Below are 57,671 nucleotides of genomic sequence, written 5' to 3' on the forward strand. Positions count from 1 at the left end.
CCGGTTGTCACGCCAGTGGCATAGCCGGGTAGCTAAGTTCGGACGGGATAACCGCTGAAAGCATCTAAGCGGGAAGCCTCCCTCAAGATGAGTTTTCCCATGAAGCCCGTTGAAGACTACGACGTTGATAGGCAAGGTGTGGAAGCGCAGTAATGTGTGAAGCTAACTTGTACTAATTGGCTGATTGTCTTGACCATATAATCTGAATTACTTTGGGTTATAGAAGTAGACGATAAAATAGAGTAGAATGTGTTACCTCGAATCTTTACCAGGCCTTGGGCTTGTTGATTGAACGACAATCATCAATCTGAAGGTAAACAGTTTTCCTGGCGACAATAGCGGTTTGGAACCACCTGATCCCATCTCGAACTCAGAAGTGAAACGAACATGCGCCGATGATAGTGTGAGGCTTCCTCATGCGAAAGTAGGTCATCGCCAGGGTTTTATTTCAGAAAAGCGGCTTTTTAGCCGCTTTTTTTTTATCCATAGTTCTGCAAATTAATATCTTCGTACTACCCTTGAAACATAGCACCTATCATTTTTACTGCATCCAAGCAAGCTCATTTGATGTCCACTGATGTGGTATATAGGCTAATTAAGCTATTGAGTAATATAGGGTCACTGTCCATTTGTTGATACTTCCTTCACACATCTGTTTCCGCAAGGTGTTGAAATGCATTTATGATCTACACCACAATCGTCATCTTTCGTGCATTGTTCCCAGCACGAAGTGCAATTTTCAGGACAATTGCTAACCACTAATTTCCCTGAAGCGTAAACCAATGAATTCATGGCACCCAATAGTACGAACACGCTTAAAAGTTGAGGCAGTTTCATATCATTCTCCTGCTGTATGTACTATTGGGACAAGCAACTATCCCTGGTGTTACTACAGCCTTGAATGCACGGTTGATACTGATCTTTGCAGTACGATTCTTCGTTATTGTTCTGAGTGCATTGATTATACTGGTTATTGCAAGAAGACATACAATAGTCATAATGATTGTTGCAGGTTTGTTCATCTGCATAAGAAGTAGCTGTAGCGATACATAGTGCAGCGCCAAATAAAGATGAATATAATCGTTTCATTTTAATATACTCCATTCCCAACGGTAATCTCTTATTAAAATTCCTTATCTATATTAGTTTAGCAATATTTCAGATAATGTGATTAAAAGATGCGCAATTGAATGGATAATCCTGGTTGAGGAGTAAGGCTGGATTTTTAGTTCAGCCTTTTAAATCAGTTGTCAAGGTACTTGTCTTTTAAGCGGATATAATGTTGTGCGGAGTATTCAATTTGTTCTATTTCATTGATGGACAATTTCCTGACCGCTTGTACCGGTCTACCTAAATATAAATACCCGCTTTCTAATATTTTGCCTGGCGGTACTAGACTTCCTGCAGCAATAACCACATGTTGTTTAATATGTGCTGCATCCAAAACAATTGTACCCATTCCAATGAGGCATAGATCGTCTATTGTACATCCATGCAACATTGCGTGATGGCCGATGGTGATGCAATTACCTAAAATTAGTGGTTTGCCACCCGGGGTATAAGGACCATCATGAGTTACATGAAGTACGGCACCATCCTGAATGTTGCAGGAGTGGCCAATTGTAATCGTGTTAACGTCACCACGCAGCACGGCCATAGGCCATACAGAGACATCATCTCCTAACGTAACATCTCCTATTACAGCAGATTGGGGATCGATGTATACCTGCTTTCCCAATGATGGGTTTTTATTATCAAAACTTCGAATTAAATTTGTCATTATTACACCATAGTTACGAATTCTTCAGCACTTGTAGGATGAATGGCAACTGTATTATCAAAATCTTTTTTACAGGCTCCCATCTTTATTGCTACTCCAAAACCTTGGAGCATTTCATCGGCATTATAGCCGATAACATGAAGACCAATGATTTTTTCTTTCTTCCCCAAGGTGACTAATTTCATTGCAGTAGGGGTTTTCGTTTCACTTAATGCATCATACATAGGATTAAATCGTGTTTTATATATTTTTATTTGTCCAGCTCCATACCGCTCTATAGCTGCCTGTTCGCTATAACCGACAGTTCCGACAGGAGGATGGCTGAATACAACAGAGCAAATAGTATCATAACTGAGTCTTGCTTTGGGTTGTTGACCAAAAAGTCTGTCTGCAAGTCTTCTTCCCGCAGCTATAGCAACGGGTGTAAGTGCAGGACCATTAGTCACATCTCCAATTGCGTATATTCCTTTTGCCGTAGAATTTTGAAAGCGATCAACTCGTATAAGTCCTTGTTTGTCTGTTTTCACTTTTAATTTATCGAGATTTAAATGATGTGTTCTTGGGGTCCTGCCAACAGCACAGATAATAACGTCAAGATCATGAATAGTTGAACCACTTTGGCATTGTATGCTTTTTCTTCCATCGCTGTGCAGATTGATGCAATGCGCTTTATGATTAGGATGAACTGTAATCCCTTGTTGCATCATTATTTCATGTAAAGTACTTCCAAGCATGTCATCAAACTTGCTTAAAGGTCTGTCGCCCCTCATTAAAAGATGTGTTTCACTACCAAGTGCATTAAGCACTCCTGCCAGTTCAACTCCTATATATCCGCTGCCAATGATCGCTACTTTTTGAGGTTGTTTTGTTAAAGAAAAAAATCCATCTGAATCAATAGCATGTTGAATACCAATAATGTTAGGCAAGGCAGGTTCTCCGCCTGTGGCAATAATAATGTGCTCCGCTTTATATAAGCAGTCATTTACAAGTACGGTATTCTGTTCGTGTAGAACACCTCTGCCGCAGATCCGGGTGATATCAAATTCTTTTAAGCGGTTTGTGTAGTGTTCGCGTAAGCGTTCTATATATTCGTTGCGTTTGGTGATCAGTTTATTCCAGTCAAGTTTCGCTCTAACAGGACTAAATCCATAATCATGAGCTTTGTGTAACGTTTCAAAAATAATCGATGCGTTAAACATTATTTTTTTGGGAACGCAACCTAAGTTGACACAGGTTCCTCCTAACTGAGATTCTTCTATAATAGCTACCTTGGCACCATATTTTGCAGCGCGTACAGCGCTGGCAATTCCACCACTTCCACCACCAATCACTATCAGATCACACTGTTTTTTTGTCATAGTATGCTTAGAGAAAATAAATTAATAGTAGCAGCTACTTCATTACCTACCAAATTTTTTTGTTTATTTACCGTAACTTGCACAAACATAAAAAACAGCCCACAATTAAAAAATACATCATACAAGCATCGAATGATTATGCATTTAAAATCATTATTCATTATTTTCATGATTATAATCCTTAATAGTTGCGGCAGTAATGAGCATGGGCAATTTGAAGGATATGTAGAGGGTGAGAATATATACCTTGCCTCCCCATTCTATGGTGTATTAATGCATTTGGCAGTACAACGCGGACAAAAAGTTAATAAGGGACAATTATTATATAGTCTCGATCCTAATCCTCAATTAATGAATATCTCTCAGATCAAAGGCGAATTATCTCAGGCACAAAGTCAGCTCACTGATTTAAAAAAACCAAGAAGGCTTCAGGAAATTGAAGCGATAGAAGCACAAATTGAGCAGACCAATGCTCAAATTACTTTAGCAGATTTAAGGGTTTCTCGTTATCAGAAGTTGGTAGATAAACAAGCTTCAGACAAGGACAGTCTAGATGCCGCATTGGCTTATTTACAACAACAAAAAGAATTAAAAATGCAGTATGAAGCCAATTTGGCTTTGGCAAAATTAGGAAGCAGGGATGATTTAATTACAGCGCAACAAGGCGTTGTGGATTCACTTATTGCTAAAATGAATATATCTCAATGGGAATTGTCACAGAAAACCATCTATGCACCTGCCGATGGCGTTATTTTCGATACTTACTATCGAACAGGTGAATATGTTGCTGCTCAACAATCTGTATTATCGCTGTTAACACCTGAAAACATCCGAATTGAATTTTTTGTGCCTTTGGAATATCTGGCTCGATTAAAGGTGGGGCAAAACATCAGTTTTGATTGTGAGGGATGTCAAAACACTAATCTTGCAGTAATTAATTACATATCACCGGATGCTGAATTTTTACCCCCATTGGTTTATAGCCGTGATAACAATTCAAAATTAGTATTCAGAGTTAAAGCGCGTATTATGAATCCTACTTCATTTAAACCGGGCCAACCCGTTATGGTGAATTTGTAATGAGCACCCCAGATTCCAACATCATTATTAATGTAAAAGGTCTGCGTAAAAGTTTTGGGCAGAGAGTTGTAGTGGACGATATTGATTTAGAGGTAGATCGAGGCGAAGTATTTGGTTTTCTCGGCCCCAATGGAAGTGGTAAAACGACAACAATACGGATGATATGTGGATTATTAAAAGCGGATGCGGGGCAAGGCACCTGTTTAGGTTTCGATATATTGACTCAGTCAGAGCAGATTAAGGAACGCGTTGGTTATATGACTCAAAAATTCAGTTTATACACTGAATTAACTATTGAAGAAAACCTGAATTTTATCGCACGAGTGTATGGAGTGTCTAATCGAAACAGACGAGTTGCTGATGCTTTGGATAAATTGGGTTTAACCGACAGACGAAAGCAACTGACTGGAGAATTATCTGGTGGATGGAAACAGCGTGTAGCACTTGCTACCTGTTTAATCCATGAACCCGATCTGTTGTTGCTCGATGAACCAACTGCAGGGGTAGATCCTATTGCAAGAAGAGAGTTTTGGGATCAAATTCATTTTTTAAGCCAGGAGGGCATCACTACTTTTGTTTCTACTCATTATATGGATGAAGCAGAGCGTTGCACACGAATCGCTTACTTGGCTTATGGCAAACTTTTAACAACGGGTACAGTATCTGAAGTAATTGATGAAACTCATTTAAAAACATGGGAAATCAAAGGAAACGTCACTACTACTTTATTACAGCATGCAAAAAAAATCCCTGGGGTGGTTCAATCGGCCCTGTTTGGCAATTTGATTCATGTTTGCGGGTACAATACAGAATTAATTGAAGAAGGTTTACAGAAATTAAGTTCTCAATATTCGATAAAATGGTATTCAATAGAACCAACACTTGAGGATGCATTTATCAGTTTAGTAAATAAATCACCGGAGCCTTTTGTTGACTAGAGCAAGCCTGAATCGCTTGTTAGCGGTTATGATCAAAGAGTTTATACAGATGATTCGCGACAGAGTAACGCTGGGCATGATAGTGGGCATACCCTTAATGCAGTTAATTCTATTTGGCTTTGCTATTAATACAAATCCGCGTAATTTACCTACGGCAGTTGTTAATCCGGATAATACGGCTTTAAGCCGACGCATTCTAACCAGCATGGAAAATTCAACATACTTTTATTTTATCAGTTCTAAAACTGATGAAAAGGAAGCCAGCAGGTTGCTGAAAACCGGTAAAATTCAATTTGTAGTCAGTTTTCCTCCTAATTTTACACGAGACGTAATCCGAGGGTTGCATCCCCCCTTACTTCTCGAGGCAGATGCAACAGATCCCGCAGCAACAAGCCGCGCAGTTTCAGTATTTACGGAACTGGCCAGCCTTTCATTAAATGAAGATCTCAATGGTTCCCTTTCATCTTTAAAACCCAAATCCCCACCATATCAACCTGAGATTCATGCCAAATATAATCCTTTGGCTATTACAGCCTATAACATCGTTCCAGGACTTTTGGGGGTAGTATTAACCATGACTATGGTTATCGTGACGGCTTTGGTGATCACACGAGAAAATGAACGTGGCACTATGGAAACTTTACTTTCAACGCCCTTGAGGCCATTAGAGGTTATGGCTGGAAAATTACTACCTTTCGTATTAGTTGGTTTTATTCAGGTCAGCTTAATTTTATTAATGGCCAAATTTCTGTTTTCCATTCCCATACAAGGTAGTATTCTTTTACTTTTGATCTTTACTTTTCCATTTATTGTTGCAAATTTATCTGTGGGCCTTACCTTTTCAACATTAGCCTCCAACCAGCTTCAGGCTGCTCAAGGGGCCATGTTTTTTTTCCTTCCTTCACTTTTATTGTCTGGATTTATGTTTCCGTTTAGAGGAATGCCTGAATGGGCACAGTGGGTAGGTAGTGTATTGCCACTATCTCATTATCTGATCATTGTTCGAGGTATCGTGCTAAAGGGTAACGGTTTCGCCGAAGTATGGAGTGAGTTTGTTCCTATACTGCTTTTTACTTTCGTCGTGCTTGTTATTGGATTTAAACGTTATAGGAAAACATTGGACTAACGTTTTGAGGAAGGAGTTTAGGCCTATTTTCAACAGGCTCCCGTACCACCGTCCAGTAATACGGGATTTTCTCAACAGGATTTCAACCTCATATTTGTTCGAGCAGCTCTTTTCTTGTCTTTTCATCGACAAAAGCCGCTTCAATCGCCATTTTGGTAATATCATTCATGATCTTGTCGCTGTATTGATATGATTCCTGCACGCGTTGATATTCCTGGGCTAGCGTAGTGCTCATGAATGGTGGATCATCAGAGCTGATGCTTACTTTGATACCCGCATCATACAGTTTTGGAAAGGGGTGGCTGTTCATATCTTTAAATAAACCTAAAAAGATATTGCTGGTAGGGCACACTTCCAATGCGATTCCTCGGTCTTTAACCATAGCCATGGTATCGGGAGAGTGAATGACATTAACTCCATGCCCTATTCTTTTTATGGGCAGATGTTCCATTGCTTCAACCATTCCTCGAGCGGTATCAAATTCACCCGCATGAACGGTACATTCCAATCCTGCATCTGCAGCGATTTGGTATGCTCGAGTAAAGAGTTTTGGTGGGAATTTAGCCTCGTCTCCTCCCAATCCAAATCCAGTCACACAGGGAAATTTATCAATGCCAGCCTGCCGTGCGACTCGTTCACAAGCGTCAACTCCAAAATGACGTACGGCGGTGTTTATGATACGTCCAACGATATTAAATTGTTCTTTGGCGTCGTCGATAGCTTGCTGGATGGCTGCAAGATGTTCTTTGGATGGGATTCCGCTAGAGCGTTCAGCATGATCTGGCGAATACATCATTTCTATGTATATGGCGTTTTCCAGGGCATTAGATCTGAGATAATCAAAAGTAATGTCATAATAATCTTGGGGGACTTTAATTACTGCAGCTAACGTGTCATAAACTTTGAGAAAATCCAGAAAATCTTTTGATAAATAACTAACGCCATCTGGGGCAATGAGGCCTGAAGGCAGGGTTAATTTATTGCGTTTGGCAAGTTTTACAGCTAATTCGGGTGAAATGGATCCTTCTAAATGTACATGCAATTCCGCTTTTTTTAATTTCATTGCTTAGCCTTTTATCTTTTGAAGAAGCTTAATGGTAACTTAGTTAAAAAAGCGATAAAATAGATATTATGAATAAAGTTATTTTGGAATTGGTATGACCGAACATGATATAGATAAAGCGTATGTAAGTCCTTATGATAAATTTTTCTTTGAATTTGATGCCACTCATAAGAAATCAGCATCACAAATAAAAGAAATTAAAAAACACGAACGAATCGCATACATGAGAGATAATAAAGATTATAAGGATGATAAAGGCGAGATTTGGGAAGAGTTTTAATATAACACGGCTTTAGTCGTCACTGTCGTCATAAGTCTCTGTTTATGAGGTTTAGTTCTATTGATTGATTTGATACCGCGTATAAAGCCTGACAGAAATCCGAAATAAAGTCCTTGCTCAAACCCCAATCGAATTTTCGCGGAATTGACTCTGAATGATCTTCACTTTTTTAAGCGTAGGTTGGGTCTTGGCCCGACAATTCATTGATTCGAACTAATAATTGATTTATAAGTGATTGGGCTTGCTCTGGCACATCAAATACATTGAGCAAGTTTGAAACAAGACATGAATTTTGTTGGGCCAACGCCCAAACTACTCTAGCTGTGCCGCTGGCTTTTACGATCTAAGCCAAGGATATTCCAAGTAAAACAAGCGTCGGGCTTTGGCTCGACAATTCCTTATAAAGTGCAGTACGTGGGCGCAAAGTGATATGATGTGCCGATTTCTCTAGGATGCATCAGCCCGCCCAAGGCGGGCACTGTTGTGCATGATAGTGGGTTCTGCTGTGAGTTTAAGCTACCCCAAAAAGAGATGAAGCAGCTTATACGATATGATGGTCAAAATGGATGCGGCTGGTAAGGTCAAAACCCAGGACATGAAAATATTGCGTATGACAATAAGATTCAATGCACCGATACCTCTGGCCAAACCGACGCCCAATACTGCACCTACTAAAGTTTGAGTCGCAGATACAGGAATTCCTGTGCTGGTAGCGACAACTACTGTGGTCGCAGCTGCAAGAGTAGCTGCAAATGCGCGACTTGGTGTTAATGCTGTAATCGCACTACCTACAGTTTCAATGACTTTTCTACCGTACATTAATAATCCAGCAATGACTCCCGTGCAACCTAGCAGGATAATCCAGGCTGGATAATTGTTGGCATCAAACGCTTGATTTGCATTCATGACGAGGCTGTACACTATAGTTAGCGGGCCTACTGCCAGGGCAACATCATTAGAGCCATGTGCAAAAGCCATAGCACAAGCGGTCATAGCCATTAAAACGGCAAAATATTTCTCAACTTGAATGAAACGTTCTCTGCGTCTTATTTTGGGATTTTCAGGAATGCGCTTGATAAAAATCATACCCGTAATGGTAATGATAATGCTTGTTGCCAGGGTAACTGCTAAATTCTGTTTGAAATTCAAATGAATGTCAAAATGATGCAATCCTTTAAAAACAGTAATAAAGGACAGGATGGAGCCGATGAGAAAGAGATAGATGGGAATATACAGTTTGGCTTTGGTTAATGGGTTTCGTTTGACAAAGATAGTCTGTTGGATGCTGATGAATAGTGCATAGGCAGTAATCCCTGAAATCATGGGAGACGTAATCCAGCTAATGGCAATTCGAACAACCTGGTTCCAGTGTATGGCATCTGGACCAAGGACCATTGCACCAAAACCGACCATTGAGCCCACTAAAGCATTGGTAATGGAAACAGGGACTCCCAGGTAACTGGCCAGGTTCATCCATATGGTACAAGCCATTAAGACGCCTAGCATCCCTTGAATAAGAATTAATGGCTCATTGGACAATTGACTGGTGCTAATGATCCCATCTCTCATGGTTTCAGTCACACCATTTCCACCTAAAAAAGCACCAGCAAATTCAAAAACTATGGCGATGAGCATGGCTTGACGAACAGTTACCGCCTTTGAGCCCATAGTGGTGCTCATTACGTTGGCTAAATCGTTCGCTCCAACACCCCATGTCATTAAAAAACACAGCACAATCGCTACAAAGAGAAACAAAATTGAATAATCCATCGGAATATACTACCTGGCTATAAGAATTTGAAGTCGACCACCTACTGTCTGGGCATTGTCGGCTAATTCACCAATCCATTGGACTAATTTATAAAGAAACATAATATCTATTGCTGATAAATCCTTTTCCAGCTCGAAGATACGATGACGAATATCAGCAAGTTTTTCATCGCTGTCATGCTCAATTTCATCCAGCTTAAGGATCATTTCCTCAACAATTTTTACTTCACTGCCTCTGAATCCGGTTTCAAGTAATTCATCAAGCTCATTGATTGCTTTACAGGCTTGTTTTGAGGCATCGAGGCAACGATGTAAAAAAGGCATAAATACGGGAACCAGAGCTTCTGGAATGGTCATTTGTCGACTGGTAATTAAACCGGCTATATCTTCTGCTTTGTTGGCAATTTTGTCCTGAGCGCTTAAAAGCTCGAGTAAATCGGTTCGTGACACAGGCAGAAATAGACCGGTAGGAAGATGCAGGCGTAAATCACGTTTGATTAAGTCTGCTTCTTTTTCCAAAGAGATAATTTTTTCTTTGATGTTGTTCGCTGATTTCCAATCCTTTTTTAATACTGCTTCAAAAAATGGGTATAGTTGTTTTGCGCATTGGTGTGCTTTACGGATGTGTTGCTCAATTGGCCTTATCGGCGATGGCCCAAACATATTAAAAATACTACCCATAATGTTCATATCCCTGAAATCAGATTGAAGCGATTATACCCAAACTTTTGCAGGAACAAAACCACTCATTTTAATCCATTGAAACAACATTGATAGTTCAGTGCTACAATGAACAATAAAGAATGCAATAAAATTGAACCAACAAGGAGTGTTGCCATTATGAATCGATGGTTGATTGTTTTGTTTTTCTTCGCCAGTAATGCCTTTTCCCAATCGATGATAACTAAAGTCATTGAATTGAATTATGTGCCCGCGGATAAAATAATTCAATTAATTCAACCGCTGATACAAACAGAAGATGGGGAAAAAATAAGCGGTTCAGGACACACTTTAATTGTGGTAGTCAGTCCCTCCACTTTGACTCAAATCAGAGACGTTTTGCACAAACTCGATGTGCCCCCGGTTACATTCAATATTTCAATATATCAAGGTGATCCCGATTGGCTTAGTCAACAAAATAATAATGATGTGACTTACAGTACCAATCCTCAGTCTGAAGTGCAGCGCAGTCAGTCTGTTAAAGTGATGAGTGGGGAATCTGCCTTTGTTTCAACTGGTGAAGAGGTGCCTGTTGTTAGTTCTGTTGGTGTTGGTTTATTTACGGGAATTGAATACCAGCAGCATAATATTCAAAATGGTTTATTGGTGCAGCCTGTATTACAGGGAAACCAGGTTAAATTGTCTGTTAAACGGGTTAGAGAGCAGGAAAATGCTGCGGGTGGGCAACAATTTGATAATCAGCAGGTGAATACCACCATAATGGCTCCATTAAATAAATGGGTACCTTTGGGTAGTGCTGAAGGCAGCCAGAATAATGATTCCAGTTCTACTTCTTACACTGCAGGAAGGCCATTTTCTCAAAATTCAACATTATATATTAAGGTTTCCATAGTGAATTCCATGCCTGCAGGAGAAGTAAAATAAGGCCGGGCTTACAAAAAAATTCATTTTGTCTCAGACTTAAAATTGTTCATAAATATTGTAGCGGTCAGGAGATGATTATATCGAATAGTGCAGGCGATAGGTACTTACTATTCATTGCGCTTGAATCTGATGATTTGATGAGATTTATTTGTATGAAACACCAATGTTCCATTTAAATTCATTTTGACAAAATAATGGTCTTTTTTGGTGTATAATTAAATTGAATACAGACAAACTTTTGGGGGATCTCATGGCAATTATAAGCTCATTAGCGAATCATTTGTTGATTGCCATGCCCTCATTAAATGATCCTAATTTTGAACGAACAGTCATTTATCTTTGTGAGCATCACGAACAAGGATCGGTTGGTTTGATTATTAACAGACCCATGCAGTTTCCTTTGTCCATAGTATTTGAACAATTGCAAATTGAACCCATTAATATGGAGCAAAATCGCATGCCTTTATTATTCGGTGGGCCTGTGCAACCTGAACGGGGATTTGTGATTCATAAACAAATGGGCGGATGGCGTTCCAGCTTGTTTTTGCAGGATGAGGTGACTGTTACTACTTCAAATGATATCATCAGGGCAATAGCCGTAGATAAAGGCCCAAAAGACGTATTAGTCACTTTGGGGTACGCTGGCTGGACTGAAAATCAATTGGAACGAGAAGTCATGGATAATGTCTGGTTAGTGTGTCCTTATAAGTCAGAAATTCTTTATGAAGTTCCTTTTGAAGATCGTTGGGAATATGCAGGATTAACCTTAGGGGTAAAAATGAGTCAACTTAGTTCTGATGCCGGCCATGCCTAGTGGTGTTTATTTGGGGTTTGATTTTGGTTATAAACGCATTGGGGTTGCAGTTGGACAACGATTAACCTGTAGCGCTTCACCTGTATCTACTGTTAGTGCCAAATCGGGTGTTCCCGATTGGAATAGTGTTCAAAAACTCATAACACAATGGAATCCTGAGGCGTTAATTGTTGGATTGCCTACGTGTATCGATGACAGTGAGTTGTATACAACCTCAGCAGCTCGCAGGTTTGCCAAACAATTACGTAAACGTTTTTCTATCCCGGTTCATTTGGTTGATGAACGGCTTTCAACAGTAGAAGCAAGAGGACAATTGTTTGAGCAGGGCGGGTATCGTAAACTCAGAAATACAGAAATTGATAGCATTGCCGCTTGTGTCATCCTGGAACAGTGGTTGCATCATCCAGAATAGGGTGGTCCATCGTCTTGTTTTACCATCTTCAACGCTGTTTAATAAAATGCCCTTCGAATTCTTGCAATACATCGTGTAGAATTAGCGCATTCAGGCAATTTTAAAACACCAGTTTGGAACGAATTCTAAAGAGGATCTATGAGCCATTTTCTTGAGATTAGCCAATTATCACGTAAAGAAATTGAAGAATTAATACAACGAGCCATTCATTTTAAGCACAGTTCAAGTTATCCATCTTATGCCAAACAGACTATGGCTAATTTGTTTTATGAGAACAGTACTAGAACCCGAGTTAGTTTTGAATTGGCGGCACAACGTTTATCAATACCTGTCATTAATATTGATCTGCAGAGTTCATCTGAAAGTAAAGGCGAAATCATTGAGGATACAGTAAACACTTTAGCTGCAATGGGCATACACTATTTTGTTATTCGCCACAAACTCAATGGGCTGCAGCAGAGTTTGGCCGAGCGCCTGGGTAATTCAATTCATATAATTAATGCTGGGGACGGAACACATGCTCATCCCAGTCAGGCTCTATTGGATATAATGACTATCATTGAGCAGAAACCCAACCTGGAACAGTTGAAAATTGCCGTTTTAGGTAATGTCAGGCACTCACGTGTAGCCAATTCCTTTCAAAGTATGTGCAGTATACTAGGAGTTGGTGAATTGGTATTTATTGCTCCGGAACTTTGGCAACCTGAGTTGGTACATTATGGGCGTGTAACCAATAATTTGCGTGAAGGGTTGTCTGAGGCAGATGTTGTGATTTGTTTACGAGTGCAACGTGAACGTTTGACTGATAATGATCATCTCGATCTGGACGCATACCGGAGCAGTTTTGCTTTAACTCAAAATAGTCTCAGTTATGCAAAACCAGATGCCATGGTAATGCACCCAGGGCCGATGAATCGGGGCATCGAAATTGATAGTGATGTTGCCGATGGAAATCAATCGTTTATTTTGCGCCAGGTAACCAATGGTGTTTATTCTCGAATGGCGATTATTGAATCGTTGATTCTTAAATCAAATGGTTAAAATAATTTGAATCTTATTCATCCCTCACCCTCGCTGCGCGCAGATCATTGGCTAAACCTCGTGGATCCCGCGGTCAATGCCTCGGGAGAATAGGAGTTGTAGCCTGTTTGCTCGCAAACAGGATCATGGGTTCTCAAGCTTCTAAATCGAAGCTTATAGTTTGTGCATAAAATCCTGGTTGCGAGCAACCAGGCTTAACTACTTAACTGAGACATAGTTGATCTATACCTTAGAGTTGGACCGGATTTCGAAGACGTTTAGAATATTCAGCACTGCGCTTGAGTTCGGGATAAGGTGGTGGGGAGTTATGATCACGGTATCAATTGATCATTCTTGTACGGGGGAATTGGAATTACCTTAAGGGAGCACATGATTTTACTGTTTTCATGGCTCTATAAAGTATCAACCTGATAATCATAGAGCCATGATTAAGAAAATAGTTAAATAGGTATCCATGTAATCAAGATCCCTGAAACCCTTTATTTGGGGGTTTGAAACGTCTGTTTATAAGATAACGCCTGTTGCAGGTAATTTAGACTCACTTTGTTACTTTCATTCATATCTGCTATCGTTCTCGCTACCTTGAGCAGGCGATGATAGCTTCGGGCAGAGAGTTTCAGTTTATTCATGACCTCATTTAAAAAAGCGTGTTCTTTATCTCCTAACTCACACAACTGCTCGCATTGCTTTGAACTTAAATTGGCATTAATGCAGTTTTGTCGCATCATTTGTAAGGCCCGAACCTTGATTACTTTTTCCCTGATTAGCTCACTTTGTCTGTCTGGATTGGTATTGGGTTTTATTAACTCATCTGGAGGTAATGCATGCACGGTAATCTGCATGTCAATTCGATCCAATAATGGGGCTGATAACTTGGTTAAATAGCGGCTGATTCTATCGGGTGTGCATAAGCAGTTTGCCTGAGCGTTACCCCACTGACCGCATGGGCATGGATTCATTGCTGCGATTAATTGAAATTGGGCAGGAAACTCAGTTTGAGCCGCTGCTCTCGAAATGCAGATAGTGCCCGATTCTAATGGTTCCCTCAATGTTTCCAGGACTTGTCGATTAAATTCAGGTAACTCATCGAGAAATAAAACCCCATGATGCGCCAGAGAAATTTCTCCGGGTTTGGGAGGATTTCCTCCGCCAACTAAAGACATAGGGGATGCAGTATGATGTGGTGCGCGGAATGGTGGCGAACGCCATTCTGCGAAATCGGGGAGTTTCCCTCGTATCGAATTAATTGCCGCACACTCCAGTGCCTGGGTTTCAGTTAACTCGGGTAATAAGGTCCCAAATCTTTTGGCCAGCATTGTTTTGCCGCTGCCTGGAGCACCGCATAACAAAATGCTGTGTCCGCCACACGCAGCAATTTCCATCGCATTTTTTGCATGAAACTGACCTTTGATATCGGACCAGTCCAGTTCATGAGTCGATTTTGTGTATTCAGGCCTTGGCGGTACACTTTGTAATGGTGCGTCATTACATAGATAATTGCATACCTCCCTTAAATTGTTGGCAGTAAGCACATCCTGATGTCCGGTTAATGAGGCCTCAGGAGCATTGGTCGTAGCAATAATCAGGAATTGATTGTCTTTATGTGCGGCAAGAACAGCAGGTATAATTGCAGATACCCCCCTTAGCTCACCGCTTAAAGCCAACTCTCCAATAAACTCATGATTCATTAATTTATCGGGGGGGATCTGACCTGATGCCGCAAGGATCCCCAACGCAATAGGCAAATCAAAGCCGCTACCCGATTTAGGCAAATCAGCAGGTCCCAAATTTACTGTGATTTTACGACAGGGAAATTCAAATTGGCTGTTTATAATTGCACTTCGCACGCGGTCTTTACTTTCCTTTACTGCTGTTTCAGCTAGTCCTACCATGGTAAAACCAGGTAAACCATTTGAAAGATGTACCTCTACTGATACAGATTGCGCCTGTATGCCAATAGTGCTGCGCGTTTTGGTGAATGCGAGATTCATGATGTCGTTTCCTGTTGTGTTGGACGTATGGCTGTCTTTATTTCCTGGACAGCTTTATAAATGTAACTCTCAGGTGTCCCTGTATAAAATAAACAACACTCTTGAACTTCTGTTTCCTAAGGTATCTAAATCTGTACCGCCAATTGGAGTGTGTCGTTTTTTTATTCAGGGATGTCAGGACTTAGGGTTCCTGATTTTTATTTTCCTGGGTTGTTAATAAATCATCAACTTGCTTTTGCAGTTGTTCCAGTTTTTCCCGGGTACGAGCAAGTACTTTACATTGGACATCAAACTCGTCACGGGTAATTAAATCCATGCGAGTGAAGGTTGCCTGTAAAACTTCTTTAAATTTTTGTTGAATGTCGTTTTCAATATTCTGTAGACTGCTAGGCAGAGTGGCAAAAAGCATTTGAGCCAATTCGTCGAATTGTTTTGTGTTGAACATAGTTGCTCCGTGTTTATTATTGTTAACAGTCTAACAAAACTGCTACTCAAGAACTACACCCGAACCGTCGAGTTTGAAAGAACTTATTAAATTTCACATACTGCATTGGAATAATTATGAAAATGATTACCGCAATCATCAAGCCCTTCAAGCTGGATGATGTACATGAGGCATTAATAGAAATAGGTGTACCAGGAATAACCATTTCTGAAACTCGAGGATTTGGTCGTCAAAAAGGACACACCGAATTGTATCGAGGGGCTGAATATGTAGTCGATTTTCTCCCAAAAATTAAAATTGAATTGGCCGTTCCAGAGAATATGGTCGAAGTAGCAATTGAAGCGATATGTAAATCTGCCTATACAGGAAAAATAGGGGACGGTAAAATTTTTGTTTATGAGCTGCAACAGGTGGTGCGGATTAGAACGGGTGAAGTCGGTCGCGACGCCCTTTGAATGCGTTGTATTTGGCGCATCTTAACAGAAAAGCCCCATAAAAAAATGCTCATGTACCTGATGTACACTGCGCTTTTTTTATGGGGCTTTTCTGTTAACCTGCACTCAAATCCAACGCATTCAACGTTTTCAACATTTGGAAGTAGCCTGGTTTTTAGCGGTGTGTCTGGGATTTAGGGATTTCGCCAGTATATGGTTTTTTGAGTCACTACTGCATCGAGAGGGATATCCCAGGGTTCAGGAATCAGAAAATCCACTTTCTGAAATTGATAGGCTACTCCTATGAACAGGCAATTTTTTTTATTACTCAATGTTCGATCATAATAACCAGCCCCCATCCCTAATCGTGTACAACGGATGTCAAAGGCTACCAGTGGCATAATGATCAAATCCAGTTCCTCTATGGGAATTGCCAGATCACGGCTGACATCAGGTTCAGGAATGCCGTACCGATTATTTTTAAAAGGGGTATTGGGTGTAGCCGGTAAAAAGGTAAGGGTTGAATTCTCATTCAATACAGGAAAATAGCAGAACTTACCTTGCAACGGAGCACTTTGCCAAATGTTGCTTAAATCAATTTCGCCATTGATTGCAAAATACAAAGCAATACTCTTGGCTTTTCTATAATGCTCAAGAGCTTTAATTCGATTGCAAATCTGATTTGATGATTTTGCTCGATACGGAACAGTAATTTTAGAGCGCACTTGCTTTATAGAGTTACGTAACGCAACTTTTAATTGGTCAGGCATACAATTACTTTTGTTATTTATCTTCACTGATTATTCGTTGTTTATAACGAAAGTTCAAGTACGTGGCACTACATAAATAACCAGTCTATTGGAAAAATTTTATCTGTGATTAAAAAAAAACTGGTCAAAAAAAAAAAAATAGGGTATATAGCCGTCCTGGTATTTTGTTCCACTTAAAAAGTGATTTAACGAATTGATGTTAACTCTCTGAGAGAATGGGTATGACTGACTTATTTGAAGAAGACGAAGAAGAAATAATTGAAGTTGAAGATGATTTTGAAGAGGTTGAAGTAGATACTGAATTTACTGATATACCTGGTAATGGTTTGGATGCTCGCCGACGTTTGGAAAATATGTTGGAAGAAAAGCGATTACGAGATGAGCTTGATGATTTTGTAGATTTTTAAAGATGGGTTTTTGATGCATACCAGGGTGTTAATAGATAAAGGTGATGTTATTCCTGCATTTGGGATTGATGATCGCATCTTTTTGGGTGAGGGATTGTTTGAGACGATTAAGGTAGACAGTTCCAATCCTTGTTTTGCCCCGTTGCATTGGCAAAGGCTGGCTCATTCTGCTGGTCAGTTAGGTATCCCCTTTGATCTTTCTTTGGATGATTGGTGTGAGCATCTCATCCAGCAGATCAGACGTGACAATTTGTATCATGGGGGAATAAAAGCCATTTTAAGTGGCGGTCCTGCTCCGAGAGGATTGGCACAGAGAGGCCAGGTTAGCCAGCTGATTTTTCAAACCTTTAACTACCAAGTGCTTAAGCATCCGATACGCTTAATCAGCACTTCCTGGTTGAGGGATGCGGCAAATCCAATCTACCAATTGAAAACGGTTAATTATCTGGAAGCCATACTGGCACGACGCCAGGCATTAACTCTTGGTGCGGATGATGCGTTATTTTTTAATTTACAGCATTTTGCCACTGAGACTACTTGCGCGAACCTGTTTTTGATAAAGAATAATGAGTTGATTACCCCACCTTTGGAACATGGTGTATTACCCGGTATAACTCGATCACGAATTTTATCGCTGTGCCAGGAGCATGATATTCCCTGTCTTGAACAAGGAATAACCAAAGCCATGATTGAAGAGGCAGATGCCGTTTTTATTTCTAATTCCTTGCAGGGAATCAGAGCCGTTCTTGCTGTTGATCACGTAGTTTTTGAGGTGGCTCATCCTGTAATTGAGCGGTTAATCACCTTGCTTTCTCTTGATGAACTTAATAATACAAAGAAACAAAACAGCTATGCCGGTGAGTAAAATACCACCGTTTCTGTAAAAATGGTTGGGCTGGGCAAGGGCGTCCATTCCTGCATACCCAAAATAGGTGTAAATAATTTCTGCTGGTATCAGAAAAACAAAAGTGGTTACGAGGTAAAGTCGAAATTTAATTCCGGTAATCCCCATGCCGTAGTTAACCAGATTAAATGGCACTATGGGGACTAATCGCAAAAAAGCAACAAATATCCAGCCTTTTTCATCTACTCCGTTGATTAATTTATTCAGCTTTTCCCCTCGTTTTTTTGAAAACCAGTCGTAAGCGAGGTGTCTGGTAATTAGAAAGGCCAAGGCTGCTCCACTGGTTGCCCCTAATAAATTGAATAACAGGCCAAGCAATGGCCCAAATAGAGCGCCACCCGCCAATGTTAACACCATAGTTGGCAATAACATTAAGGTTGCCAGACAGTAAATCAAGATAAACAGGGCTGGCGCCAGCCATCCCAGCTCATCAATCCAGTTAATGATTTCAGGGGAATGCTGTTGAAATGCTATGCCACAAAAAAAGAAGAAGGCAAGGGCCAAAAGGAAACAACTGATTTTAACAGGCTGGATTTTTTTGTAATTCATATCGCTCACTTTATTACAGGTACGATAGAGTCGCAAGTAATCCGAACGATTATTCTACCTGAAGCTATGTTTAGACTTGGATTATAACTATTTAAATTGGTTTCAATCTTGTAAAATGAAATTTGATTTTATAATCCCGGTATTTTTATAGAGATTTGATAATATGGAACATTTGAGTTGGAAAGAAAAGCAAATTCAAAGAGCGAGACGCTGGATTAAATCCGTGCTTGTGACATGGTTTCGCGTTGAGGTAAAGGGGCACTATCAGCCAGCGCCTAATTCAGTGATTATCGCAAACAGAACATCTGTGATTGATGTATTATTGCTTTCAGTTTTTTTACCCGAGCGATTGACTATTGCATTACATCCATTAATGTTCAAAAAGTTATGGGTCAAGTTAGTTTTGCTTTTTGCGGAGGTTATTGTTATCGATCCCGGTAGTGCCAAGGCATCCAGGGTTTTGATTAAAGCAATCCGTTCTGGAAAACGCTGCGTTATTTTTCCACAAGGCTTAATAGGTGAACAAGAAGACAGTCTCAAGGTGTACGATGGACCTGGAGTTGTTTTGCAGAAAGCTGGAGCTGAAGTCATCCCAATTCGCATCGAAGGTGCTGAGCATAGTGTGTTCTCGATTAGCAAGAGTAAACACAGCATTAATATTGCGCCCAAAATTACCCTTCATGTAATGCCTTCACAGGTATTCATCCAACCCCATCATGTTCCAGTAAACCGCCAGGCAGTCAGTTTGCGTTTATTTCGCTTGATTGGTGACTTGGCATTTGCGAACAGTTTTAAGCCGCAAACCTTATTTACCGCATTAATCGAAGGGGTTGCAGTAGGCGTCAAAAATAAGGCTAAAATTGAAGACAGTAACCGCACTCCTTTGACTTATCGACAATTTATTGCTCGTTGTTTTATTTTAGGGAAGCAAATTAAAAAACAAACGGTAGCTGGAGAGCATGTTGGGGTCATGATGCCCACCACCATTGCGGGCATGGTCACTTTTTTTGCTTTACAGGCGTACAGACGAATTCCTGCTATGCTGAATTTCAGCATGGGATTTTATAATTTAATTTCTGCATGTAATACCGCTGGAATTAAATCAATCTATACTTCCCGGCAATTTATTGCCACTGCCAAACTGGAGTCATTAATCGAAGAATTACAGGCCGCAGGTCTGATAATTCGTTATTTGGAAGATTTTAAATCATCCATAAACCTGGCTCATAAAATTTCAGGTCTAGTGAAAGGAATGTTTCCTGCTGTGGCTTATCGTCTCATTGGTGAGGCTATTGCACCAGATCAAACAGGGGTGGTTTTATTTACCTCAGGTTCAGAGGGGGTGCCAAAGGGAGTGGCCTTAAGTCATTCTAATATTTTGGCGAATTGTTGCCAAATGAAGTCACGGGTTGATTTTACTACCCGAGATATCTTCTTTAATGCCCTGCCTATTTTTCATTGTTTTGGGTTAACCGCTGGTAGCATCACTCCATTGATTACCGGGATTCAATGCTTTTTCTATCCATCACCCCTGCATTATAAAGTCATTCCTGGTCTGGTGTATCAAACAGGGGCGACCATTATGTTTGGTACGGATACCTTTTTAACCGGGTATGCGCGTGCCGCTGATCGATATGATTTCAGCAGTGTGCGTTATATTTTTGCTGGTGCTGAGAAAGTGAAGCCAGAAACTATAAGATACTGGTCTGAAACGTTTGGAGTAAAAATTTACGAAGGATATGGCGCAACAGAAGCCTCTCCGGTTATTTCTTTGAATTGTCCATTAGCATCAAGTCCAGGTAGTGTAGGGATGATCTTGCCCTTTATGGAGAGCCGTATTGTACCTGTAGAGGGTATCGCTGTGGGTGGACGCCTGCAACTGCGTGGTCCTAATATTATGCGTGGGTATATGAATGCGGATAAGCCAGGAACAATCATTCCAACTTTTGATGGCTGGCATGATACAGGCGATATCGTCACGATGACAGAAGATCATTTTATAACGATATCCGGTCGTGCGAAACGTTTTGCTAAAATTGCCGGGGAGATGGTTTCCCTAACTGCAGTTGAAGGCATAGCCGCTTCTATTTGGCCTGAATTATTGCATGCAGCGGTTACCAGAAAATGCCCAAGAAAAGGGGAGCAGATCGTGTTATTCAGCGAAGCAGTTCATGCAGATAAAATGAATTTTATTAAAAAAATTCATGAACAAGGACATTCAGAGCTTCTTGTGCCACATACTATATATCCTGGTAGCAAAATACCGATTTTACCCTCTGGTAAAATTGATTATATTTCTTTGGAACACACTATTCAGGAAGAACAGCAACAGCATGAAGAGGAAGTGGTCTAAATGAAAATTATTTTAATTGTCGTTGTGTTCATCGCCCTTGTGGTGGGGGTGATGTATTTATTTCCGCAAATTAATTTCAGGGACATGCCAAAAGGGTTGATTGATGGGCAGTTATCCGAAGCAAAGCCTAATTGGGTAAGCAGTTTCGTTGCCGCAGATGACGCGCATTACATTGCTCCACTTAAAGTTGATACCCTGACACAATTGGCTGAATGCATCAAAAGTAAAGTTCCTGAAGTTAGCATAACTCATTTGGATAAAACTCATTTGATTGCTTACAGGCAAAGCAGAGTATTTCATTTTGTAGACTGGCTTATTATTCGTTCAGATGGCAATGTTGCTTCTAGTGCTACTATGGGACATTCCGATTTTGGTATGAACAGAGACCTTATTGAACACATCAGAAGCGTATGCCGATGAGCATTTAATCTGGTGAACAAATTAGGGGAAGTTGACATTTCATTATGTTCAAGCCTACTTTCCGCGACTTGTTCGCGGAATCTATAGATCTTGCGCAAAACAAGAATATATTGCGCCTATAAAGATTGAATTGGATCCTGCGAACAAGTCGCAGGACGTCGAAACTTGAATTGTCAACAGACCCTGGAGTTTATACTGTATTGAAATTATGATGAATTATGTATTTTGCATTTATCATATGCCTACCAACGGTTTGGAGCCAGTAAATGAAACGAATGGTTTTCTTGTTGCTGTGTTTACTTCCATTTTTTCTCGTTTTATTTTTTCCCAAAAAAACGAGCCCGGTTATTCTTATTGTTGGGGATAGCCTAAGTTATGCTTACGGTATTCGAGCCCAGGACAGCTGGGTCAATTTGCTGAAAGAGCGACTAAAAAACGAAAATTATCATTACGAATTAGTCAATTACAGCATTCCTGGTGATGTGACAGAAAATGGGTTGCATCGACTTCAATGGGCTCTTAATGAATTCAACCCCAAGATTACTATTATCGAAATGGGGGCAAATGATGGGCTTCAACATGTTCCAATACAAATGATTAAGTCGAATTTATTAAAAATGATTGTATTAGCCAAGCAAAAAAACAGTAAGGTGCTTTTATTAGGGATGCGATTACCTGTTGATTACCCATCATCCTATAGAGCAGCCTTTTCGAACTTATATCCTGCTTTGGCAAATCAACAGAATATTGCGCTGGTCCCGGTATTACTCAAATACGTAGATACGAATAAAAATCTAATGCAGGATGATAAACTGCATCCTACTGAGCAAGGGCAATTTATTATACTGGAAACGGTTTGGCGCCAATTAAAAAAATTACTTTAACCGTCGCCCAAGGGATTAAAATTTGAAATTAAGTCCCCCATAGATGTAATTGAGTTTGTATTTATAATTTGTATTAAAGTATATAGTGTTAAAGTTTTGGCTCCCGCCATTTACAATTAAAAACAGATGTGGAGATAATTTCCACTTTGCTTGTATGTAAGCACTGTTTTTTTGCACATCACCCAGGTTATAAGGTATAAGTGCTACGTTATCTACGGCATAAATTCTCTTTCCTAAAAACACGCTCAGTTGTAATTCTTGAGGTACAAAAAAATGACTGGGCATGATGTAGTGAGTTAATGTGATTTCTGTTCCCAGGGTATTGTTTAAGTTTTGGGATCGGGTTGGGTTGGATGAGTGAATGCTGTATAACCTGAAATACAACCAATTCATTTGCTCAAAAAAACTAAAACCAAAAGTAGGGGTTATCTGATTTATTGCCAAATTGTCATTTCGAATGATGCTGGTACCGTATTTGCTGTAAGCGTAACCTACATCCAGATAATAGGTTTTATTGTAATTTAAAAAAGAGACCGTTGGGGCGAGAATATTTGTATTATCGGTTTCATGGGTAGGATCATTGCCCCAAATTTTATAGGAATCCAGCCGTAGTGTTAAAGTGCCAGGAACATAGTCAGGCGTTAGAGGTGCACGAACTGAAAAATACCCAACATCCTGACGCAAAGCTGGAATGTCGTATTGATAGTTCAGATTGAGGTGGGTCTCGCCAAATGTAATGCCCAATCGCTCTAAATATTGAAGATCGATTATAGCTCCCTTAGTATTGAGGTTGTTCCGAATCGGTGAGCCTGGATAGGCCACTGATACCGCTTGAGGGGTAATGTTTGTTGTCCACCTATCGCCCGCCCAGGTGAGGTTGGTTGCAATCAATAAAAATATGCCGGCTATTATTGTTTTTATCATCATGAAGTTACAAGGCAAAACTATCGAGTTTTTAATATTTACATAGTTCCACTCTGTTTACAATCAACTTAAAATGATGTGTTGGAAAATAGACTTAATATGGCCGTGATGCTATATTTACTCTTATTGATTTTTTCATGAGGAAAAAACGCATGAGGCTGATAAAGGAAGGTAACAGGGCCCTGGTATCGGTTCTGTTGGTTGGATTTGTCTTTTTAAATTCGATGTCTTTTGCTGCTTCGGATAACAACCCATGGAAAAAATCGTTTAGTCTGGAGCAAAATAAACACTATCTGGACGCAGCGAAGGTGTTAGAGCCTATGCTGAACACAACACCAAAGAATGAGTTTCTTCTGCTTCGATTGGGTTGGCTTTATTATCTGCAGACGGAATACAACACATCAATATCCTACTATAAAAAAGCTCTTCAACTCAATTCAGATTCCATCGATGCGCGTTTGGGATTAACTTTGCCTCTTTTAGCACAACAACGATGGAAAGAAGCTGCTATTTATGCAAGAGAAGTAATTAAAATTTCCGCATGGGATTATAATGCCAATGTGAGGCTGATGACCTCTGAATCAGCTCTTTTGCAGTGGGAAATTCTTGAACCTCATGCTGCAGAAATGGCCAAACGTTATCCTTCCGATCCAACGGTGTACATTTTCCTGGCCAGAGCCCAAGCTTGGCAAGGAAAGAAAACTCTGGCTATTAAAAATTATCAATTGGTACTGGAGCGATCCCCCGACAATCAAGAGGCGCTTGATTATCTTAAAAAGCATCAGTGACTATCAGGTTGATTCTGTATATCTGAGCTTTATGTGTTAACCATTCGGATTTCAATGTCCCGTGATAAGGGGATTCAGTTTATGAATCCTCTGTATATTCTAAATTTATTTTAAGTAATCAATAAAATAACAAAAATTTCAACTATGCTTTATGTATTGAGGTATTGTTTGGAGCCGTTATGGCAACGTACAGACAAGCTGGAAAAATGACTGAAGTTGACGTTGAAACCAATTATTTTCCCAATCCTGAAGTTCTAAAACGTCTTATTATTACAGAAAGCGGTTTCGTTTTTGATCCTTTGCGAGGTAAAAACTACAGAGTGAACAGTAATGGATTGGCAATAATAAAATTCATCCAGGATGGTTCAAATCTTGCGCAGATTATTGAAAAATTAAGTGAGGAGTATCACGTGAGCAGGGAAGTGATAGAACATGATGTTCAAGAATTTTTTACTAATTTACAGCAACAAATTAAATGAAAACAAAGAATCAATTCACCGTGGCAATCACAGGCATGAATGCTCTACCCGAAAACCCAGCGCCAGGAATTTCTGTTGCATCCTGTCTTCGTAAGTCTTTTGGCGATAGGGTTCGTATTGTTGGCTTGGGCTACGATGCTTTTGATGTGGGTTTATATGCTGAAGACCTATGCGATGCTGCGTATTTGTTGCCTTATCCTAGATTTGGATCAGAGGCTTTGTTTTTGCGCATGCTTGATATTAAGAAAGAGGAACAGATAGATGCCCTGATACCTTGTCTTGATTCAGAGTTATCTGGAGTTATCGGGCTTTCCGAGCGATTGCTAGGCATGGGTATTCATACTTTTTTACCAACACGTGATCAATTGAATCGTTGTCATAAAGATCGGCTGCCTGAACTCGCCAGTAAAATCAATATTCCTTATCCTGAAGTAAAGGCTCTTTATACACCTGACTTTTTTAATTTTTGTAATTATGAAGGATGGACTTATCCTTTAATAGTTAAAGGCCCTTTTTATGATGCAAGAAAAGTATTCTCTCCGTACGAGGCTACAGAAGCATTTAATGATATGGTTAAGGACTGGGGTTATCCCATTTTGGCTCAACGTTACATCCAGGGCGAGGAATGTAATCTTAGTGCTATTGGTGATGGTCAGGGTGCAATGATCGGTGGTGTTATCATTAAGAAAGTTGCATTAACCAGTAAAAATAAAGCTTGTGTTGGTGTGACGATTTATGATGAGGCAGTGTTTCAATTCGCCGAGAACATTATCAAAGAGTTGAAATGGAAGGGGCCATTTGAATTAGAGTTAATGTGTGACCCAGAGGGGCATTATCATCTTATCGAGATTAATCCTCGTTTTCCTGCCTGGATTTCGATATCCGAAAAATCAGGCCAAAATTTGCCCGCACGATTAATCGAAATGACTTTGGGGTTAGAGTATCGCTCCAAGTTTGATGAACCTGAAACGGGCACTTATTTTATTCGCTATTCTAACGAGCAAATGGTCAGTTTGAGTCAAATCGAGAAAATGATTGCTTATGGTGCTTCTGTTGTCGATATTAAGGAATAAATATGGGCAAACAAAAAAAAATATGGTCTAAACCTGCTATCATCATGCAGCAGGCTGGAGGCGTGAATAAGTTTAATGGATATCGGGATGAATTTTGTCAGAGTCATATCGATGGAATCCCCGTGTTGCCTCTTCTTGATCAATATCATTCTCCCTTATTTATATTATCTGAAAAAAAAATATGAGAAAATATACGCCACCTTACACGCGTATTTCGTGCACTTTGGCCGGAAATGATACATGCCTGGCCTTACAAAACCAATTACTTGTCCGCTGTGTGTCACATAGCGCATCAGGAAGGTTCCTGGGCAGAAGTCGTCTCTGATTTTGAGTACGCCAAAGCAAAACAGTCAGGCGTTCCAGGTTCTCGCATTATTTTGAATGGTCCTTATAAATCTCAAAAGCTTCTAAAGGAAGCGATAAAAGATAATGCGTTTATCAATATCGATCATTTTGATGAATTACTGATGATTGAACAAATTGCCAAAGATATGTCTGAAGTTGTTCAAGTCGGAATAAGACTGAATTTTAACAATGGGTATACAGAGCCATGGAGCCGTTTTGGTTTTAATATTGAAAACGGTGAGGCGATGAGGGCGGTGCTTCGTATTGGAGGAAGCAAGCATCTTGAGTTAACCGGATTACACAGCCACATAGGAACATTTATTCTCGATACACGAGCCTATGCCGAGCAAGTGCGCATTATGTGTGCTTTTATGAACGCTGCAGAGCGGGAGATAGATTGCAGGATTAGTGTGTTGGATATAGGAGGCGGATTTGCCTCGTTTAATGCTTTAAGAGGGATCTATTTATCTCCTGAACAAATTGTTCCTCAAATCGAGCAATACGCTCAAGCCATTACAAACAGCTTGAGGGCTGCGACTGCTCACCGTGAGGCAGAAGGAAAACCCTTGCCAATGTTAATACTGGAAACAGGAAGAGCGGTTATTGATGATGCAGAGTGTTTGATTACTCGTGTAGTTGGTAATAAACGACTGCCTGATGGACGTCGTGGCTGTATACTTGATTCGGGAGTCAATCTGTTGTTTACCGCATTTTGGTATAACCATATGGTTAAGCCTTTAAGACCATTGGATGGTATCTCTGAAGATACTGTTTTATATGGTTCTTTATGTATGAATCTCGACGTCATTCACAGCTCGATTTTTCTGCCACCGCTCAACGTTGGTGAGCCATTAATGATCACGAATACTGGTGCTTATAATAACACTCAATGGATGCAATTTATTCAATATCGACCTAACATCATTATGATTATGGAGCAGGGGAATGTTGAAGTTATTAGAGAGGCTGAACACTTGGAAACACTACAGTCATTGGAACATGTTCCTTTAGCTTTAAGAGAGCTAGAGATAAAGAAGAAGCCAGGGACTATTGACGAGTAGTGTTAAATTTTAATGACTTTAAAATGGATATTGACATGTTATCAACTAGATTGAGTACTCTTTTAAATTCCGATTCAGTTTATTTATTCAAAACTCAAGTAGCGCATCGTTTATTCCGTGCGTATGCTACGGTGTTTTTTTGTTATTCACCTTGGGTTGGGGCATGGTTTGCGCTAATCAGCTGGGCATCGCCCAGAACAGCCTTTTCTGGCTTGTTTAGTTTACTGTGTACTTGGGTATTTGGTCGATTATTATCGATAAATCCTCCTGGTGATCTGCATCTGGTTAATGGATTGCTTTGTGGTTTGTTTTTAAGCGCATATTACCCGTTATCGATTCAGTTATTCTTGGGGTTGATTATTATTACATTGTTTATAACAACGTGTACTAATTGGTTATGCAATTTTATGTGGAATCTGGGTAAGGTGCCCTTGATGACATTACCTTTTGTTTTAGGTACCTGGCCTTTAATTATCATCTTCCATGAACAACAATTGGTATCCTTTCCATCGCTGATGTTCGCTCAGGAGAATTTGCCCTCCTTGGTGTCTTTTCCCTGGTCTGATGTGTTTTTTTCTACCGTAGGTGGATTACTGCTTGTTCCATACCCACTCCCAGGAGCGCTTATCTTTTTAGGGTTGTTTGTAGCTTCTCGATATCTTACCTTTTTAGTGATTTCAGGCTACGTCATTGGCGCATTAACATTACACTTGTTCGGTTATGATATGCTGATTACCCAAACAGGGTATAACTTTATGTTGGCAGCAATTGCTATTGGCGGCATATTCATGGTTCCAGGCAAATTCAGCTATTTTGTTGCTTTATGTGGAAGTGCTCTAGCTGCTCTATCTGTTGTTGTTCTCTATAAACTGCTCTTTCCTGTTCAGCTCCCACTTTTGGTTCTTCCTTTTTTATTAAGTACCTATTTTTGGTTAGGTGGTCTCAATTACAGAAGTCAAAAAAAGAAAGGTCCTCTGAATTTGGATATGCCTGTTTCGCCAGAAATATCCTGGGAACGATATCGTTTAGAGTCTGTACGAGGTATTCATTTAGATAGTGTTTTTATTACTCAATTTTTTTCGAAGGACTGGCGAGTTGTATTTGATTCAAAGGTGAAGCATTATTATTTTTCGTGTATTGATGATGCGGACGAGTATCCTGTTTATGCTCCATTGAACGCAAATGTCGTAGAAATGCGTGACAGTGCCAACCTACAGCATCAAAAAGCGGCTGTAGATGAGTCCTGGGGAAATTTTATATTGTTGAGAAATTATGCGGGGCAGTATATTTTACTTCCTTATCTAAAAAAAGGGAGTTTAAAAGCTAACACCGGCGATTGGATTACCGCGGGACAAGCTATCGCTGCGTGTGACAAATTTGATAAAGAATATCGTTTTTACATTCAGGTGCAAAAAGGAGTAAGGCCTTCCAGTGAGATTGTTCCTTATCATTTTTCTAATGTCATCACTCATAAACCCAATCAGCCCAAACAATTTAATCTTTTCTATTATCCAGAAGATGGCGATTATATTATCAGTGCACAACGGAACAATGAGCTTGCTGAAGCCCTTGATTTACAATCTGGTCTTACACTTCACTATCGGGTGAAGTGTGATAATGAACCGGAATGCATCATGATGTTACAAACCGGGATTACTCCTCAAGGACAGACCCGATTATATGCAAGAAGGGATCGCTCATTAGGCTATGAGCAGACTCCGCTAACTCTTGCTTTTTATGATTCTCAAGGTGAAAAAGATATATTATTGGATCTATGGGCGCTTGCCCTTGGATTAACTCCTTTAACGATACAGGCAGAGGTTTGGAGTGATTCACCTTCACTGGATCTATGGCCTCTTGATTTTGGAAAACGCCTGATGTTGAGATTAATCAGACCTCTAGGTGTCGGATGCAAAAGCATTTATACACGTTCCTGGAATCAGGAATCTAAAGTCTGGATTCAAAAGGCTACTCATAATGCGGACATTCTACCCGGTATACAATGGAATGCTAGTACTACAGCTGTTATCGATCCAGAGAGGGGCATTATTAAATTAAGCCTGGAGGTTTTTGGTAAAATATGGGAAGCCGAACTTGTACAAGGGCAGCATTCTGGTAAGGCTGGCGCATAAAGCCTGTCTAAAAGTCCGGTTAAGTAACCTTTATGAAATAAAGATGCAATAGATCTGGAATCCTAGTAAATATGTACTATTATTAGATAGATTGATTGTTTGTTGTCTAAATATAAGGAGGTTATCATGAACCTGATGCAATATGAGCCATGGAATATGCTGCGACACATAAAAGACGATGTAGATACCTTATTTCAAAATAATTTATTAAGTGGTGGTAAAAATCTGTCTTCATTTTTAAAAAGTGAACTATGGCCAGAAGTCGATATTGAAGAAAAGGAACATTGCTATATTGTAAAAGCAAATCTGCCCGGAATGGAGGCTAAAGATTTGAATGTACATTTTGGCAATGGTTTATTAACTTTATCTGGTGAATTATGTTCAGAGCATAATGAAAAAGGGAAAAATTTTATTTGTACTGAACGCACCAGCGGCTCATTTTCTCGTCAATTCAACCTGGAAGGTGTATCTGATGACGCTAAAATTGATGCTACGTTTAGAAATGGAGTATTGTCCGTAGAAATTCCAAAAATGATATCCAAAGGTAAAAACAATAGAAAAATCGAAGTAAAATCAGAGTAAGCGGCAGATGAGTTGTTTCTGCTCTTTGAAACTGTCCTGGCTTCATGGGGATAGAATAACATTCAATCCCGTAGTGATTGGTGGGGCAGAAGTGATTGGCGTGTTATTATCTCTAACACGCCTTCATGCGAATTACTTTTTCAATACGTAACTCCCCGGTGCATCCATTAGCGGCGATAAAGGAAGTTGATCCAGTACCGGTGCCATGATGGATTTACCCGAATGAGTTTTTAGCCAACTGAGCCACTCTTCCCACCAGGATCCGGGATGTTCGACGGAATGTTCTAACCATTCATCTGCACTCTGCGGACATGTGTAGTTGGTGCGGTAACCGTATTTTTTTGTAGCTGGGGAGTTAATAATACCCGCTATATGTCCTGAGCCGCCTAATACAAATTGTTTAGGCCCATTCATGAGTTGAAAACCAATATAAGTGGTTTTCCATGGAGCGATATGATCCTTTTGTGTTGAAAGGAAAAATGTGGGGATATCAATGGCTCTAACATCAATTGGAGTATGATTGAGTTTTATTTTACCGGGTTTTACCAGATCGTTATGCAAATACATCCAGCGTAAATATTGTGAGTGCATCGTAGCTGGCATGTTGGTTGAATCCGCATTCCAATACAGAATATCAAAAGGAACCGGATTTTTTCCATGCAGATAATTTTTGATGAAAAATGACCATATCAAATCGTTTGCTCTTAGGGAGTTAAAACTGGAGGCCATAAATTTACCATCAAGATAGCCTTTTGCATCCATTTCCTCTTCCAGCTTTTTAATCTGTTGCTCATCAATAAAAACCGATATATCGCCGGGATCACTAAAATCAATCATCGCTGCTAGGAAGGTCGCACTGCGAATCGAGTTATTCTGGTGCTTTTTATTATAAGCCAATAAAGTAGCAAGCAGTGTGCCTCCAATGCAAAATCCTAATGCATTCACTTCTTTGACGTTTAATTGCTTCTGAATGGTTGCAATAGCGGTCATAGGCCCTTCTTTTAAATAATCGTATAAGCTTTTTTTGGCAAATCGTTCATCAGGGTTTACCCAGGAAATAATAAATACCGTAATTCCCTGAGAAACCAGCCATTTTATTAATGAATTATGGGGGCTTAAATCTAAAATATAATACTTGTTGATCCATGGTGGAATCATGAGCAGGGGTATTTGTTTTACTTTGCTTGTTTGTGGGGTGTATTGAATTAATTCCATCATGTCATTACGAAACACTACTTTTCCAGGAGTAGTTGCAATATTGACTCCAAGTTTGAATGCTTCGGAATCGGTCATTTTGATGTTCAATCGCGCTGAATTGATTTCCAGGTCATTTAGCAGATTATGCAAACCATGCAATAGATTTTTACCACGACTTTGAATGGTTTCAGCAATGAGTTGTGGATTCGTGTGGATAAAATTTGCGGGAGAAAGTGCATCTAAATAGTGTTTGACGAAAAAACGTACGCGTTTTGCTAAATTTTTATCCCCATATTCCATTTTTTCCAATAAGGAATTCATGTGTTGATTGGCGAGAAGGTACTGCTGGCTTAATAAGTTAAAAAAAGGATTATTAATCCAGTCCTCTCCATGGAATCGATGATCTTCAATGGGCATGGTTTTCCCTTGCAGCCAATGATTTAATTGGTTTTGAGCCAGGTTGACAGCATCATTCCAATACTCCAATTGCATTTGCCAAACTTTTTCGGGGTTATTTAATACGACGGTAATTAAATTTTGGAAATTTTCTGTTAAATCAATAAATTGACTCAATAAGGCAGGAAGCTGGTTTGGCATTTCTTTTAAGTCAGTAATGATTTGCAGGCTTTTTTCTGCAACAGACCGCATTAGATCACTGATTTCTTTATCATGAGTCATCCTGTCTCCTGAAAAAAATAATAAGATTCTTTATTCTTAATCCTTTAGACGAGATTAGCAAGTGTAAAAATTGGTTATTAGTTGGAATTTATGCCAAACTTTTTAGTATCTTCCCGACGAGATGCATTATCATGAAGAAAATTCTGAGCACTATTTTAGTCATTATCGGCATTTTTTCAGTATTTGTATTGAGCTACAAATTCTTGTTCTCTCGAGCAGGAACAACCATGTATTCAGGTGCTCCTGCTCTGTACAAGCCGATGGATAATGCGGTTCCCGGCTCTGTTGCAATGAGTGCAGAACAATCATCACCGACTCAATCAGAACAGGTGATGAGGCGAATGATCATTCGAAATGCACGATTGTCTTTGCAAGTGAATGATATTCCAAAGACCATGGAAGATATTACTCAAATTGCGGATCACTCTGGGGGATATGTCGTCAACTCTGAACTGAATCAAAACGTTTCTTATGGCGGAGGCCAATATGCAAAAATCAGCATCAGAATACCCGCGAATGGCTTAACTAATGTGCTTAAGAGCTTAAAAAGTTTGGCTGTAAAAGTCGAACAGGAAACCGTCACTGGAGAAGATATTACCCAACAATATGTTAACCTTGAAAGTGAATTAAACAACTTGAAAACAACAAAGGCTCAACTTGCTAAAATCATGCAAGGTGCGACAAAAACTGAAGATGTATTGATGGTTTTTCAAAAACTTAGTGAAACGCAACGGAAAATCGACATGACAGAGGGGCGAATAAAATATTATAAAGAATCCGTTGCTTATTCGTTGATAACCATTGATTTGAGCGTGAACCCAGAGATTCAAATGACTCAAGATTCAAAATGGCAAATTACCGAGGTGATCAGTGAATCCTATAAGGAATTAATCAATACCTTGCGTCAATTTACTTATGGAGCGATACAATTTTTTATCTATTTTCTTCCTTTGATGCTGCTTTGGGCAGTCATTATATTGGTTCTCTTTTTGATAGGCAGGCTCTTATACAAGAAATTTAAATAAATGGTACTATATTCCCTTACAGTATCTCATTCCGTATTAATGCGAATGAGGGGATGGTGTATTGTTCAAATACTGACAGGGAGTATAATGGTTAAATTCATTCGCAATCAACTCTTAATCATTCAATTCATTTTGATGTTATTCATTGGAGCAGGTATCGTTATGCCCGCTTATGCAGATTTACTCCATAGTAGCAGTTCGTCGAGAGCAACTGCTTCTGAAGTGAATAATAAAGAAAAAAACAAGCGTGAACTGGTTGTTTTAATTCATGGATTAATGCGTACGTCAATGAGTATGAGTTTATTAAAATCCTTTCTGGAACATCAGGGATATACTGTATATTCATACAGTTATCCTTCCCCGAAATATACGATTCACGAACACAGCGTGCATTTATCCCGGTACATTGGTCAGGTATTAGAAAATAATCCCGAGGTTAAAATTCATTTCATTACGCATAGTCTTGGTGGGATAATTGTTAGAGAAGCTCTAGCCAAAATGTCGGAAAGTCAATTAAAGAATATTGGTTATTTAATTATGATGGCTCCGCCTAACCAAGGGTCGTTTTTAGCAAAAGTGTCTACAAAACTATTTCCGCTCTTTACATCGCCCATAAAGCCTTTGGCAGAACTCAGTTCCGAAGAATCATCCTACGTGCATCATGTACCCGTGCCAAAAATTAGAATGGGGATAATCGCGGGGCGATTTGATGCCAAAGTACCGCCTTCATCTGCTGATTTGGATGGAAAAGCCGATATTGTCGTTATAAATTCTACTCATACCTTTATTATGAATAATTTTAAAACGCAGAAACTCATACTGAATTTTTTAGAAAAGGGTACCTTTGATGGGACTTGAGCCTATCAGAATGAGTCGTGCTCTTTACCCGTTTTGGCAATTCAGACTTCAACCCTCTGTGAATTGGTTCGATCAGTAGGTCTCAAAAAGCTACGGTCACTTTTACCGGAACATCAAAGCTGTTACTATTTTCTTTAGAGATAAGAATAATGGATTGTTCCTTGAAGCGTCATTTGAACGACGCCTGCTTTATACTTCCTTTTTTATTACCTCCCTTGTGCATTTAAAGAACACTTTGTCCGCATTCATCGGCCTTTAATCCCCGTCAGAATCTACGGACAGTAATGACTCTTATTGTTTTAAGCAGTTTTAGATTGTGTACAGACTAAAACTGGATTATCACTCTGTAACATGCAAGGAGCACCATGAAACGTTACTTGTTTTTACTCGCTGTATCGACTGTTTTACCAAACCATCCATCCTGTGCAGAAACGCGAATAGCGCGTTATAACCGCTTTAACAATCTATTTTTGGTTAATCCTGTCTATGTGACTTAAGGAGAGAATTCATGCAGCGAGCTAACAAAAAAAGCCACCCGTTTTTAGGCAGGGTATTAGCTTTTCTGTGCTTCTGGTTGGCGGGAATGACTGGGCAAGCAGGGAAGACATTATGGACGTTTGAACCGTTAACGGCAACGACTGTTACAGTGCTATCCAACGGTACGGTTAAAATACTCTATCGAGTCACCAATCAATCCGCCAAGTTAAAAAATCTGATATTAGACTCTCGTCCCGAAAACACGCCAACTGGCCTTAGCGCCTCGCCCTGTCAGCTTGCGACCAAAGGAAGTACCTGCACACTGATACTGACCATCAATGGGAACGAGATGCCCGCTACAGGAATTCACAAGGGCCCAGTACTCTGTGCGCAATTCAGTGCAAGTCAATGTTATCGCCCGCCCGAGGCCAATATTCTGCATATTACCCGAGCCAATCCTGTGCCTGATGACGCATCAATTTCAGTGACGGGTTCTCCATTAATCCTGTTCCCGGCTTATCCGGCGCTTTCCGGATTACCCCGAATTTTAACAATTACCAACAACTCCCTGACCACGACAGCAACGAACGTATCAGCAACCTTGCTCGCGGATTGGAGTGATGTCACCCAAGATGCCTCGAACTGCTTGAGTATTGCTCCAGGAGGCAGTTGTCAACTCACCTTCACCCCGGGCATTGTGACGCATGGACCAATTATTGCGCCTGTTTCAGGAAGTAATACGAACAGCATCAACGTCAGCCTTGCCGTCAACTTCCCTTGGATAACCAATGGTGAGGTATACTCTATGGCGTTAGATTCAACAAATAATATCATTTATCTAGGTGGTGATTTTACTGCTGTGGGGCCAAACACTGGCTTTGGCGTTGCAATTGATGAGGCCAGTTCACAAACATTGCCAACTGCTCCCCGGGTGAACAGTGATGTGTTCACGGTTATCTCAGATGGTACTGGTGGGTGGTTTATTGGAGGAGACTTTACACAAGTCGGAGGCGTTGCACGCAACCGAATCGCTCATATTTTATCCGACTACACCGTTGATGTACAGTTCAACCCCAACGCAAACAGCACCGTCAGAGCCTTGATCCTGGATGGCAGCACGATCTATGTTGGGGGTGATTTTACCAGCATTGGAGGCCTGGTTCGTAATCATATTGCCGCATTGGATATGGGCACCGGCCAGGCTACAGCATGGAACCCAAACGCAAACAGCACTATTAATGCTCTGGCCCTTAATGGGGGCATAGTCTATGCCGGAGGGGGATTCACCAGCATCGGTGGTCAAGCCCGTAACTACGTTGCGGCACTGGATACAGGCACCGGCCAAGCTACAGTATGGGACGCAAATGCAAACAGCACTATCAATGCTCTGGCTGCTAATGGCAGCGCTGTCTATGCCGGAGGAAACTTCACCAACATCGGGGGCTTTGCTCGAAACCGTATTGCGGCACTGGATTTGGGCACCGGTCAGGCTACAGCATGGAACCCTGATGCCAATAACACGGTTAACGCCCTGGCCCTTAATGCCAGCACTGTCTATGCAGGGGGGCAATTCACCAGCATTGGGAGCCAGGCTCGCAACCGTATCGCGGCACTGAATTTAGGCACCGGACTGGCTACGGGATGGAACCCTGATGCCAATAACACTGTTGTTGCCCTGATTTTTAGTGGCAGCACCATCTATACCGGAGGGCTCTTCACCAAAATCGGGGGCGAGATCTCACGAGGTGTTGCCATATTGCCTGAATAGTCGATTACTGAGGAAGCGTAATAAACATTATTATCTGGTTTATTATGCCTCCGATCGTTTGAGTTTCCTGAGGAATTAATAAAATAGATTAAATTATTTTTTAATTACTCTCAGTTTAATGCAGCGGTGGTAAGATAAATCAGCTCGGGTAGAACAGCAAATAAGATTATGAATAAAAGCAGGGCTGTCCCATATAAATAGCTTTTATTTGAACACAAGTGGTAAATTCAGACACACAGCTGCTCCCTTCTCCCTTTTTAAGGGAGAAGGGAGCAGATGATCCGACCCGGACACATCGGTAACACAAATGACCGGACACATAGGTAACCGTTAACGTTCATACAGACGAGAAGAAGGAGTGTCTGTAATGAGTTGGTTAGAGACTGAACATTTATGTTACCTATGTTCCGGTCACACAAGCTGCTCCCTTCTCCCTTTTTTAAGGGAGAAGGGCTGGGGATGAGGGTTTCTTATCAGTTGGCACGCTCTGAGTAAACTTAAAAAGAAGTTCTTCGCATTGTTCAACATATTAACGACAATATGTTGAACAATTGCTGTTGACGAGCCTTTTTGAAATTTACTTTCTAAAAATAGTCGCACATCATCGTTCAATGTCCCTTGATTGCCTTTAAGAGCCAACACAAAACCAGCCTCTTTTTCACAAGTTTTCTTTGCAATAGTCTTTTGTGTACTCATTGCGTCTATTGTGACAGTCTGTCCTTTTAGGTCCAAAAAATCTAATAATTTAGGTATTGTGCTAATTAAAGAATATAGTTTATGTCTCTCAATGCGTAGCTTTTTTAATCCACCAAAATAAGATTCAAATGATTCTGATACATCCTTGTCCATACAACTGACTTTCCCTATGGTAAAAAAGGTAGATTATGCCACTTTATTATTTAATCAAATTATTTTGTAAGCATTTTGAGTGTGATGTATCTCAACTTTATTCGAGAGCGTGTCAACTGATAAGAAACCCTCATCCCCAGCCCTTCTCCCTTAAAAAGGGAGAAGGGAGCAGCTGTGAGTTTACCACTTGTGTTCAAATAAATACCATTCATGTGGGACAGCCCTGCGAATAAAAGCATTTTCATTGGATATTTTCCCCATAATAGGGTACTATTCGCCTTTTGTCATATATAGAACCAATTTAGTACTATATTTATACTATAGAGTCTAAGGAAGAATGAAATCCATACTTCGGCTTTATTCTGAATTAAGACCTATCCGGTACTAGATTATTCGGTTTGGGGGTGTTATGCTGCGCCTTAGCAAATTGGCTGATTATGGAACAGTAGTGATGGTGTATCTTGCCAAGCATGCACAGGATCTTTGTAATGCTCGTGATATTGCCTTTCATACCCATTTAGCGGTACCAACAGTCAGTAAAATATTAAAACGTTTAACCAGTGCAGGGCTATTAACTTCAGTGCGCGGAGTGACCGGAGGATACCGATTACAAAGGCCAGCTACTGAAATATCCGTGTCACAAATTATTTATGCTTTGGAAGAACATCGTGGATTTACTGAGTGCAGTTTGCAACCCAATGATTGTTCTTTGCAGGGAGTATGTACCATTCAGGGTAATTGGCGATTAATAAGCCGTGCGATAGAAACTGCGCTGGATAGTGTCAGTCTGGAAGCATTGGCAAAACCAACTCTTCATACACAGGATGTTGATCGAGTCCGGCAATTAGCAAGTGGAGTAAATCGTGGCTAAAAGCAGTGAGCAAATTAATTCTCTGCTCGACAGAGATTATCAACATGGTTTTATTACCGACATTGAGGTGGATACTTTTCCTCCAGGATTAAATGAGGACGTAATTCGTCGTCTGTCCGCAATAAAAGGTGAACCAGAATTTCTATTGGAATGGCGTTTAAAAGCGTTCAGGCATTGGCTGACCATGCCTCATCCTGAATGGTCGAGCGTGCATTATCCTCCTGTAGATTATCAAGCGATTTCTTATTATTCAGCGCCCAAAAGTAAAAAAGACGCGCCTAAAAGCCTTGATGAAGTGGATCCCGAATTATTAAGAACCTATGAAAAGCTGGGCATCCCTTTAAGAGAACAGGAAATGCTGGCTGGAGTCGCTGTGGATGCTGTTTTTGACAGCGTTTCGGTTGCTACGACATTTAAAGCCAAACTGGCTGAAAAAGGGGTTATTTTTTGCCCATTTTCAGAAGCGGTACATGAGCATCCTGATCTACTCATGCAATATTTAGGTTCCGTTGTATCTTATCGTGATAATTTTTATGCCGCTTTGAATTCTGCTGTATTCAGCGATGGCTCCTTTGTGTATATCCCCAAGGGGGTACGTTGCCCCATGGAGTTATCAACCTATTTTCGTATCAATGCCGCTTCTACAGGCCAGTTTGAGCGCACTCTGATTATTGCCGATGCAGACAGTTATGTGTCTTATCTTGAAGGTTGCACCGCTCCCATGCGTGATGAAAATCAATTGCATGCGGCTGTTGTAGAGCTGGTGGCTTTGGATGGCGCACAAATTAAATATTCAACAGTTCAAAATTGGTATCCAGGCGATAAAGACGGAAAAGGCGGAATCTATAATTTTGTCACCAAACGCGGTGCCTGCAGAGGTAAGCGGTCAAAAATTTCCTGGACTCAGATAGAAACAGGATCAGCAATAACCTGGAAATACCCAAGCGTTATTTTACAGGGTGATGATTCTGTCGGTGAGTTTTATTCTGTTGCCTTAACGAATAATTGCCAACAGGCTGATACGGGAACCAAAATGATTCATTTGGGAAAAAATACCCGTTCGACCATTATTTCAAAAGGGATAAGTGCTGGTCGTGCCCACAATGCCTATCGAGGTTTGGTTCGCATTGCGCCAACGGCCACTAATGCACGAAATTACACCCAATGCGATTCGATGTTAATGGGTAGTGAGTGCTCAGCTCACACTTTTCCCTACATTGAAGTAAAAAATCCAACGGCTCAGGTTGAGCATGAAGCAACGACATCAAAAATCAGTGAAGAACAATTATTCTATTGCCAACAAAGAGGCATAGACACTGAAGATGCAGTTTCAATGATCGTAAATGGCTTTTGTAAGCAGGTATTGAAAGAATTACCCATGGAGTTTGCGGTGGAAGCCACTAAATTGTTAGGAATAAGCTTAGAAGGGGCAGTAGGTTAATATGTTAAAAATTAATGAACTCAATGTCGCAGTCAATGCACAATCAATTTTAAAGGGCATCAATTTGCAGGTTAATGCAGGTGAAGTGCACGCCATTATGGGTCCTAATGGTTCAGGCAAGAGTACTTTGTCTAAAGTGTTGGCTGGCCATCCTTCTTATGAGGTAACCAGTGGTGAAGTAACTTATTTGGGGCAGGATTTATTACCCCTATCACCTGAAGAAAGAGCGCAGGCCGGGATTTTTATGTCTTTTCAATATCCTGTTGAAATCCCCGGAGTTACCAATATTAATTTCTTAAAGGCTTCTGTTAACGCCGTTCGCAAAGGACAGGGCCGTAATACTCTCGATGCCATAGAGTTTTTGAGCTTTATTCGTGAAAAATGTCAATTATTGGATATGGATGAAAGCTTTTTATATCGCAGCATTAATGAAGGGTTTTCTGGTGGTGAGAAAAAGCGTAATGAAATTCTTCAAATGGCCGCTCTTGAGCCAAAGCTTGCGATTCTCGATGAAACCGACTCAGGGCTGGATATTGATGCATTACGGATTATATCTCAGGGTGTTAATGCCATGCGTTCTCCCGAACGATCTATAATTTTAGTGACTCACTATCAACGCTTGCTTGATTATATTGAGCCTGATTTTATCCATGTTTTGGTAAATGGCCGTATTATCATGTCTGGTGATAAATCTTTGGCGCTTGAACTGGAGAAAAAAGGTTATAGCTGGCTTGAAGAAACGGAGCAGTGATGAACGAGATTTTAAGTTTTTATCAACAGCAGGCTAAAGCTGGGCAATCCACTATTCCCTGGCTTGCGCATATGCAGGCTAAAGCGCTGGAACAATTAAGTCGTCATGGTTTTCCAACCCGTCACGATGAGGACTGGAAATATACGCTACTGGATTCTTTACTCAAACAACCCTTTGCCATACCTGAATCTGTAAACAGTTCCAATGCTGATTTGTCTTCAAATCTGCCCGTTAAACATCAGCTGTTCATTCAAGATGGTGTGATTATTCATGAGCCAGAATGGATGAAGCAATTGCCTGCAGGGGTTGTGTTACGCCCATTAGCCCTTGCTTTGATTGAACATGAGGGCCTGATTAAAACCTACCTGGGCACTATACTGAACCAGGAACATGGTTTTCACTCTTTAAATACCGCATTAATTCATAATGGGGTATTTTTGTATATTCCCCGAGGCGTGTGTATTGAAGATCCTATTGCTGTAATTCATTCTCAGAATCAGGATAATCAGGCAGTACATCTAAGGCATTTGATTATCGCTGAAGCAGACAGCCAAGTGACTCTTCTGGAAGAATATAAGGGGGCGGATCGCTGCTCTTATTTAACCAATACAGTCACTGAGGTTTGCGTTGGAGCCGGCGCAAGCGTCACCCATTATAAAATTCAGAATGAAAGTAAATCCTCTTATCATTTGGGTCATATCGCGGTGCGCCAATCTGCCAGCAGTCAATTTTTAAGTCATTCCCTCAGTTTGGGGGGAAAATTGGTGCGTAGTGATATCAGCATGTACCTGCAGGAAGAGCATGCTCACTGTCTAATGAACGGTATTTATGCCCCGGCTGAAGGCCAACATGTGGATCATCATACAACCGTACATCATCTCGTACCTGAATGCTCCAGTGAACAAGATTATAAAGGCATTTTAACTGGTCGATCACGGGCTGTATTTAATGGAAAAGTGATTGTTTCCAAAGACGCGCAACACACGAACGCCAAACAGCAAAATAAGAATCTGCTGCTGTCTGCAAATGCTGAAATTGATACGAAACCGCAGTTAGAGATTTTTGCTGATGATGTATTATGCTCTCATGGTGCAACTGTTGGGCAATTAGATGAAGACGCATTATTCTATCTGGCGACTCGTGGCATTGGCAGAATGGAAGCATCCAAATATTTAATTCATGCTTTTGCTCAGGATAATTTACGCCTCATTCAAAATCGTGACTTGGCTGATTGGATGGGACATTTATTAACGCAACAGTTGGAGTACGCTAATGAGTACTAATCCTTCAGCGGTTACATCATTGAACGTTCATGCGATTCGTAAGGATTTTCCTATTCTGAATCAGAAAATCAATGATTATGATTTAGTTTATTTTGATAATGCAGCAACGACACAAAAACCGAAAGCGGTAATTGATGCGATGACCCATTATTATGAGCATGATAATTCAAACGTGCATCGAGGGGTTCATGCGCTCAGTGTCAGAGCAACAGAGCTGTATGAAGCGGCCAGAGCCAAAGTAAAGCGTTTTATTAATGCCAGGTCGGCCAAGGAATGCATTTTTGTACGCGGCACTACCGAAGGAATTAATCTGGTTGCTCAGAGTCTTGTTGCTCCTCACATTGTACCGGGTGAAGAGATATTAATTACTCACATGGAACATCATTCCAACATTGTTCCCTGGCAAATGGTATGCAAACAAACAGGAGCCGTTCTGCAGGTAGCCCCTATTTCAATTAATGGTGAACTGTTGCTGGATGAGTTTGAAAAGAAATTAAATGAAAATACCAAATTTGTAGCCATTAATTATGTTTCCAATGCGTTGGGTACGATTAATCCAGTGAAAAAAATGATTGAAATGGCTCATGCTTATGGTGCCAAGGTGTTATTGGATGGCGCTCAGGCAACCGCTCATTTACCTGTTGATGTTCAAGATTTGGATTGTGATTTTTATGCTTTTTCAGGGCATAAAATGTATGGCCCAACCGGTATAGGTGTACTTTGGGGGAAAGAAGAGCTTTTAAATGGTATGCCTCCTTATCAGGGCGGGGGCGAAATGATTAATTCAGTAAGCTTCGAGGGCACAGAGTTTGCCCCGATTCCGCATAAATTTGAAGCAGGAACGCCCAATATTGCTGGTGCTATTGGCTTGGGAGCCGCTATTGATTATTTATGGTCTTTGGATCTTGAGGTTGTTGCGGAGTACGAGACTCAATTATTACGTTACGCCACAGCGGCTATTGAATCGGTCAAAGGTTTTAATATCATCGGTACTGCAGAACACAAAGTCCCAGTGATTTCATTTGTGCATGGTAAGATTCATGCCCATGATATTGGTACCATTCTGGATAGTGAAGGCATTGCGATTCGCAGCGGGCATCATTGTGCTATGCCCTTGATGGATTTTTTTGGTGTGGCAGCGACTTCAAGAATTTCATTATCTTTTTACAATACCCAACAAGAAATTGATCTCTGTGTTGAAGCGCTGAAAAAAGTGAAAGAGGTATTTGCATGAATACGGATTTGCGGGAACTTTATCAGGAAATCATTATTGATCATAATCGCAATCCGCGTAATCACCATGACATGGCCGATGCAACGGCTCAGGCTAATGGTTTTAATCCTTTATGTGGCGATAAACTCACGGTATATGCCAAAATTGCTAATAATGTGATTACTGATTTAAGTTTTGTAGGCTGTGGCTGTGCGATTTCACAAGCCTCAGCTTCTTTGATGACTGATGCATTAAAGGGTAAAACAGTATTGGAAGCTCATGATCTGTTTCATCGATTTCATAATATGCTCACCCTCGACGAAGAAGAGCAATCGAGCACTATGGATAAATTGACGGTTCTTGCTGGAGTCAAGGCATTTCCTGCACGAGTTAAGTGCGCCACTTTAGCCTGGCATACTTTGGAAGCAGCTTTAAATAAAGACACTTCTGTGGTGAAAACCGAATAATCTTTAGAAGTTGAATCGTCATATTGTGTTCGTTCCAGAAAGGAAATCAGTTAGAGGTGTGGCATGTTTGGTTTTAAGAAAAAACAGGATAATGAAGCAGTTAAAGAACATGTGATATTGGCGCTTAAGGGAGTTTTTGATCCTGAAATTCCAGTCAATATTTATGATTTAGGATTGATTTATGACGTCGCCATTAACGATGAAGGGCATGTCGACATCAAGATGACTCTGACAACTCCCGGGTGTCCTGTAGCACAAACGTTTCCCGGAACTGTTGAGCAGGCCGTAAACCAGGTCGAGGGAGTCAGTGATTGTACTGTTGAGCTAGTCTGGGAACCGCCTTGGTCGCAGGATCGAATGACGGAAGCGGCACGACTTGAGTTGGGGATTTTTTATTAATCATGCATGAGCTCCCTTGGCATCCCTCTGCTTCTATTGAATTACTCCGGCAACGCGCTCAGTTTATTGCAAAAATTCGTCAATTTTTCAGTAGCAGACACTATCTCGAAGTTGAAACACCGATAATGGCTCAATTTGGTGTGACTGATGTGTATTTAAGTAATATCAAGGCCACTTTTCGAGGACGATCCTATTGCCTTCAGACCTCGCCTGAATACCATATGAAACGTTTGCTTGCCGCAGGCAGTGGTCCTATTTTTCAGTTGGCGCGAGTTTTTAGAGATGATGAGCTGGGGAGATGGCATAATCCTGAGTTTACCTTATTGGAATGGTATCAGTTGGGCATAGATCATCATGCTTTGATGGTGGAAATGGATTTATTGTTGCAAACCTTATTGCAGACTGAGCCAATGATCAAAAAAACGTACCAAGAGGCCTTCATTGAAAGTTGTGAGCTGGATCCGTTTACCGCCTCTATTGATCAATTCAAGAATGTACTGTTGAACAATCAACTGGACACTGTTTTGTCTTCTCAGGAGCAGGACAGAGATCAGTATTTATTTTTATTAATGAGTCATGTTGTTGAACCGTTCCTTGGCAAGGTTAATTCGCCTGTTGCCGTTTATGATTTCCCACCTTCTCAGGCATCTTTGGCTAAAATTCAGAATGGTGTTGCCGAACGGTTTGAGGTTTATTATCAGGGAGTTGAGTTAGCGAATGGCTTTCATGAGCTCACCGATGTTCATGCTCAAGCGAAACGTTTTGTACAGGATAACGATCTGAGAAAACAACATGGTTTGCCTGCAGCAGAAGCCGACCACTATTTATTGCAGGCTTTGGAACATGGATTACCTTCATGCAGCGGTGTTGCTCTGGGAGTGGATCGATTGCTTGCTCTAGCCTTGGACCAGCCTGGAATAGCCAATATCCTTTCTTTTGATTTTTCAAGGGCCTGACACGATTTGGTTATAAAGTCACAATAACCACGGAACAAGCCATCTATAATGCATTGCAGTGTCTTGCCCTGAATGTGAAAATCCTCTTGATAGAACAGCTTATTCTTTTGAATAAGCATTACGTCCCAGCCAAGTCAAACCACTTCAATTTCAACAGGAGCAAGGCCTTTGATACCGAGTTTTTTAGCGGCACCGAAGGATAAATCAATTAGCCTGTTCGATACAAAAGGCCCTCGATCATTAATTCGAACTACTATCGACTTACCGTTATTCAGGTTTTTCACCCGTACTCGAGTCGCAATGGGGAGTGTTGGATGAGCTGCGGTCATCGCATACTTGTTGAAACGCTCACCGTTCGATGTTTTTTGATGCCGGGGGTGTGTTCCGTACCAGGAAGCAATTCCTTTAGCTTTGTAGTTTTTGGCAGACTTCATCACATGATATGTTTTACCTCTAACCACATACTGCCCCGGACCATTAGCTTGTTGATGTGTGCAAGCAACCAGCAGTATTGGGAGTAAGCCTGTTAGGAGTCGTTTAATAGTCAATGAAATTGTAAATTTGTTCATAAAGTTATCTTTTACATCCTATTCTAGTGTTATCAATTGCCCTCATCATTAATCGTATTGATTGGTTCTTTTTGGGATGAGTGTGTACCAGCAAATGCTATTGTATAAGCTTTATTCTATCACATGATGCAAATCTCTTCACCCCAAGGGATTTTAATGCAGGATCTTGTGAACTTTCTCTCTGTATATGACCCCAAAAACTGTTCTGACCCCTGCGCGCATTAGTGTCCGGGTAAAATGAGCTTCTTTCAATCAAATCCCCTCTCCACCGCGCGTAGCGTGGGGGAGAGGGTTTAGGGTGAGGGGGTTAAAATACGTGCGCGCAACAGCGCGCTCATTCAGGTGAACGTCTGTGACACCGCTTGCGATGGCGAAATTATCCGATTGATTAGGGAGTAATAGAATAAAGATTGAACGTCCTTGTTAATCCGCTAAGATAGCGGTTGAATTTAGCCGATTCGAAGAACAAAGACGATGAAAGAATTTACACCATTTGAAGCGTTATTAAATCCGATAACAAAAGAATTAGTAGAAACGGGTGTTAAAGGTTTTGACTCAGACTATTACACTTGAATCATCGGAGTATGTCACAAAGATTCTTATGGAGTTATTTATAAATGTTCGTCGCTGTGAGACTACCAAGTTCTATTATTTTTCTTGATGCTAAAAAGGTGTCGCAATCGCTAGCAGTGTCGCAAACGTTGATCTGAATGAGCGCGCTGTTGCGCGCACGTATTTTAACCCCCTCACCCTAAACCCTCTCCCCCACGCTACGCGCGGTGGAGAGGGGATTTGATTGAAAGAAGCTCATTTTACCCGGACACTAATGCGCGCAGGCGGGCATGATAGGTTTTTTTGTCATTTAGAGGAACTTTATATTGATAATTGGTCATAAAAAGCACTCAGGTTTTATTGGGGGGCACAATCCATTTGGACATCATAAATATTCGGATGAAGGGCTTGCGAGCTTAGGGAAAATAACTCAAGCCCAGCAGCTCCCCCTGGTCACATTGAGTTCATCGTGATTAAAATTTGATGTTTATTTGGAGTTGATGTGTAAAATTACGCCTATAATTATACTAGAGCTTAGTCATTAGGAATAAAATTATGGCCAATCAAACACGTGAAAGTTTAATTCATCAAGCGAAGAATGGTTCTAAGGCTATCGCTTTGATCTATTCACCAGTCGAGCTTCATGAATACATTGTAGAAATTATCTCTAAAGATGCTGATGAATTTATTCATAAAGGAAAAGAGCTATGGCATTTTAACTCTATTGACGATGCTTTATCTCGAGCAGCACAATATGGAGCACAGGAATTTTTTCTATGCGCTGACAATACGTACGATGAGTGTGGCTCAGACAGTTGTCGGCAATCCTTTGATTATATACCTCTATATTCAAAGAATAAGACCATTAAAAACAATTAGGTAAGGTCCCTGAAGTTTTTTTGTATCCAGGCTTTCTGTTTGGTTTGAGATATAAAACAAAGTACGAGCACTGAACTTTATACAGTTCAGACGGCTTTGGAATACGTAGTGTATTGCAATAGCATGTACTTTATAAATTTTCGTCTCCTTGTATAAAATAGAATCCCAATAAGATGTGTTCAAGCGACAGTTGGCTATTTAGAACGTTAAACCCTGTTTGGTAGAGTTGAGCGTAATCTGAATCAATGAAAAGACGTTCTTTTGCTAAAAAAAGATCAGAGTGGTTGATGCAGAATATGCATTCAGAATAGAATGATTTAACTATTAAGCTACAATGAATTAAAATAAATGTTCAGAGGAACGTGTAGTGAATAAAAACAATATTACTGGTCGCATGGATTCTGGACTCGGTCATTATTGGTATCCTTTGGGATTCAGTCAGGTTCTCCGTAAAAATTCAGCGAAACCCCAACGTTTTGTATTACTCGATACACCCATAGTTTTGTGGCGCTCTCAAAATGAATGGCGTGCTCATAAGGATGTATGTCCTCATAGACAAGCGCCTTTGAGTTCAGGCCTGGTGGTGAATGATGAATTAGTCTGTCCCTATCATGGCTGGTCATTTAAACCTTGCGGCACTCTAAGTGCTGTACCCTCTCTTTGTGATGCGGATCAACCTAAATCAAAACCGGGCTTGATTCCCTTTTTAGTACATGACGATAATTTTATGATTTGGGTCTGTTTACAAAAAACAGCACGATTAGCTCCACCTAAAATTATAGAACCCACCTCAAATAACTCAAAAACTGTACTCATTGAAAAAAAGTTTAATCATCATATAGAAGATATTATTGAAAATTTCATGGACTCTCCTCACACGTTATTTGTTCATTCAGGGTTAATACGTGATAGTAGCCAATTAATGTCACGGTTGGTTGATGTTTCCATGCACGAAAATGAGGTTTTAGTCAGTCATCATCCATCACAAGAAGACATCAGTTTATTTAGCCGATTAATTAATCCTCAAGGAAAAATGGTTTCTCATACGGATACGTTTATCTTGCCAGCGCATGTCAAGATTAATTATTATTTTGAGACCGAGAGTCCGGCATTTAGTGCCTGGGTTGCCATGCGGCCGATCAGTGAAAATCAAACTCAATTATTTTTTGCAATTACTTTAAATTTTAATGGGATTATCAACAGGATTTTTACCCCCGTTGTGCGGCTCATGGCTGAACGGATTCTTTGGCAAGATCGAAAAATATTAGATTTGCAAAGGGATAATCTGGCTTATGAAAAAACGCGCCATTCAGCCTCTTCAATAGGTGATTGTGCTAGCAATTACGTCCGCAGGCAACGTTATGATGCGGATCAACTACCCAGGAATGGCATTATTTTGCCAGCACGTACTATTAATTTGAATTTATAATGGCCCATCATGAATAATTTTTTTGATCAAATTATTTATTCCTCTGCCAACGAGGATCCGCGTTCGGAACTAGAGGGATTAAAGCTTAATGAAACAGATCATGTTTTATGTATTACGGGAAGCGGTGCCCGGCCACTTGATTTACTGAGCCAGGCTGATTGTCAAATCACCGCTGTTGATTTTAATGCAAAACAAAATTATTTGTTAGAGCTAAAAATGGCTGCTATAAATCATCTGGATTATGAATCCATGCTTGATTTTATCGGTGTTAATCCTTGCCGGCATCGGGACGAGCTTTATGCAAAAATAAAAAAAGATCTTTCCAGGGAGGCTGCCGCCTTTTGGCAAAATCAGTTTTCTTTAATTCAGTCCGGAGTCATATATCAAGGAGTTTGGGAACACTACATGCGCCAGATAGGGAGCATAGTCGCACTCCAGAAAAAAACTTTAGCTAAATTGTTTTCATGTACCTCTCTGGAAGAACAAAAAAGAATATGGAATGACGAATGGAAAAGCCGTTTTTGGTCTTTGATTATTTATATTACGGGGCGCCGATTTATCTGGAAGTATATTTTGAAAGAACCAGGTATTGCCTTTGTTCCTAGTGATTTTGATATTTCTGCATATCTGCATAATCGCTTTGATCACATAGCCGGGACACAACTTTTTGCCACTAATCCTTATTTAAATCTGATTTTTTTGGGACAGTATCATTCAGATTGTTTACCCATTCATTTGCAAGAAGAACACTTTCGGCAACTTAAACAGCGTTTGGGACGTATTGTTATTAAAAACTCTAGCCTGGAACACATATTAAGTGAATCTCCAAATACGTTTACTGCATTTTCGGTTTCAGATTTTTCATCTTATGCCAATAGAAATAGCTATGACGTCATCTGGAAGCATATTATTCAAGCGGCACAAAATAATGCTCGGTTTGTCGAGCGCAGTTTTCTGGTTAAGTATGATTTATCTGAAGAAGCTGCGTCGCACATCACGATTAATCAACCATTATCTCAAGAACTAACCGAGCATGATCACAGTTTTATTTATGATATTCGTTGCGGCACGATCCATAAATTAAAATGACTAACTTCAGGCCCTAACATCCATTTTTTGAAATTGGGGCCAGGAGGATTTGGTAACCTACCGTAATTGATTCTAGTTTAAATTCAGGCAGGGTAAAAAAACGTCGCTTCATGCTTATTATAAAATAGATTCAAAATGCGAGAGTCAGGTATTTCCTGAAATTGCTTTATCGATGCCAAATCAGTTTTCCCTTGAAGCTTGACAGTAAAGATCAACTGTTTTGCTTTGCCAGATTCAATCCATTTCCTGATTAGGGCATAGGCTCTATCTGGATAACAGGCCACGTCCGACAGTACCCAATCATAACCGTGCTGCAGAGTATAGGGATCTAAAGCAAAGGCACTTTGTTGTAAAAAATGAACTCCAGGAAGTTTTGCTATTTTCTCATCTAAATGAGCTTTATCAACCGCAGTAACCGTCGCACCCAATGATTGCATGACGTAAGTCCAGCCTCCTGGTGATGCGCCGAGATCCAATACTGTATCACCTGGTTTGGGGTATTTGCCCAGCAGAAAAAGTGCTTCCCATAATTTTAAATAGGCGCGATTGGGTGGGTTTACTTTATCTTCTATGAAGAAACACTTCCCCTGCGGCCATTTTTTTAAGCGTTTAGTACTATAAATCAAGGTGTTTTGATCCATAAGACAAAAAGCCCCAATAGCAGGCAGCTCAATATCTCTGGCAAAATGCCGATCGAGAGACGGACACTTACGGAGTTGATCTTCAATCAGGCGCGATCTTCTGATGTGATGTACGGGGTGTAAGTACCAAAATTTTCCTGCTTGACGAAGAATTTTAACGGCTTCAGAAATAGATTGAAAGTTGACGACCACAGGCTCCAGCCAAATATCCTGAGCAAAACAGACATCGAGTTTTTGGCGAGGAGAAAAAACCAAATCTTCAACGACTTCTGTTATTACTCCTAATTCGTCACAAAGTTCAGTGCGAAATTCGGGTTTGGTGACGTATACGGCGGCAAGATTCTTCAAAATTTCCATAAAATCAGTCTAAATTATTCACAAACATGGAGGGGTGATTTTCATCATTTCCGGGATTATTTAAAACCAATGAAGTATACACAATATGGCTGTCCTAAGTAATCCATTGGATTCTAATAAATCTCGGTACAGAGGATAATCTTTTCATGTACAGAATGGCTTATTCATGGAATATTATCGAGGAAAGCAGTGATGGCTTGCTTGGTTTAAATGAACTAGATTCACATTGAATTAAATAGGTAGTGATGTGGTGATTTATGTCGTCTTCTCAGAGTAGTATATCTTCAGAACAGGCTGCGCAATTGTCCTCTGATTATGCGCGATCTAATATCTTGTTGGGTAGTACTCAATTGATCAACAATTCTTATCTTGCAATTCAAAAGTCTTCCCTGAACAAAGCGTTGTTGGATCTGCGCCGATTATGCAGGGAATCTCGGTTATACGATTTGGAAATAGATAAAACAATCAAGCGATTTTATCAGACGATTGATCTATGCAAAAAATTCTCATTAGGTAATTGTTATGAACTGGCAATAATGGCTTTAGATTATGTAGTTCACTTTCTGCCTGAGATTGAAGCGGAAGTTTACTGCATCGTCGGAGGGGATCATGCTCTTTTGGTGTTAGGAAAGGAGAAAAACAGTCATCCGAACAAGCCAGAAACATGGGGTACCAATGCCTATATTTGTGATCCTTGGGCTAATGAAATTTATCCTGCATCGCAATACAAAGCCCGGCTTAAGAATTTTTATCGCACTAAGGACAGTCAATCTGGCACTTATATAAATCATGTACAGAATTTTGATCCGCTTAGACACTCATTATCACCGATGAAGGATTTGAATACTCAACATCTCCGGCAAACACAATCGGAGGTGCATCTTAAAAAACTGGTTAAATTCTTTGAAGAGAAAAGTACCTATATACTTAATGCCATGAATTATTTGAAAAGAAGGTTAGAGGCTATAGTAAACCGTTTACTGGACAAATACGGCAAGGACAACGATAAGACAGTGGTAATTAGTAACATTATGAAGCAATTGCGCCAGTCAGTTAACGTGATTAGGGGCAATATCAATAAAAATTATAATCTTGATGATTACACCAATTTACGGGATACATTAGAACATTCTTTAAAACAAAACGTGAGTGCTTATGCTCAGGCTGTTCGAATAAGCCAAAACGATAGCGATGCGTTAAATCGATATCATAATCAAAACGCGTTCAGCACAAGCTTATTACAATTTTTTAAAATCCCTCCAGCTACAGTTCGCTCTACACGGCATGCATTACAGACTACAACCAATGAAGTTCATAGGATATTGAATGATGATCGCGTTACTTGGTCAATAAAATAAGGTAATACTGTGCCCGGAGTTGGCGTGGATTGAACTTGATAAGTAAACTTGATTGAGTCCCAATTGATAACTGATCCATTTAATTAATAACAATCAACAAGTCCATACTGTATTTGAATCAACTTGATATTAATCTCAATGGTTCCACTGACCCACATTATTGATGAGGAATTTATGTTAGGAATAGTCATAGTTCTTTTTTTGCTGGCAGTTTTTCTGGGGGATTGTTCTCATCAAGAAACCCCAAAGCGAATTCGCTTTGGGGCGCTTGAAAGGAGCGAGACACTTTTTTTGAATCTTTAATCCTGAATTCAATTGCTGAACACAGGTTAAACCAGTGGGCGATCATTTAGCAGATCTTAGCGTCTGTTTTTTTTATTGTTATAAGGCCTGTATTGCTCGCTGACTCTGGGTTTAATCGGTGATTTTCTCGGATTAATTAAACAGAAAAGGGCTATGGAAGCTAAATACGGTAATCCAAATAAAATGAGCATATGTTTTAAAGTTCCCGAGGCAGCGATATCCATTAAGCTAATGATTACAAGAATGAGTTGGACCATTCGGTTTTTGATAAAATCAGGGATGAACAGTTGTACCATTTTTTTATCCATTATTGATGATTTGGGGCTTCTGAACCTGAATTTGGCAGTTGTATCATCGCCATTAAATGCACGAGGAGGCTGCTGAATTCAGGATGAAGAGACTTTAAACACCATTAATTGCAGATACTTTTACTCTCTGCAATGATGGAGTAGACCTCATTGTCTCCTATGACGATATGGTCTAGTAATCGCGCATCTACCAGCTCAAGCGCCTCACGAATGCGTTCAGTAACTTCCAGATCCTGATGACTTGCATCGGACACTCCAGAGGGATGGTTGTGAGCGAGAATCAATGCTGCTGCATTGAGTTGGAGAACCCGTTCTATAATAGGGCGCGGATGAACGGTTGCTGAATTAATAGTGCCTGAAAAGAGCTCTTCGTAAGCGATGATCCGGTGTTGGTTATCCAGATAAAGGGCGGCAAAGGTTTCATTTTTATAATCACGCAATCTTTTTTTCAAATAAGCATAAGTTTGTTTGCTGTTGGTTATCTGGGTTTCTTTTTGTAAATGAATAAAATCACTGCGACGGCAGATTTCTTTTACTGCCTGTAATTGCAGGTAGCGAACTTCTCCCAGACCGGAAACCTGCTTGAAATTCTGGGCGGAGGCATTCAGGATTGCCCGTAAATCACCAAGATGCTTGATCAGATCATAGGCTAATTGCAAACAGGATTTTTTCCTGCTTCCGGAGCTGATAAATACTGCTAGTAATTCAGTGTCAGAGAGGCTTTGAACGCCGTAATGAAGTAATTTTTCACGCAGATCGAACCGCGGTGTTGATTGGACAACCGTCATTTTGTATTCCTTTTTTATTCCTTTATTGCGAAGTTTGTGCTTTGATCGGTGGTATTCTTATAAAAAACGGTCAGTCATGCAAGATTTTATTGATAAAAAAATCCTTTTGGGCGTTTGTGGCGGCGTTGCTGCTTATAAGTCCGCCTATCTGGTTAGAGAGTTAACTCGACTTGGAGCGGACGTCAGAGTGGTAATGACTCAATCCGCCCAACAGTTTATCAGTCCATTGTTAATGCAGGCATTATCCAGCAATGAAGTACGTACTGATTTATTTGATCGGCAATCGGAACATGCCATGGGGCATATTGAATTGGCGCGATGGGCGGATTATTTATTAATTGTGCCGGCATCGGCAAATTGTCTCGCTAAAATGGCTCAAGGCATTGCAGACGATTTATTGTCAACCTTGTATCTGGTGACTGAAACTCCAGTCATTGTTTGTCCTGCGATGAATCGGAGCATGTGGGCTCATCCTGCAACCCAGGCAAACTGCGCGCTTTTGAAAGAGCGTGGTGTTTTTTTTGTTGGGCCTGAAGAGGGTTCACAAGCCTGTGGTGAACATGGATTGGGACGCGTCAGTGAAGCAGAACAGATCATTAGCGCTCTGCGTTTGTATGAGGTTCATCAATTATTAGCAGGGAACAATGTGCTGATTACAGCCGGCCCCACCCGAGAGGCAATTGATCCTGTTCGCTATTTAAGTAATTACAGTTCTGGAAAAATGGGCTTTGCTTTGGCAGAGGCCGCAGCCATGGCTGGAGCGCGCGTAACGCTGATTAGCGGCCCCAGTGCTCTGTCCGCTTCGGCAGGAGTTGAATTGGTTCGGGTAGAGTCGGCGCAATCCATGCTGGACGAAGTAATGAATCGTTTGCAACCGGGCACTTTGTTTATCGGAGCGGCTGCTGTTGCTGATTATAAAGTGGCAACCCCGGCAACGGAAAAAATCAAGAAAAATAATCATGAAGAATTAACGCTTGATTTAGTAAAAAATCCCGATATTCTCAGTACGGTTTCAGCCAGTGGTCAAGCGGGGTATGTCGTTGGGTTCGCCGCAGAAACGAATGCTCTGATTCAGTATGCCAAAGAAAAGTTAATTAACAAAAAATTGGATATGATCATCGCGAACCAGGTAGGGAATGGATTGGGTTTTGAGAATGATGACAATCAAGTCACTATAATTACAAAAAACAATCAGATGGATCTTCCTATGACCAATAAAACGCGGCTGGCTGGACAAATTATTGCAATCCTTGCTGCAACTCTGCAAAATGGCCGCCATTGAACTTATTGGAATTGATGATGCACCAGGTAATACAATTAAAAATACTGGATTCACGGATTGGGGACACGATTCCCATGCCTGCCTATGCCACTGATGGTTCTGCTGGTTTGGATCTGAGGGTTTGCATTTCTGAACCCATCCAGATAGCCCCACAGGAAACGGTTTTGTTGCCTACAGGACTTTCTATATACATTGCCGATCCCAAATTGGCCGCAGTCATCTTGCCTCGCTCGGGTTTGGGGCATAAAAATGGCATTGTTTTGGGAAACCTCGTTGGTTTGATTGATTCTGATTATCAGGGGGAGCTAAAAATATCCTGTTGGAATAGAAGTCAGGAATCTTTTACGATCAACCCTGGTGAGCGTGTTGCGCAATTGGTGTTTATTCCCGTAGTCCAGGCAGCCTTTGAAATAGTGAATTCATTTACTGAAAGCAGTCGAGGTGAGGGCGGTTTTGGCAGCTCTGGGAGGCATTAGATGATGTATCAACAGGTACAAATTCCTCGTTCTGTTTTTCGTGCGTATGATATCAGAGGTGTCATAGGGCAGGATTTGGACGAACACTCCTTTTATACCATTGGTTTAGCAATTGCCTGCTATTTGCAGATTTTGAACCGAAAACATATTTATTTGGCTCGTGACGGTCGTCTTACCAGTCCCAGTTTGTCCCTGGCCTTAAAAACAGGGCTTCTGGACAGTGGAATTGATGTGGTGGATCTGGGTGCTGTAGCGACGCCTGTGATGTATTATGCTACCCATACTCAAGGTTTGGATTGTGGGTTAATGGTTACTGGAAGTCATAATCCGGCCAATTATAATGGCATTAAAATGGTGTTGGCAGGGAAAACGTTAACACAGGAAGATATAGACACTCTTTATGAGCTGGTTGTTGAGGGCAAACGCTTACAAGGACAGGGGAAGGAAACGCATTTCGATGTAATAAGCCATTATACCCAGCGTATAGTCAGCGATATTCAACTCAAAAAGCCATTGAAAGTTGTGGTTGATTGCGGAAACGGGATTGCCGGGCCAATTATTCCTGCAGTTCTCTCTGAATTGGGCTGTGACGTTATTCCTTTATACTGTGAAGTGGATGGTCGTTTTCCCAATCATCATCCTGATCCGACCATAGAAGCGAATTTAGTTGATTTAAAGGAAGCAGTAGCCTTTCATCATGCCGATATAGGATTGGCTTTTGATGGCGATGCTGATCGCTTGGGCTTGATTACCAATTCAGGGGAAATGATTTGGCCCGATCGTCTAATGATGCTTTTTTCCCGTGAGGTTTTAAGTCGAAATCCCGGAGCGACCATAGTTTATGATGTTAAATGTTCTGCTCATCTGGAACACGTCATTAAGGACGCAGGTGGAATTGCAAAAATGTGTCCTACAGGACACTCTATTGTTAAAGCCGTTATGAAAGAAGAACAGGCTGCTTTGGCTGGTGAAATGAGTGGTCATCTGTTTTTCAAGGATCGTTGGTATGGTTTTGATGATGCGTTGTATAGCGCTTGCCGATTATTAGAAATTATCAGTGCTTCAGATTTAACCGTGAGTGAGCAATTCAAATTAATCCCCAACAGTATCAACACTCCAGAATTGAAAATCACTATAGCAGAGCATGAAAAATTTATTTTTATGAAATTGTTTAGTGAACACGCTGATTTTCCTGATGCGCGCATTCTAACTATTGATGGTCTGCGAGTCGAGTTTGCTAATGGCTGGGGATTATTAAGAGCATCGAATACTACTCCTTGCCTGGTTGCTCGATTTGAAGCAACGGATGCAGATAATCTGTTACACATTCAACTGTTATTCAAAAGGCAAATTCAATTATTAAATGCGGGCCTGGTATTACCCTTTTAATAACGAATAAAAAATCTTTTGTGCAGAGAGGTATCAGGATCTTTTGATAATTGCTTCCTTAGCCTACGTTCCGCGCTATATGCGCGGAATATTGAAATGGTCTCGTGTAATGTAGGTTCATTTTAGTGAGGCTCTCTCTGGAGTAAATCGTGGAATTTTGGGAATCAATTGATGACCTGCCAACTCATCCCGATGGGGTTGTCATTATTTGGAACAATTTGGGGTTTTATTCGATTCGTTGTCTATCTCAGATTCTGGTCTTTTCTCAGAGATAACAGTTGAATAACGGTTGGCGAATAATTGATGCGGATTTATTTTCTGTCGGCATTCTGAATCATTAATCAGATTGTTCAGCTCCATTCTGGTTGATGAATTACCGTATAAACCTCGTATTGCCCTGACTATCCACAAAGAGCTGCGTAATTGACTGATGAAGAGAAACTCTGATGCTATGGGGTGATTTTTTGCTCCATTCAAATCGTTTTTTAATTGGTTCATCTCATCTGGAGAAAGGTTATTTATATGCTGTTCGATGATGTTGGCAGCAATTATTTTTTTTGTTTTCAGATTTAAATCAAGATCTTGGCTTATTTCACCCATCACCGCTTTTAAGTCAGCATAATTTTCTATCTTACGATCATAGTACTGGGATCGAAATTGATAATGTTCTATATCAATGCTCTTTGATTCTAATATTTCTACAACTTTGGGTGTCATCTTTGCGCCATGTGCCAGAAGATGTTTTATGACGCATAAAGGATCTTTGCCTGGATTTGTCTTTTCAGATCCAGTTTCATAGGATTTGGCCAGCTCGGCAGCCAATTCAATGGGAAGTTGGCCATCGGAGTTAGCAGTACCAAAATACTCACTGAAGGATTTGTGACTTTCATCAAAACGATATTCTCCCAGGCGAATAGTTACATGCAGAGGAGTATCTCCATTTTTGATCACGGATTCATTTTCAGACGAACATAAGGTTAAATACTGTTCGGATTGTCTCTCGATATCCCTTTGAATTGATGCGGTTACTGAGTGCTGGTTGTATGGCTCCTCTGTCATGTACTGGTTGAATTCCTGTTTAATGGCCTTAATATCATTTTTTCCTTGCTCACTGTTAATATAGGCACGAAACTCCGGAATTGAGAGGAGCGCTGCTCGTAGTTTTATAATTCGTTCATGTGTTGCTTGAGTGATCAAATTCATTTCAGATGCATCTTTGGGGTTCGATGGATCGAAATGTAAGGCCAAAGCATTTTTCATGAGTTGTTCAGGAGTCAGGATGCATTTCAACAGGCGTTTCCATTTATAACGATTAAACTCCTGATCATTTTTTAAATTGATGAATGCGTTTCTTTCGCTGGAATTGATGTATGCTTTATCATCATTAAATTGAACCATAAACCGCTTATAAGTCGGCCAATAATGATTTCCAGAATCCTGGAGATCTGGAAAATTGAGTAAATCTCGGGGCGTAATGTTAAATGACTTTTCTCCATACGACCAGTTTGTGCTCCGTAAATTGATGAACGACATAATACTGTCGCTGAGCATCAACTCATGATCGATATTAAAAAAAACGATATGGGGCTTGTTGTTTTTGATGATGGTATAGATCCCGATGTTTCCCTTGTGTAAATCGTCTTCTTCCAGGGTGTATTTATTGACAAAAGTACTGGCAAGAGAATCCATATCAACTGTAAGCGTGCCTAAATTTCTTTGTTCCATCAGGGTGCTGAAAAAACCGTGGGGAAGCTGATTAAGAAATTGGTAAGGAATATCCGCGGAATCCCTTACCTTGACCTGTTCAAATCGGTATTGCATTTTTTCCGATGAATATCTGATTTTTTGAAAGGCAGTGTTTTTAATATTAACTTGTTGGGCAATAGAAAGATTGATGTGAAGAGAGGCCACACCGGTAATCTTGTTGTGTTCCTTATCACGTACCAAATGATACCTGGGTGTTGAATGAGGCAGCATAAAGAGACGAGCCATCTCACTAAATGCTACTTCTTTGATTGATAATTCAGGGTTTTGATGTTTATTTTCTTTATAAATTATGGGAACAAGTGCTCCATCTTCACGCTGATAGTTCAGGTCGTGCTTGATGTGTCCAGTTCGATCTGAACCAGAATGTTTATTTAACCCATTAATCTGATTTACTAAATAGGGATCAGGCATTGCCAGATTTCACCATTTTGAAAATTAACCGT

Annotated in this window: 57 protein-coding genes, 2 rRNA genes and 1 pseudogene; 42 read left to right on the plus strand and 18 right to left on the minus strand. The window is 40.4% G+C overall.

Annotation, left to right across the window (positions count from 1 at the left end; genetic code table 11):
* Positions 1–197: ribosomal RNA gene (locus G543_RS0105815) — 23S ribosomal RNA — on the plus strand; the annotation flags it as partial.
* 128 nt (positions 198–325) lie between these two features.
* Positions 326–441 (plus strand): 5S ribosomal RNA (gene rrf, locus G543_RS0105820).
* A 417-nt stretch (positions 442–858) separates the two neighbouring features.
* Here the strand turns inward: rrf and G543_RS18660 are convergent.
* The 3 genes from G543_RS18660 to gorA form a co-directional block, all read right to left on the minus strand.
* Positions 859–1,089, minus strand: coding sequence for a hypothetical protein (locus tag G543_RS18660; RefSeq protein ID WP_081675626.1), 231 nt, complete (start codon positions 1,087–1,089; stop codon positions 859–861).
* Between the two features lie 154 nt (positions 1,090–1,243).
* Complete coding sequence (locus G543_RS0105830) at positions 1,244–1,780, minus strand: gamma carbonic anhydrase family protein (RefSeq protein ID WP_028383709.1); 537 nt, start codon at positions 1,778–1,780, stop codon at positions 1,244–1,246.
* A gap of 2 nt (positions 1,781–1,782) precedes the next feature.
* On the minus strand, positions 1,783–3,138 hold the full coding sequence (gene gorA / locus G543_RS0105835) for a glutathione-disulfide reductase (RefSeq protein ID WP_028383710.1): 1,356 nt from the start codon (positions 3,136–3,138) through the stop codon (positions 1,783–1,785).
* Between the two features lie 138 nt (positions 3,139–3,276).
* Between gorA and G543_RS0105840 the strand changes: the two genes are divergently transcribed.
* Genes G543_RS0105840 through G543_RS0105850 form a run of 3 tightly spaced genes read left to right on the plus strand, consistent with a single transcriptional unit; the run spans position 3,277 to position 6,282 of the window.
* Entirely contained in the window at positions 3,277–4,218 is a 942-nt protein-coding gene (locus G543_RS0105840) for an HlyD family secretion protein (RefSeq protein WP_162145881.1), read from the plus strand.
* A complete protein-coding gene (locus G543_RS0105845) occupies positions 4,218–5,156 on the plus strand; it encodes an ABC transporter ATP-binding protein (RefSeq protein ID WP_028383712.1) in 939 nt (312 codons plus the stop codon). The genes G543_RS0105840 and G543_RS0105845 overlap by 1 nt, the downstream gene beginning before the upstream one ends.
* A complete protein-coding gene (locus G543_RS0105850; protein ID WP_238584682.1) occupies positions 5,149–6,282 on the plus strand; it encodes an ABC transporter permease in 1,134 nt (377 codons plus the stop codon). The genes G543_RS0105845 and G543_RS0105850 overlap by 8 nt, the downstream gene beginning before the upstream one ends.
* 88 nt (positions 6,283–6,370) lie before the next feature.
* Here the strand turns inward: G543_RS0105850 and G543_RS0105855 are convergent, their stop codons facing one another.
* Positions 6,371–7,345: an adenosine deaminase gene (locus tag G543_RS0105855; RefSeq protein WP_028383714.1), complete on the minus strand. Its 975-nt coding sequence runs from the start codon at positions 7,343–7,345 to the stop codon at positions 6,371–6,373.
* A gap of 94 nt (positions 7,346–7,439) precedes the next feature.
* On the opposite strand from G543_RS0105855, the gene G543_RS0105860 reads away from it, so the two are divergent.
* The gene (locus G543_RS0105860; protein WP_028383715.1) at positions 7,440–7,625 is read left to right on the plus strand and encodes a CBU_0585 family protein; all 186 of its coding nucleotides are present in this window, start codon (positions 7,440–7,442) and stop codon (positions 7,623–7,625) included.
* 516 nt (positions 7,626–8,141) lie between these two features.
* Here G543_RS0105860 and G543_RS0105865 read toward each other — a convergent pair.
* Together G543_RS0105865 and G543_RS0105870 are read right to left on the minus strand one after the other, a co-directional pair.
* Positions 8,142–9,395 (minus strand): inorganic phosphate transporter, encoded by a 1,254-nt coding sequence (locus tag G543_RS0105865; RefSeq protein ID WP_028383716.1) that lies wholly within the window; start codon positions 9,393–9,395, stop codon positions 8,142–8,144.
* A gap of 9 nt (positions 9,396–9,404) precedes the next feature.
* On the minus strand, positions 9,405–10,076 hold the full coding sequence (locus G543_RS0105870) for a TIGR00153 family protein (RefSeq protein ID WP_035921549.1): 672 nt from the start codon (positions 10,074–10,076) through the stop codon (positions 9,405–9,407).
* A 156-nt stretch (positions 10,077–10,232) separates the two neighbouring features.
* Between G543_RS0105870 and G543_RS0105875 the strand changes: the two genes are divergently transcribed.
* The 4 genes from G543_RS0105875 to G543_RS0105890 all read left to right on the plus strand — a co-directional run bounded on the left by G543_RS0105875 (position 10,233) and on the right by G543_RS0105890 (position 13,267).
* A complete protein-coding gene (locus G543_RS0105875; RefSeq protein ID WP_028383718.1) occupies positions 10,233–11,000 on the plus strand; it encodes a type II/III secretion system protein in 768 nt (255 codons plus the stop codon).
* A 250-nt stretch (positions 11,001–11,250) separates the two neighbouring features.
* A complete protein-coding gene (locus G543_RS0105880; protein ID WP_028383719.1) occupies positions 11,251–11,814 on the plus strand; it encodes a YqgE/AlgH family protein in 564 nt (187 codons plus the stop codon).
* The gene (gene ruvX / locus G543_RS0105885; RefSeq protein ID WP_028383720.1) at positions 11,807–12,226 is read left to right on the plus strand and encodes a Holliday junction resolvase RuvX; all 420 of its coding nucleotides are present in this window, start codon (positions 11,807–11,809) and stop codon (positions 12,224–12,226) included. The genes G543_RS0105880 and ruvX overlap by 8 nt, the downstream gene beginning before the upstream one ends.
* 138 nt (positions 12,227–12,364) lie before the next feature.
* Complete coding sequence (locus G543_RS0105890) at positions 12,365–13,267, plus strand: aspartate carbamoyltransferase catalytic subunit (RefSeq protein WP_028383721.1); 903 nt, start codon at positions 12,365–12,367, stop codon at positions 13,265–13,267.
* Positions 13,268–13,746: 479 nt separating this feature from the next.
* Here the strand turns inward: G543_RS0105890 and G543_RS0105895 are convergent, their stop codons facing one another.
* On the minus strand, positions 13,747–15,258 hold the full coding sequence (locus G543_RS0105895; RefSeq protein WP_028383722.1) for a YifB family Mg chelatase-like AAA ATPase: 1,512 nt from the start codon (positions 15,256–15,258) through the stop codon (positions 13,747–13,749).
* Between the two features lie 181 nt (positions 15,259–15,439).
* Positions 15,440–15,703 (minus strand): accessory factor UbiK family protein, encoded by a 264-nt coding sequence (locus G543_RS0105900; protein WP_028383723.1) that lies wholly within the window; start codon positions 15,701–15,703, stop codon positions 15,440–15,442.
* Between the two features lie 116 nt (positions 15,704–15,819).
* Between G543_RS0105900 and G543_RS0105905 the strand changes: the two genes are divergently transcribed.
* Positions 15,820–16,158 (plus strand): P-II family nitrogen regulator, encoded by a 339-nt coding sequence (locus G543_RS0105905; protein ID WP_028383724.1) that lies wholly within the window; start codon positions 15,820–15,822, stop codon positions 16,156–16,158.
* Between the two features lie 173 nt (positions 16,159–16,331).
* Here the strand turns inward: G543_RS0105905 and G543_RS0105910 are convergent, their stop codons facing one another.
* Complete coding sequence (locus tag G543_RS0105910; protein WP_028383725.1) at positions 16,332–16,907, minus strand: 5-formyltetrahydrofolate cyclo-ligase; 576 nt, start codon at positions 16,905–16,907, stop codon at positions 16,332–16,334.
* Positions 16,908–17,128: 221 nt separating this feature from the next.
* Between G543_RS0105910 and G543_RS0105915 the strand changes: the two genes are divergently transcribed.
* The gene (locus G543_RS0105915; protein WP_028383726.1) at positions 17,129–17,314 is read left to right on the plus strand and encodes a PA3496 family putative envelope integrity protein; all 186 of its coding nucleotides are present in this window, start codon (positions 17,129–17,131) and stop codon (positions 17,312–17,314) included.
* 13 nt (positions 17,315–17,327) lie between these two features.
* Positions 17,328–18,179: an aminotransferase class IV gene (locus G543_RS17170; protein WP_081675628.1), complete on the plus strand. Its 852-nt coding sequence runs from the start codon at positions 17,328–17,330 to the stop codon at positions 18,177–18,179.
* Here G543_RS17170 and G543_RS0105925 read toward each other — a convergent pair.
* Positions 18,111–18,767, minus strand: coding sequence for a TVP38/TMEM64 family protein (locus tag G543_RS0105925; RefSeq protein ID WP_035921551.1), 657 nt, complete (start codon positions 18,765–18,767; stop codon positions 18,111–18,113). The genes G543_RS17170 and G543_RS0105925 overlap by 69 nt on opposite strands.
* Before the next feature lie 163 nt (positions 18,768–18,930).
* Between G543_RS0105925 and G543_RS0105930 the strand changes: the two genes are divergently transcribed.
* From G543_RS0105930 to G543_RS0105940, 3 genes are all read left to right on the plus strand, one after another.
* Entirely contained in the window at positions 18,931–21,120 is a 2,190-nt protein-coding gene (locus G543_RS0105930; RefSeq protein ID WP_028383728.1) for an AMP-binding protein, read from the plus strand.
* The gene (locus tag G543_RS0105935) at positions 21,121–21,540 is read left to right on the plus strand and encodes a DUF1499 domain-containing protein (protein WP_028383729.1); all 420 of its coding nucleotides are present in this window, start codon (positions 21,121–21,123) and stop codon (positions 21,538–21,540) included. It abuts the gene before it with no gap.
* 266 nt (positions 21,541–21,806) lie between these two features.
* Complete coding sequence (locus G543_RS0105940; RefSeq protein ID WP_051190598.1) at positions 21,807–22,424, plus strand: arylesterase; 618 nt, start codon at positions 21,807–21,809, stop codon at positions 22,422–22,424.
* A gap of 15 nt (positions 22,425–22,439) precedes the next feature.
* On the opposite strand, the gene G543_RS17175 is transcribed toward G543_RS0105940, so the two are convergent.
* Entirely contained in the window at positions 22,440–23,351 is a 912-nt protein-coding gene (locus G543_RS17175; RefSeq protein WP_051190599.1) for a hypothetical protein, read from the minus strand.
* A gap of 149 nt (positions 23,352–23,500) precedes the next feature.
* On the opposite strand from G543_RS17175, the gene G543_RS0105950 reads away from it, so the two are divergent.
* The 7 genes from G543_RS0105950 (at position 23,501) to G543_RS17195 (ending at position 29,808) form a co-directional block, all read left to right on the plus strand.
* Positions 23,501–24,136, plus strand: a complete 636-nt coding sequence (locus G543_RS0105950) for a tetratricopeptide repeat protein (RefSeq protein WP_028383731.1) — start codon at positions 23,501–23,503, stop codon at positions 24,134–24,136.
* Between the two features lie 179 nt (positions 24,137–24,315).
* Positions 24,316–24,615, plus strand: a complete 300-nt coding sequence (locus G543_RS17180; protein ID WP_035921553.1) for a PqqD family protein — start codon at positions 24,316–24,318, stop codon at positions 24,613–24,615.
* Complete coding sequence (locus G543_RS17185) at positions 24,612–25,688, plus strand: ATP-grasp domain-containing protein (protein ID WP_035921555.1); 1,077 nt, start codon at positions 24,612–24,614, stop codon at positions 25,686–25,688. The genes G543_RS17180 and G543_RS17185 overlap by 4 nt, the downstream gene beginning before the upstream one ends.
* Positions 25,689–25,690: 2 nt before the next feature.
* Positions 25,691–25,873 (plus strand): hypothetical protein, encoded by a 183-nt coding sequence (locus G543_RS19220; RefSeq protein WP_202972353.1) that lies wholly within the window; start codon positions 25,691–25,693, stop codon positions 25,871–25,873.
* A gap of 6 nt (positions 25,874–25,879) precedes the next feature.
* Positions 25,880–27,094: an alanine racemase gene (locus G543_RS17190; protein WP_274519373.1), complete on the plus strand. Its 1,215-nt coding sequence runs from the start codon at positions 25,880–25,882 to the stop codon at positions 27,092–27,094.
* 35 nt (positions 27,095–27,129) lie between these two features.
* Positions 27,130–29,226 (plus strand): urea transporter, encoded by a 2,097-nt coding sequence (locus tag G543_RS0105970; RefSeq protein ID WP_028383732.1) that lies wholly within the window; start codon positions 27,130–27,132, stop codon positions 29,224–29,226.
* Positions 29,227–29,352: 126 nt separating this feature from the next.
* Positions 29,353–29,808 carry an Hsp20/alpha crystallin family protein gene (locus tag G543_RS17195; RefSeq protein WP_051190600.1) on the plus strand — a complete coding sequence of 152 codons (456 nt, stop codon included), beginning with the start codon at positions 29,353–29,355 and terminating at the stop codon, positions 29,806–29,808.
* A 132-nt stretch (positions 29,809–29,940) separates the two neighbouring features.
* Here G543_RS17195 and G543_RS0105980 read toward each other — a convergent pair whose 3' ends face one another.
* Positions 29,941–31,683 (minus strand): PHA/PHB synthase family protein, encoded by a 1,743-nt coding sequence (locus G543_RS0105980; RefSeq protein WP_028383733.1) that lies wholly within the window; start codon positions 31,681–31,683, stop codon positions 29,941–29,943.
* 131 nt (positions 31,684–31,814) lie between these two features.
* Here G543_RS0105980 and G543_RS0105985 point away from each other — a divergent pair, with 131 nt between their 5' ends.
* The 4 genes from G543_RS0105985 to G543_RS0105995 all read left to right on the plus strand — a co-directional run bounded on the left by G543_RS0105985 (position 31,815) and on the right by G543_RS0105995 (position 35,811).
* Entirely contained in the window at positions 31,815–32,708 is an 894-nt protein-coding gene (locus G543_RS0105985) for a DUF4349 domain-containing protein (protein WP_028383734.1), read from the plus strand.
* A gap of 87 nt (positions 32,709–32,795) precedes the next feature.
* Positions 32,796–33,566: an esterase/lipase family protein gene (locus G543_RS0105990; RefSeq protein WP_028383735.1), complete on the plus strand. Its 771-nt coding sequence runs from the start codon at positions 32,796–32,798 to the stop codon at positions 33,564–33,566.
* Positions 33,567–33,931: 365 nt separating this feature from the next.
* Positions 33,932–34,063: a hypothetical protein gene (locus tag G543_RS19405; protein ID WP_274519372.1), complete on the plus strand. Its 132-nt coding sequence runs from the start codon at positions 33,932–33,934 to the stop codon at positions 34,061–34,063.
* 11 nt (positions 34,064–34,074) lie between these two features.
* Positions 34,075–35,811: a PQQ-binding-like beta-propeller repeat protein gene (locus G543_RS0105995; RefSeq protein ID WP_028383736.1), complete on the plus strand. Its 1,737-nt coding sequence runs from the start codon at positions 34,075–34,077 to the stop codon at positions 35,809–35,811.
* Positions 35,812–36,408: 597 nt separating this feature from the next.
* Here the strand turns inward: G543_RS0105995 and G543_RS19310 are convergent.
* Positions 36,409–36,573: pseudogene (locus G543_RS19310) on the minus strand (ISAs1 family transposase); the annotation flags it as partial.
* Positions 36,574–37,069: 496 nt separating this feature from the next.
* Between G543_RS19310 and G543_RS0106005 the strand changes: the two are divergent.
* The 8 genes from G543_RS0106005 to epmA all read left to right on the plus strand — a co-directional run bounded on the left by G543_RS0106005 (position 37,070) and on the right by epmA (position 44,041).
* Complete coding sequence (locus tag G543_RS0106005; protein ID WP_028383738.1) at positions 37,070–37,531, plus strand: SUF system Fe-S cluster assembly regulator; 462 nt, start codon at positions 37,070–37,072, stop codon at positions 37,529–37,531.
* The gene (gene sufB, locus G543_RS0106010; protein ID WP_028383739.1) at positions 37,524–38,972 is read left to right on the plus strand and encodes a Fe-S cluster assembly protein SufB; all 1,449 of its coding nucleotides are present in this window, start codon (positions 37,524–37,526) and stop codon (positions 38,970–38,972) included. The genes G543_RS0106005 and sufB overlap by 8 nt, the downstream gene beginning before the upstream one ends.
* A 1-nt stretch (position 38,973) precedes the next feature.
* Entirely contained in the window at positions 38,974–39,723 is a 750-nt protein-coding gene (gene sufC, locus G543_RS0106015) for a Fe-S cluster assembly ATPase SufC (RefSeq protein WP_028383740.1), read from the plus strand.
* Positions 39,723–41,006, plus strand: coding sequence for a Fe-S cluster assembly protein SufD (gene sufD, locus G543_RS0106020; RefSeq protein WP_028383741.1), 1,284 nt, complete (start codon positions 39,723–39,725; stop codon positions 41,004–41,006). The genes sufC and sufD overlap by 1 nt, the downstream gene beginning before the upstream one ends.
* Positions 40,996–42,240, plus strand: a complete 1,245-nt coding sequence (locus G543_RS0106025; RefSeq protein WP_028383742.1) for a cysteine desulfurase — start codon at positions 40,996–40,998, stop codon at positions 42,238–42,240. The genes sufD and G543_RS0106025 overlap by 11 nt, the downstream gene beginning before the upstream one ends.
* Positions 42,237–42,686 (plus strand): Fe-S cluster assembly sulfur transfer protein SufU, encoded by a 450-nt coding sequence (sufU, locus tag G543_RS0106030; protein WP_028383743.1) that lies wholly within the window; start codon positions 42,237–42,239, stop codon positions 42,684–42,686. The genes G543_RS0106025 and sufU overlap by 4 nt, the downstream gene beginning before the upstream one ends.
* A 63-nt stretch (positions 42,687–42,749) precedes the next feature.
* Entirely contained in the window at positions 42,750–43,085 is a 336-nt protein-coding gene (locus G543_RS0106035; protein ID WP_028383744.1) for an SUF system Fe-S cluster assembly protein, read from the plus strand.
* A 2-nt stretch (positions 43,086–43,087) separates the two neighbouring features.
* Positions 43,088–44,041: an elongation factor P--(R)-beta-lysine ligase gene (gene epmA, locus G543_RS0106040; RefSeq protein WP_028383745.1), complete on the plus strand. Its 954-nt coding sequence runs from the start codon at positions 43,088–43,090 to the stop codon at positions 44,039–44,041.
* Between the two features lie 134 nt (positions 44,042–44,175).
* Here the strand turns inward: epmA and G543_RS0106045 are convergent, their stop codons facing one another.
* Positions 44,176–44,610, minus strand: coding sequence for a septal ring lytic transglycosylase RlpA family protein (locus tag G543_RS0106045; protein WP_028383746.1), 435 nt, complete (start codon positions 44,608–44,610; stop codon positions 44,176–44,178).
* 1,107 nt (positions 44,611–45,717) lie between these two features.
* On the opposite strand from G543_RS0106045, the gene G543_RS0106050 reads away from it, so the two are divergent.
* The 3 genes from G543_RS0106050 (at position 45,718) to G543_RS0106060 (ending at position 48,559) form a co-directional block, all read left to right on the plus strand.
* The gene (locus G543_RS0106050) at positions 45,718–46,041 is read left to right on the plus strand and encodes a hypothetical protein (RefSeq protein ID WP_028383747.1); all 324 of its coding nucleotides are present in this window, start codon (positions 45,718–45,720) and stop codon (positions 46,039–46,041) included.
* A 367-nt stretch (positions 46,042–46,408) separates the two neighbouring features.
* On the plus strand, positions 46,409–47,470 hold the full coding sequence (locus G543_RS0106055) for an aromatic ring-hydroxylating oxygenase subunit alpha (protein WP_028383748.1): 1,062 nt from the start codon (positions 46,409–46,411) through the stop codon (positions 47,468–47,470).
* A 9-nt stretch (positions 47,471–47,479) separates the two neighbouring features.
* On the plus strand, positions 47,480–48,559 hold the full coding sequence (locus tag G543_RS0106060) for a DUF3419 family protein (RefSeq protein ID WP_028383749.1): 1,080 nt from the start codon (positions 47,480–47,482) through the stop codon (positions 48,557–48,559).
* Between the two features lie 83 nt (positions 48,560–48,642).
* Here the strand turns inward: G543_RS0106060 and G543_RS0106065 are convergent, their stop codons facing one another.
* Entirely contained in the window at positions 48,643–49,557 is a 915-nt protein-coding gene (locus G543_RS0106065; protein WP_028383750.1) for an SAM-dependent methyltransferase, read from the minus strand.
* 257 nt (positions 49,558–49,814) lie between these two features.
* On the opposite strand from G543_RS0106065, the gene G543_RS17200 reads away from it, so the two are divergent.
* The gene (locus G543_RS17200; protein WP_051190601.1) at positions 49,815–50,915 is read left to right on the plus strand and encodes a hypothetical protein; all 1,101 of its coding nucleotides are present in this window, start codon (positions 49,815–49,817) and stop codon (positions 50,913–50,915) included.
* Between the two features lie 359 nt (positions 50,916–51,274).
* Here G543_RS17200 and G543_RS0106080 read toward each other — a convergent pair whose 3' ends face one another.
* A complete protein-coding gene (locus G543_RS0106080) occupies positions 51,275–51,514 on the minus strand; it encodes a hypothetical protein (protein WP_028383751.1) in 240 nt (79 codons plus the stop codon).
* 116 nt (positions 51,515–51,630) lie between these two features.
* Positions 51,631–52,314 (minus strand): RadC family protein, encoded by a 684-nt coding sequence (gene radC, locus G543_RS0106090; protein WP_028383752.1) that lies wholly within the window; start codon positions 52,312–52,314, stop codon positions 51,631–51,633.
* Between the two features lie 76 nt (positions 52,315–52,390).
* Here radC and coaBC point away from each other — a divergent pair, with 76 nt between their 5' ends.
* From coaBC to G543_RS0106105, 3 genes are read left to right on the plus strand one after another with little or no spacing between them, the layout of a single operon-like run.
* The gene (gene coaBC / locus G543_RS0106095) at positions 52,391–53,596 is read left to right on the plus strand and encodes a bifunctional phosphopantothenoylcysteine decarboxylase/phosphopantothenate--cysteine ligase CoaBC (protein WP_028383753.1); all 1,206 of its coding nucleotides are present in this window, start codon (positions 52,391–52,393) and stop codon (positions 53,594–53,596) included.
* A 17-nt stretch (positions 53,597–53,613) separates the two neighbouring features.
* The gene (gene dut, locus G543_RS0106100; protein ID WP_028383754.1) at positions 53,614–54,072 is read left to right on the plus strand and encodes a dUTP diphosphatase; all 459 of its coding nucleotides are present in this window, start codon (positions 53,614–53,616) and stop codon (positions 54,070–54,072) included.
* Positions 54,073–55,461, plus strand: coding sequence for a phosphomannomutase/phosphoglucomutase (locus tag G543_RS0106105; RefSeq protein ID WP_028383755.1), 1,389 nt, complete (start codon positions 54,073–54,075; stop codon positions 55,459–55,461).
* Positions 55,462–55,665: 204 nt separating this feature from the next.
* Here the strand turns inward: G543_RS0106105 and ankK are convergent, their stop codons facing one another.
* Entirely contained in the window at positions 55,666–57,639 is a 1,974-nt protein-coding gene (gene ankK / locus G543_RS0106110) for a Dot/Icm T4SS effector AnkK/LegA5 (protein ID WP_028383756.1), read from the minus strand.
* Between the last annotated feature and the right edge of the window lie 32 nt (positions 57,640–57,671).

It is taken from the genome of Legionella moravica DSM 19234, assembly GCF_000423305.1.
Taxonomy (GTDB): Bacteria; Pseudomonadota; Gammaproteobacteria; order Legionellales; family Legionellaceae; genus Legionella; species Legionella moravica.

Bases quoted from the DNA above. Each gene is read 5' to 3' on its own strand.
- G543_RS18660 (WP_081675626.1), bottom strand. From the start codon at position 1,089: ATGAAACGATTATATTCATCTTTATTTGGCGCTGCACTATGTATCGCT.
- G543_RS0105830 (WP_028383709.1), bottom strand. From the start codon at position 1,780: ATGACAAATTTAATTCGAAGTTTTGATAATAAAAACCCATCATTGGGA.
- gorA (WP_028383710.1), bottom strand. From the start codon at position 3,138: ATGACAAAAAAACAGTGTGATCTGATAGTGATTGGTGGTGGAAGTGGT.
- G543_RS0105840 (WP_162145881.1), top strand. From the start codon at position 3,277: ATGCATTTAAAATCATTATTCATTATTTTCATGATTATAATCCTTAAT.
- G543_RS0105845 (WP_028383712.1), top strand. From the start codon at position 4,218: ATGAGCACCCCAGATTCCAACATCATTATTAATGTAAAAGGTCTGCGT.
- G543_RS0105855 (WP_028383714.1), bottom strand. From the start codon at position 7,345: ATGAAATTAAAAAAAGCGGAATTGCATGTACATTTAGAAGGATCCATT.
- G543_RS0105860 (WP_028383715.1), top strand. From the start codon at position 7,440: ATGACCGAACATGATATAGATAAAGCGTATGTAAGTCCTTATGATAAA.
- G543_RS0105865 (WP_028383716.1), bottom strand. From the start codon at position 9,395: ATGGATTATTCAATTTTGTTTCTCTTTGTAGCGATTGTGCTGTGTTTT.
- G543_RS0105870 (WP_035921549.1), bottom strand. From the start codon at position 10,076: ATGGGTAGTATTTTTAATATGTTTGGGCCATCGCCGATAAGGCCAATT.
- G543_RS0105880 (WP_028383719.1), top strand. From the start codon at position 11,251: ATGGCAATTATAAGCTCATTAGCGAATCATTTGTTGATTGCCATGCCC.
- ruvX (WP_028383720.1), top strand. From the start codon at position 11,807: ATGCCTAGTGGTGTTTATTTGGGGTTTGATTTTGGTTATAAACGCATT.
- G543_RS0105890 (WP_028383721.1), top strand. From the start codon at position 12,365: ATGAGCCATTTTCTTGAGATTAGCCAATTATCACGTAAAGAAATTGAA.
- G543_RS0105895 (WP_028383722.1), bottom strand. From the start codon at position 15,258: ATGAATCTCGCATTCACCAAAACGCGCAGCACTATTGGCATACAGGCG.
- G543_RS0105900 (WP_028383723.1), bottom strand. From the start codon at position 15,703: ATGTTCAACACAAAACAATTCGACGAATTGGCTCAAATGCTTTTTGCC.
- G543_RS0105905 (WP_028383724.1), top strand. From the start codon at position 15,820: ATGAAAATGATTACCGCAATCATCAAGCCCTTCAAGCTGGATGATGTA.
- G543_RS0105910 (WP_028383725.1), bottom strand. From the start codon at position 16,907: ATGCCTGACCAATTAAAAGTTGCGTTACGTAACTCTATAAAGCAAGTG.
- G543_RS0105915 (WP_028383726.1), top strand. From the start codon at position 17,129: ATGACTGACTTATTTGAAGAAGACGAAGAAGAAATAATTGAAGTTGAA.
- G543_RS17170 (WP_081675628.1), top strand. From the start codon at position 17,328: ATGCATACCAGGGTGTTAATAGATAAAGGTGATGTTATTCCTGCATTT.
- G543_RS0105925 (WP_035921551.1), bottom strand. From the start codon at position 18,767: ATGAATTACAAAAAAATCCAGCCTGTTAAAATCAGTTGTTTCCTTTTG.
- G543_RS0105930 (WP_028383728.1), top strand. From the start codon at position 18,931: ATGGAACATTTGAGTTGGAAAGAAAAGCAAATTCAAAGAGCGAGACGC.
- G543_RS0105935 (WP_028383729.1), top strand. From the start codon at position 21,121: ATGAAAATTATTTTAATTGTCGTTGTGTTCATCGCCCTTGTGGTGGGG.
- G543_RS0105940 (WP_051190598.1), top strand. From the start codon at position 21,807: ATGAAACGAATGGTTTTCTTGTTGCTGTGTTTACTTCCATTTTTTCTC.
- G543_RS17175 (WP_051190599.1), bottom strand. From the start codon at position 23,351: ATGATGATAAAAACAATAATAGCCGGCATATTTTTATTGATTGCAACC.
- G543_RS0105950 (WP_028383731.1), top strand. From the start codon at position 23,501: ATGAGGCTGATAAAGGAAGGTAACAGGGCCCTGGTATCGGTTCTGTTG.
- G543_RS17180 (WP_035921553.1), top strand. From the start codon at position 24,316: ATGGCAACGTACAGACAAGCTGGAAAAATGACTGAAGTTGACGTTGAA.
- G543_RS17185 (WP_035921555.1), top strand. From the start codon at position 24,612: ATGAAAACAAAGAATCAATTCACCGTGGCAATCACAGGCATGAATGCT.
- G543_RS19220 (WP_202972353.1), top strand. From the start codon at position 25,691: ATGGGCAAACAAAAAAAAATATGGTCTAAACCTGCTATCATCATGCAG.
- G543_RS0105970 (WP_028383732.1), top strand. From the start codon at position 27,130: ATGTTATCAACTAGATTGAGTACTCTTTTAAATTCCGATTCAGTTTAT.
- G543_RS17195 (WP_051190600.1), top strand. From the start codon at position 29,353: ATGAACCTGATGCAATATGAGCCATGGAATATGCTGCGACACATAAAA.
- G543_RS0105980 (WP_028383733.1), bottom strand. From the start codon at position 31,683: ATGACTCATGATAAAGAAATCAGTGATCTAATGCGGTCTGTTGCAGAA.
- G543_RS0105985 (WP_028383734.1), top strand. From the start codon at position 31,815: ATGAAGAAAATTCTGAGCACTATTTTAGTCATTATCGGCATTTTTTCA.
- G543_RS0105990 (WP_028383735.1), top strand. From the start codon at position 32,796: ATGGTTAAATTCATTCGCAATCAACTCTTAATCATTCAATTCATTTTG.
- G543_RS19405 (WP_274519372.1), top strand. From the start codon at position 33,932: ATGAAACGTTACTTGTTTTTACTCGCTGTATCGACTGTTTTACCAAAC.
- G543_RS0105995 (WP_028383736.1), top strand. From the start codon at position 34,075: ATGCAGCGAGCTAACAAAAAAAGCCACCCGTTTTTAGGCAGGGTATTA.
- G543_RS0106005 (WP_028383738.1), top strand. From the start codon at position 37,070: ATGCTGCGCCTTAGCAAATTGGCTGATTATGGAACAGTAGTGATGGTG.
- sufC (WP_028383740.1), top strand. From the start codon at position 38,974: ATGTTAAAAATTAATGAACTCAATGTCGCAGTCAATGCACAATCAATT.
- sufD (WP_028383741.1), top strand. From the start codon at position 39,723: ATGAACGAGATTTTAAGTTTTTATCAACAGCAGGCTAAAGCTGGGCAA.
- G543_RS0106025 (WP_028383742.1), top strand. From the start codon at position 40,996: ATGAGTACTAATCCTTCAGCGGTTACATCATTGAACGTTCATGCGATT.
- sufU (WP_028383743.1), top strand. From the start codon at position 42,237: ATGAATACGGATTTGCGGGAACTTTATCAGGAAATCATTATTGATCAT.
- G543_RS0106035 (WP_028383744.1), top strand. From the start codon at position 42,750: ATGTTTGGTTTTAAGAAAAAACAGGATAATGAAGCAGTTAAAGAACAT.
- epmA (WP_028383745.1), top strand. From the start codon at position 43,088: ATGCATGAGCTCCCTTGGCATCCCTCTGCTTCTATTGAATTACTCCGG.
- G543_RS0106045 (WP_028383746.1), bottom strand. From the start codon at position 44,610: ATGAACAAATTTACAATTTCATTGACTATTAAACGACTCCTAACAGGC.
- G543_RS0106050 (WP_028383747.1), top strand. From the start codon at position 45,718: ATGGCCAATCAAACACGTGAAAGTTTAATTCATCAAGCGAAGAATGGT.
- G543_RS0106060 (WP_028383749.1), top strand. From the start codon at position 47,480: ATGAATAATTTTTTTGATCAAATTATTTATTCCTCTGCCAACGAGGAT.
- G543_RS0106065 (WP_028383750.1), bottom strand. From the start codon at position 49,557: ATGGAAATTTTGAAGAATCTTGCCGCCGTATACGTCACCAAACCCGAA.
- G543_RS17200 (WP_051190601.1), top strand. From the start codon at position 49,815: ATGTCGTCTTCTCAGAGTAGTATATCTTCAGAACAGGCTGCGCAATTG.
- G543_RS0106080 (WP_028383751.1), bottom strand. From the start codon at position 51,514: ATGGTACAACTGTTCATCCCTGATTTTATCAAAAACCGAATGGTCCAA.
- radC (WP_028383752.1), bottom strand. From the start codon at position 52,314: ATGACGGTTGTCCAATCAACACCGCGGTTCGATCTGCGTGAAAAATTA.
- coaBC (WP_028383753.1), top strand. From the start codon at position 52,391: ATGCAAGATTTTATTGATAAAAAAATCCTTTTGGGCGTTTGTGGCGGC.
- dut (WP_028383754.1), top strand. From the start codon at position 53,614: ATGCACCAGGTAATACAATTAAAAATACTGGATTCACGGATTGGGGAC.
- G543_RS0106105 (WP_028383755.1), top strand. From the start codon at position 54,073: ATGATGTATCAACAGGTACAAATTCCTCGTTCTGTTTTTCGTGCGTAT.
- ankK (WP_028383756.1), bottom strand. From the start codon at position 57,639: ATGCCTGATCCCTATTTAGTAAATCAGATTAATGGGTTAAATAAACAT.